Here is a 55,982-nt window from a genome sequence, read left to right as displayed (position 1 = left end):
CCGCTTTTTGTCGGGAGCTCTTCGGTCTCCTGCAGGGTCCCTTGTGCCACACCGACTTTCAGGCCGCACGCCGACGCCGGACCGAGTGATCGGCCGGGGCGGCGCGCCCACTGGGTCCCGGCCTGGAAGTAGGTCACGAAGTCGACGAGTTCCTCGCGCTCGCGGGTGTCGGTGACCGAGGACATCCCCACGTCGAACGTGCGGTCCACCACCGCCGGCAGGATCTTCTCGAACGCGGTGTCCCGATAGTCCGGGACCAACCCGAGTACGCGGGCCACCGCGTTCATCAAGTCGACGTCGAACCCGACGAGCTGGCCGTCGGCGTTCTTGAACTCCATCGGCGCGTACGGCACGTTCACACCGATCACCAGGCGGCCGGTGTCCCGGATATCGGGCGGCACCGTCGCGGCGATGGCCTCGATGGCCCCGTCGGGCAGCGCCGCCGACGACGTGGGGCCCTCCGTCCACGGCGCCCACTGCCACATACCGAAAGCCGCGAGGGCCACCACGACCACCACGGCAGCCGCGGCGGTCAGCGTCCTCTTCGGCACCCTGCGTTCGGTGCGCGCAGCGTGGCGGGAGGTGCCGCCGGTGCGACGCACCGGCGCGTTGAGCGCCCGTCTGGCGGCCGCGGCCAGCTCGCCGGCCGACTGGTACCGCTTGGCGGGCTTCTTCGCCATGCCCTTGGCGATCACGTCGTCGAACGCGGCCAGCCGGGGATCGACGTCGGACGGGCGCGGCACCGGGTTGACCATGTGCCCGGCGATCTGCTGCTCGAGACTGTCCGCCGGATACGGACGCGACCCGGTCAGGCACTCGTAGAGGACACACGTCAGCGCGTAGATGTCGCTGCGGTGGTCGACTTCTGCACCCTCGAACCGCTCCGGGGCCATGTAGGCCAATGTGCCCAGCGTGCTCCCGGCGGTCGTCAGGCCCTGTTCGCCGGCGGTGCGGGCCAGCCCGAAGTCGATCAGATACGCGAAGTCCTGCCCGGTGATCAGGATGTTCGACGGTTTGATGTCGCGGTGGATCAAACCGGTGCGGTGCGCGGCGTCCAGGGCGCTGGCGACCTGCTCGACGATCGTCACCGCGAACGGCGCACCCAGCGCCTTCTCCGTGTCCTGCAGCATCGTCCCGAGGTTGCGTCCCTCGATCAGGCGCATGTCCAGGTAGAGCCGGCCGTCGATCTCACCGAAACCGTGGATCGGGACGACGTGCGGCTCGTTGAGTCCGGCAGCGGCCTGCGACTCGCGCCGGAACCGCGCCTGGAACGTCTCGTCGGTGGCCATGTGGTGCGGCAGCACCTTCAACGCGACGACACGGCCGGTTCTGGTGTCGAAGGCCCGGTAGACCTCCCCCATTCCGCCCTGGCCGATCAGCTTCTCGAGCCGATAGTGCCCGAATGGTGTCGCATTCACCGGTGTTCTCCTCGGCTGCGGCCAATCGGTGTCGAATGAAAGCTACAACACAGTTCGCCGGGCCTGCCGGGCTTACGGTGCCTGCATTTCTTACCATGCCGGCGCCACCGACGTGCACTTGCGGGCCAATGACCGTCCTGCGCGTCCGCCGCACACCATCTGCGAGAAGGCCCCCGATCGGCCCGGACAGCTAATCGCCAGCGGCTACCGTGGGCGCATGTCAGCGATCGAGATGTCCCATCCGCCGGCCATCGTGCTGCGCACGATCAACCCGATTCTGCGGGGCGTGCTGCGCACCCCGCTGGGTGGTCGGATCACCGAGTTCATGCTGGTCGGTTTCACCGGCCGCAAATCCGGCCGGGGGTTCGCCGTCCCGGTCAGCGCGCACCACCTCGACGGAGATCTGTACGTGGTGCTGGAAGCGCAGTGGAAGTACAACTTCCGCGACGGCGCCGATGCACAGGTGTCCTACCGCGGCGCGACGTCGCCGATGCACGGCACCCTGATCACCGACCGCGCCGCGGTCGTCGACGTCGTTGACCGTCTGACCAGGGCCTATGGGCCGAAGAAGGCGCAGCGCATGATGGGCATGAAGTTCCCCGCCGAGCAGGCCCCGACCAGGGAGCAGTGGGATGAGGCGGTGGGCCGGCTGAAGATCGCGGCCATCAGGCTCACGCCGCGCTGATCAGGGGCCGTAGGTGTACTGCGGCTCGTGAAACCGGTTGATGATCGGGATGCGCTCGATGATCCGGTCGCGCAGCCGCGGCTGCGGAGCCGCCGGCACCGGTGGCGGGGCGACGTAGGCCGGTGGTGGCGCGACGTAGGGCGGGGGCGCAACCGCGGGCGCGGGCGCCGGCGGCAGGTAGTTCGGCGGCGGGGCCGGGGGCACGTAGGCCGGCGCGGGAGGCAGGTTCACCGGCGCGGGCGCGGCGGCGGGCTCCTCGTACACCGGGGCCGGTGCGGCCGGCGGGGGTGGCGCCGCGGGCGGTTCGGCCAGCTCGACGGCGACGGGCTCGGCCGTCGGAGGCGCCGGTGGGGCCGGCTCCTCGGGAGCAGCGTCGGCGGGCTCGGGCGCCGGGGACGGCTCGGGTGCCGGGGAGGGCTCGGGTGACGGCGCGACCTCCCGGGCCGGTTGTTCCACCGATCGCGCGAGTTGCTGTCCGGAGTCCGGTGTGAAGCTCATGCCCAGCGCCACCGACAGCGACACCACGAACGTCACCACAGCGGCGGCCAGCACTCCCACCAGACCGGCCGTCGGCGACAGCGTGCGCTTGGGCGCCGTGTCGGCGTCGAGGATCGTCACCGCGGACGCCGAGGCCAGCGCAGCGCCACGCGCCAGCGCCAAGTCGGCCTCGTCGGCCGACAGGACCGGCACGTCCAGCCGGTCGCGCAGCACCGACGCCACCGCCGCCGCATCACCGGAACCGACCACGAACACCGTGTCGGGCGCGAGACCCTCGACGTCGACGACTGCCGCGGGGTCGACCCGATCGGCGGTCACACCGTCCGGGGTGACCGCCGCGACCACCGAAGCTCCGGGCTCGGCGACACACACCACGACCCGGTCGCATCCGGCCAGATCGGCGATGCCCCGGGCCAGCGCCTCGGCGGCCTCCACATCGGACACCGCGATCACGTTCTCGACGCCGCGCCGGGTCAGTGTCTGCCACACCGCGCTGGTCACCGCCTCGGCGTCGGTGGTCCAGGTGAGTCCGATGGCGTCGACACCGCGCGGCTGGGCACGGGCGAAAAGGCCCTCCACCAGGGCGTCTGCATCGAATGACTGGGCGGCGTCGACAGGGACCGAACCCCGATCGAGCGGGGCGCCGTCGCCGTCGGCGCCATCGACGAGCACCCAGCGCAACGATGACGACGTCATCGACAAGCCGAGTACAAGGTCCATGAACACGCTTCCGATCTGTTTACGACTGACCGTCGACCCTACCGCGAGCCCTTCTGTGGGCCCAAGCTCGCGGCTACCATGCCAGCGGTGACCACCCGATTCGAAGTCCGGCGCGACGACATCCGTGACGGGCGGTGGACCACGCCCGCGGCACCCCCGTTCGTCGACGGGGCGGTGCGCATGCGGATCGACCTGTTCGCACTGACCGCCAACAACATCACCTACGCGAAGTTCGGTGACGCGCTCGGTTACTGGCAGCACTTCCCGACCGACGATCCCTCCACCGGGGCGATCCCGGTGTGGGGCTTTGCGACGGTGACCGAGTCGGCATGCGCCGGCGTGGACGTCGGGGAACGGTTCTACGGGTACTTCCCGATCGCCGACGAGGTGGTGCTCCACCCGCAAGACGTGTCCACCGCGGGGTTCAGCGACGGCGCCGAGCACCGTCGCGGGTTACCACCGGTGTACGCGCAGTACGAACGGTGCACCTCCGATGCGAGTTACGTCGCCGAACGCGAACCGCAGCAGGCGCTGCTGCGACCGTTGTTCGCCACATCGTTCCTGCTCGACGACTTCCTCTCCGCCAGAGAGTATTTCGGCGCGGACACCGTGGTGCTGGCCGGCGCCTCGAGCAAGACCGCCTACGGCACCGCCTTCTGCCTGTCCCAGCGCCGGGACGCCGACGCGGTGAAGGTCGTGGGGCTCACCTCACCGGCCAACGTGGAGTTCACCCGCTCGCTCGGTTGCTTCCAAGAGGTGCTGACCTACGACGAGGTCGCCTCCTCACTTCCCGAAAGTTCCTCTGTATACGTCGATTTCAGCGGAGATGGCACGGTCCGCGCCGCGGTGCGCCGGCGGTTGGGTGATCGGCTGGTCTACGACTGCGCAGTCGGGATGACGCACTGGGACGCCCCACCCGATGCCGGCGATTTGCCCGGGCCCGACCCGGTGCTGTTCTTCGCTCCCGACCAGGCCGCCCAGCGGGCCGCGGAATGGGGCACCGCCGGACTGCGTGAGCGGCTGGCGATCGCGTGGTCGGCCTTCATGGAGCCGGTCACCCGCGCCCACGATCCGTGGCTGGAAATCGTCACCGGACAGGGCAAGTCGGCGATCGAGGCCTGCTACACCGCGCTGCTGGACGGTCGGATCCCGGCCCGCGAAGGGCACGTCCTGACGGTCTGAACGTCATGGGAGCACTATCCCCGGCCAGTCCGGTCACCGCCAATAGATCATCGGGACCAAATCGGGACTGGGCCCCGGACTAGTCCACCGATTCGATCTCGGTGTAGCGCACCGTCCGGAAGCGGGCGGCGGCTTCAGCCCGATTGCTGACTCCGAGCTTGGTCAACACGCTGTGCACGTGGTTCTTCACGGTGTGAACGGCGATGCAGAGCCGGTCGGCGATGTCCCGGTTCGAAAGGCCCAGTTCCAACATGCGAAGGATCTGGACTTCCCGGGCCGTGAGGACCAGATCTTTCCGGTTGGGTTCACGCTGAGCCGCCAGCATGGACAGCCGCCGGAGCAGGATCGCCGAGATCCTCGGCGAGCATTGGGTCTCACCACTGGCGACCCTGCCGATCAGAGTCAGCAGATCGTCCAACGACTCGTTGCGCAGGTGATACCCGGCCACACCGGCTTCGGCGCACGCCACGATGGCCTCATCCTCGTCTTCGGCGATGCCTATCACGACAACCTGGTGACGTGCGTTGAGTTCGAAGATCGCCTGCAGCAACACGGCACATTCCCGGTTGGTGATGTTGAGCAGGATCACGCTGGCCGGCGCGGCCTCGAGGACCCGGAACAGCGACGGAAGATCCCACGCCACCAGAGTTTTCAGCTGACCGCGTTCGGCGAGCACCGACGCGAGGTTGTCCCGGGTCAGCTTGCAGTCGTCGACGATCACGACTTTCGTCTCACCCAGTACGTCCGACCGGTCCTCGGTCGGCTCGACGGCCGGACCGCCTTCGGTGACGCCGTCCGCACGAGTGAGCACGGCCACCGGTTCCGCGTCGCGCGCCGCGACGCGGAACCCGTTCGGTGTCATCGGCCGTCGATAGACACCGTCGGTCGCCGCGTGATTGCCGACCGAGTCGGCTCGACGCCGGACCCGCACCGGCGTCCACGGCGACGATGACGCAGCCGAGTTGGTATTGCCCGACCTACGCTTGATCACGTTCGTCGCCATACCCACCCCCGTAGGTCGAGTCCGACGATTGCTGTCTCAGTGTGGACCACCGCGGCCCGCTTGTCTGCCGAATATCAGACGGTGGTTGCGTTGGGCACCAAGTTGCTAGATCTACACATTAGCGCGCAGAACGGGTCGCTCTGATTTTGCCCGCTACCATCGAACCCGCCGGTAGGCATGATCCAATATGCGAAAAATAACGGCCAGAAGCATTGTCAGCAAGGTGCGCGTTGCAGCCGGTAAACATCGCAGACAGCGCCAGACGACGAACAAGCCAATGGGCTAATTTTGCTGACAATCATTGTCGCGCGCGAAATTTTGATGGCAGTAACTGCCACCCACCGGCCCCGAAGCTCAGGCAGCGCTGCTGCGATCTCGCCGCTTCTGGTCGGACGCCGCACGCCGTTGCGTGCGGTCGCGGTCGCTGGCCCGCTGCTCCGGTTCGTCAGCTGCCACTTCCGCCTCCGCCTCGTTGCCCTCGACCACGGTGTCGGCCGTCTGCGTTTCGAGTAGCTCCGCCACCTCGGCAGCGTCAGCATCAGCGGCGGGCAGCTCGTCGGCAGCCGCCGGCGCCGGCGCACTTTCCGGCGCGGGGGCCGCCTCCGGCGCGGGGGCACTGTCGGGCGCGGTGGCATCGGTCTCGGTCTCCACCGAGGCCGCCTGCGGGGTCGTGTCGGCCTGCCTGGGTCGTGGCGGGGCGAACAGCGACGCCCGGGTCGGCTTGCTGTAATCGCTGCGGTCGTAAGCTGTTTCGATGAAGGCGCGCAGCGGCGCGTCAAGCGCGGCCAGCCATGAGGCCGGCAGGATCGGCTGCAGCGGCATCAGCAGCGGTATCGGATAGGTCCGGATCACGTAGTACGCGGTGTTGGAGTCGGCGTCGAACTGGTAGTAGTCGCTGCCGGCTTCACGGGCCTCCTCGAGGTCCTCCGCGCTCAGCTCCCACTGCGTGTTGCCGTGCACCAGAGCGATACCCACCAGAGCGTTGGCCACCGCCAACGGATTCCACAGGTAGGTCGGGAAGTCCGACCAGCCGTCGTACTGCCGGGTGACGTCGATGGTGAAGTCACCGTTGTCCGGTGTGGCGCCGTTGAACGTGATGTTCACCAGCGGCACCTTCAGGCCCTTGAACCGTTGCAGCACACCGCCGTTGGGACGATTCGGGTTGGCCACCAGGACGTAGGTGTTGCCGGTGTGCTCGCCCTTGTAGATCGACGCGGCCACCGCGCCCTGGGAGAAGCCGAAGATGATGTCACCGGGAGCCGGGTCCTGCTCCTCGAGGAGCCGCACGCCCTGGGCGACGGAGGCGTCGAACGTCAGGTCGCGGAAACCACCCCGGGAGAACGGGAAAAACCCGGCGTTGTAGGGCACCTTCACATACGGCGTGTCCGGCGCCTCGACGCCCGCGCCGGTGATCACCTCACCGATGAAATCGTTGAACACCGCGTCGGTGGGGACCGAACCGATGTTGGTGCCACGCAGGTAGTGCAGCGACGCCATCAGGTCCGGACTGGTGGACAGGGTCGGCGCAACCCCCAGCGCGGCCGCCCCCGCCACGGCGACCGCCGCAATGCCGAGCGCGGACCCCGACCGCTTCTGCCGTGACTTCTTCGCTACGCGGTGCTTGGACATCGCGGTCCCCTCCCTGGTGGTCGGCCCGCGCCGCGAGCCGTGGCGAGTATACGACGAACGATTAGCTGAAGCCAGACGCGATCACACGCGGCGAAGCGTCGGGGCAAACCATCATCCACCCTGTCTGCGACGCCGGCCGTTCGGTCCTGCAGGCCGGTGGCCTCGACGCACGGTGCCGAAAACGGCGGCGCCGGAAGCAGTTCAAGATCACCTGAGCTGTAGCGGCTCATGCCGGTGACTGGAAACTGACGCGCGCGGCGAAAGCACTGTCGCTGCGGTGGACGGCGACCTACAGTTTGCTCAGCAGCAGCACGGGATGAGGAGTGAACCATGGGGGATGTTCGGGAATCCGGACGCTCGGCGGCGGGCTCGGCGCGATACGTCGGGCGGGTCGGCGGGTTGGCGTTCGCGCTCGGCGTCGGGGCCGCGGTGCTGACCGGACAGGCGGTGGCCTCGGCGGATACCGGCGACCGGGCCGGCAGCTCCTCGTCCGCGTCGTCATCAACCGAATCATCATCGTCATCGTCTTCGTCGTCGCGCACCGAACGCGGCCCGGCCGCACGGTCGGAGTCGACCTCGACCTCCACGAAGCGCACCCGCGCCGAGGCGGCGGAATCCGCAGCGGACACCGAAGCCGACCTCGCCGCCGAGGACGACGCTGTCGAGACGGACAGCGAGCCCGTGGACGACGACAGCGCCGTCTCCGCGGCGCAGGACGCCTCGATGTCGGTCGCAGCGCACCGGTCGTCGCGGACCGAGAACCGTCAGTCGACCGGCGAGGACGCCGGCGCCGACCGCGTCACGCAGGCGGCCGCCCCGACTCCCTGGCAACGGTTCTTCGACAACCAGACACCCCGCTTGGGGCACCGGCCCAGCGAGAACACCGTCGTCAACGGTGTCGTGACGGGTGAACTGCGTCCGGAAGACCCCGATTCGACCCGGCTGACCTACACCGCGACGCGACCGTCGCACGGCACCGTCACCATCGACTCCGATGGCGGCTTCGTCTACAAACCCGGAGCTACCTTCGCCGGGCAGGACCGCTTCACCGTCACCGTCAGTGATGTGCGCAGCGGCTTCCACATCCACGGTCTGGCCGGCCTGCTGAACCTGGTCAGTTTCGGTCTGCTCGGCAACAGTGGACACCGCAGCAACCAGACCGTGTTCATCGGCTACGAGCGCGCCACCGTCGTCGGCGGGCTGGACCAGCCGGTGGACTTCCGTTTCCTCGACGACGGCCGGATCCTCGTCGCCGAGAAGGCCGGCGCCATCCGACTCGTGGAGAACGGAGTGGTGCGCCCGCAACCGCTGGCCACCCTGAAGGTCAGCACGCTCGGCGAACGCGGAATCGGTGGCCTGGAGGTCGATCCCGACTTCGACACCAACGGCTACCTCTACGTCGCCTACACGACGGAGGCCCCGGTCAATCAGCTCTCGCGGTTCACCGTCGTCGGCGACACCGTCGACCTCGACTCGGAACTGGTGCTCCTGCGCTCCGAGCAACTCTCGGCGGTCAACCATCACGGCGGGGCCCTGGGGTTCGGGCCCGACGGGAAGCTCTACTGGGGTGTCGGCGACAACGCCCGACCCGGCAACGCTCAGGACCTGACGAACATCCACGGCAAGATCCTGCGGATCAATCCCGACGGCAGCGTCCCGGACGACAACCCGGATCTCGGCCTCGGCACCCTGCCCCAGATCTATGCCTACGGGCTGCGCAACCCGTTCCGGTTGACCTTCGCGCCGACGGAGCAGTTGCTGGTCGCCGATGTCGGGGCGGCGTCGTGGGAGGAGCTGAACCTGGTGACCGCCAGCGGGAACTACGGCTGGCCGGGCGCCGAAGGCGAGTGCACGAGCAACTGCGGCGGGGTGACCGACCCGATCTACACCTATCCGCGCGGCACGGGTGCGGCCATCACGTCGGTGCTCGTCTACAACGGCTCGGCGTTCGGCTCGGACTTCCGGGGCAAGGTGTTCATCGCCGACACGGTGCAGGGCTGGATTCGCGTGCTGACCTGCAGCCCGGACTTCAGCTCGTGCACCGACCCGAAGGAGTTCGACCCGGAGGGCGGGCCCACCCTGGTGCTGCGAGAAGGTCCCGACGGCAACATCTACCAGCTGCTGTACAGCGGTTCGTTGGTGCAGATCTCCCCGGGTACCCGGTCGGTCTGACCGCTCAGCGTTCGCCGAACGTGCGGTCTGGGCGGCCGCAGACGTGAAATCCCGCCACACACGCACAGTCGGCGAACACGTCGCGGCCTCAGCTTGCCAGCGCCTGGGGGGACAACTCTTTGAGCATCGCGTTCGCCCACCGCATCTGCCGCAACGCCTGCGGGTGGCAGCGTTGGGTCACCCGCAGCAGGTCGGAGTCCTTGGCCGCCTGCGCGCCCTGGGCCAGCAGCTCCCAGTCCAACGAGACACCTGCAGCCAGCCGGTGCACGTGACGTAGATCAGCCAGCAGTAACAGCGCCGGCTCCGGTCGTCGGGCGAGACGATGGCCCACCCACGCCTGGATCGCACCAGTCAGAGCCGCGGTGTGCGGATGTGCCCGCAAGGTGACGCCGTACCGCAGACCCGTCTGCGCGATCAACGCCACGTGTTCACGTGACCACAGCGCGAGACCACCTGCGGTATGAAAGATTTCGTGCTCGCTGCGGTGCCGGTCGGCCATCGCATCCAGTGATCGCGCGAGCCGCAACTCCGATCGATGCAATTCACGCAGCGCCAGGGACAGTTTCGTCATCGTTACTCTCCTCGGACCGCGGGATCTGCGCCGAGCCCGGCCGGGCGCAGGCGTGCGGCCGCGGTCTTGAACAAAGGTTGCTTGGACACCGGGTCCCACTCGGTGATCGTGAGTTCGTTTGCGGCGCGGTGGTGCTCGTCGGTGTCGGTGTCCCAATAGCCGTAGTGGAACGGCAGGAACAGCACCCCGTCGCGGATCTCGGTGATACGGACTGCGGCAATCACCTCGCCCCTCGGGGTGGTGATGGACACGGGATCGCCTTCCCGCACGCCCGACCGCTGGGCGTCTCTGTGTGAGATCTCCACCCACACCTGCGGAGCGGCCGCGTCGAGCTCCGGAGTGCGGCCGGTTTTCGTTCTGGTGTGGAAGTGGTAGACGGTCCGTCCGGTGATCAGAGCGAAGGGATACTCGAGTGACGGACGCTCGTGGGCCGGAACGTATTCGGCTGCTTTGATGATCGCCCGTCCGGTGGGGTTCAGCGCCCGGTACTCGGTCGGTTCCAGGGGAGCGCCGGTGATGAGGTCCTTGCCGTAGGCCTCGCAGTAATCGGGATGGGACCAGAACCGGCCGTCGGCATAGATGCGCTCGGTTCCCTCGGGATGCTCGGCGTTGCACGGCCATTGGACGCCACCGGCGCGAAGCTTGTCGTAGCTCAGCCCGGTGTAGTCGCAAGGACGTCCGGCGCTGCATTGCTGCCACGCGCGGAAGGCCGACTCCGGGTCGGTCCACCCCGGCAGCCGGGCGCCGTCGCGGTCACGGAAATCCATCCGGTGCGCGAAGTCGAGCAGGATGTCGAGATCGGGCCTGGCTCGACCCGGCGGGTCGACGGCCTTCTCCGACAGGTGCACGGTGCGGTCGGCGTTGGTGAACGTCCCGGTCTTCTCCCCCCACATCGCGGCCGGCAACACCACGTCGGCCAATGCGGCGGTTTCGGTCAGGAACGCATCCTGCACCACCACGAACAGCCGTTCCTGGGCCAGGATCGATCGGATCCTGCGCAGTTCGGGCAGCGATACCGCCGGGTTGGTCGCGGTGATCCACAGCATCCTGACCGTGCCCTGCTCGGCGTACCGGAAGATCTGCATCGCGTGCGTGGGTGGCGCGTAATGCGGGATCTGCATCATGTCGATGTTCCACAGGTCCGCCAACTCAGCGATGTGAGAATCGTTGGACCAGTTGCGGAAACCGGCCAGATCCCCGTCCGCTCCGCACTCGCGGGTGTTCTCCGCCGTGGGTTGCCCGTTCATCTGCAGGATGCCGCAGCCCGGTCGTCCGAGCATCCCCCGCACCAGGTGGATGTTGTTGACCTGGACGGCGGCGGCGGTGGCCTGGTGCGACTGGTAGAAGCCCTGCAGAACCGTCGACAACAACCGTTGCGACGTACCGATCAGCCGCGCCGCGGCACAGACATCGTCGGGGTCGACTCCACAGATCTCTGCCACGCGTTCGGGCGGGAATTCCTCGACCCGCTTGCGCAGTTCGTCGAAGCCGACGGTGTGGGCCCGCACATAGGTGTCGTCGACCCAGCCGTTTCGGACGATCTCGTGCAGCAGGCCGTTCATCAAGGCGACGTTGGTCCCGGGCAGCGGCGCGAGATGGACGGTGGCGTGCCGGGCCACCGGCGTCCGCCGCGGATCGACGACCACCAGCGCCGGCGGGTCGTCGCCGGCCAACCGGTCGAGCATCCGCATCCACAGCACCGTCTGGGTTTCGGAGACGTTGTGGCCGTACAGGGCGATGACGTCCGCATGGTCGACGTCGGTGTAGCTTCCTGGCTGTCCGTCACAGCCGAACGATTCCTTCAGGGACTCCGCCGCCGTCGCGGTACACAGCCGGGTATTGCCGTCGACGTGGTTGGTTCCGATGGCGCCGTGTGCGATCACGCCCAGCGTGTAGTACTCCTCGAGGAAGAGCTGGCCGCTGGTGTAGAAGGCCATCGACGACGGCCCGAGGTCGCGCAGCAGGGTTCTGCTGCGCTCGACCACCGCATCCATCGCGGTGTCCCAGTCGGTCTCGACCAGTTCACCGTTGCGCCGGATCAGCGGGCTCGTCAGCCGGTCCGCGGCGTGGTTGGCCTGCCAGCCGTACAGATCCTTGACGTCCACGCGGCCGTGATTGACCCGGTCGTCGGCGCGGCCGCGCACACCGACGATGCGGCCGTCGCGGACTGCGATGTCCAAACCGTCTCCGTTGGAATGCAACACCGCCGCCGACGGGACCCACCGCTCGACGTCCTGCTCGGTGACACCGTCCTCCAGGTGCATGTCGACCCGTGCCGGCCAGGTCTGGCCACGGCCGTACGGGGTGCGTGCACCCCACGGATCAGCGACCCGCTGCGGCGGGTCGGTGTCACGTTCGGGACTGTTCACCCGACCGCATCCCGTGGCTTGCGGCGAGCTTGACTCATGCGACCCTCCGTTCCTGGGGCAGGCCACGGCTCCGTCAAGAGCACGTAGCGGACGACGGTCGCGTACCCGGCTGGTTCGGCAATACACCTGCCATCTGGCGCTCGCTCGACAGGCGACGTATCGGGACGGGGTTTCTCGGTTATCCCAGCCACGGAAGGAGCAGTGATGACCAGACAAACCCCCGAAATGGCAGAGGCGGGTTCGGCCCGCCGGCGGAGCGCGAGCATCCTGCGGTGGACCGGCGCAGCACTACTGGCCGTGACCGCGGCCGGCTGTGGCGGCGACGACGTGACAGGCTCGTCGAGCAACCGCGGCTCAGGCTCGGAAACCGGAGAGTCCACCGTCGAGAACGCGTTCATCGTCCCGACATTCCTGCCCGGTGAATGCGCCATTCAGGTCGGGAGCGCTGCGAAGATGCGCTTCACCGTCACCAACAACAGTTCCGAGAGCGTCGAGCGACTCGAAGACGTCTCGACCGATGTGGCCGAGGTCGCCGACCTCGAAGCCCCCGTCGAGATCGCCCCACGGTCGACGGTCGCGTTCGGTCAGCCGAGTGCCGAGTCGGTGCAGACCGGGACCGAGCAGCCCGCGCTTGCGCTGCGCGAGTTGCCGCCGGACCTGAAGCCCGGGATGTCGACCGACGTCACGTTCCACTTCGATCGCGCCGGGGAGGTCACCATCCCCGTGCCGCTCGAGGCGTGTCCCACGCAGGAGCGACCCGGCCCCTGAGCCGCGTTCGCCGAACGTGCGCTCAGGGCGGCCGCACGCGCGAAATCCCGCCACACACGCACAGTCGGCGAGCGGCTATCTGCGTCGTCGAGACGCGATCTCGACCCGCACGAAGACGGCGGTCAGCACGGCCAACACCGCGGCCGGCCCGACCAGCCACAACCAGCGTTGGGCCCACCACTGGGCGGTCGGCTCGGCCAGGAGCGTCGCGCCCGTCGCCTCGTAGAGCCACACCACCGTCAGGTAAGCAGTCATGTGCCAGACGAACACCGTCATCGCGACCGCGTTGACGGCGACCACCGGCCGCCACCACCCCGGCCGCCGCAACACCCGCTGCGCAGCCGGTGCGCACAGGGTCACCACACCGAGCTGGAACACCGCGAGCGCCGCGATGACTGCCGTGGTCGGGAACATGTTGGACTCGGGAGCCCCGACGGTGGCCACCATCGATCGCGGGAAGCCCGCCCCGAACGTCAGCGCCACCAACGCACCGAGCCCAGCCGCCGCGACCGCTGCGCGGACAGCCCACGGTCGCGCACTCAGGTCCCAACCGCGCCACGCATACCCGAGTTGGTGGCAGAAGATCCACACCAGCGCCGCGATTCCCCAGTCCGACCAGCCGGTGTCGACGAGCAGCGTGCCCGCGGCGATCAGGACCGCCAGCACCGCCAGCGTGGCGGCGCCGGTGCGTCGATGAAGCCTCGCAGTGAGCGGCACCAGCGCGATCGTCGCCGCGTAGACGGCGAGGAACCACAACGGCACCAGATATCCGGGAAACCACTGCCACATCCAGCGGTGCTCCCCCGGCAGCAGCGCCGCGGCCGCGCCTTCGGCGACGAGCCACACCGCGGCCCACGCGCCCGCCGGGTACAGCAGGCGGCGCAGTCGGTCGGCGACGAACCGGCGGGCTGATCGGGCCCGCTCGTCGGCCGCCAGATTGGCGTAACCGCCGACGACGAAGAACAACGGCATGACCTGCAGCACCCAGGTGGCCGCCCACGCGCCGGGGATCTCGTGAATCGGGTTGGACATCACCAGACTCCTGTCGGGAGTGCGGTAGGTGACCGACAGCGTCCAGTGCCACAGGATCACGACCACGATGCACAGCGCCCGAACGGCATCGACGACGCGGTCGCGCGAATCCGGGGTGGCCGCCACCAAGTGGTCGAGTGCCCGTGCGGGCGCCGACGCGGCACGTCGCCATTCCACCGGCGCCTCCCCGAAAGCAATCAGGCCCGGCGAAAGCCAGGCCTGACAGTGGTGGCAGGTACAGGATTCGAACCTGTGTAGGCGTAAGCCGACGGATTTACAGTCCGCTCCCATTGGCCGCTCGGGCAACCTGCCTGGGTACTGCACGCGCCCGGAGAGCGCGCACAGCAGAATACAACGAGGACCGGCCTCGGGCACAAACGCCCGGGTAGGGGGCGGTGTCGCGGACGTTCTCGACGACGGCCAAGATGGGATGAGCTCCGGACACCCTCCGAGGAAGGAATGACTCCCATGGCGGATTCATCGTTCGACGTCGTCAGCAAGGTCGACCGGCAGGAAGTGGACAACGCGCTGAACCAGGCCGCCAAGGAGCTGGCCACGCGCTTCGACTTCCGCGGCACCGACACCACCATCGCGTGGAAGGGCGAGGAGGCCATCGAGATCGTCTCCTCCACTGAGGAGCGCGTGAAGGCCGCCGTCGACGTGTTCAAAGAGAAACTGGTGCGCCGCGACATCTCCATGAAGGCGTTCGACGCCGGCGACCCGCAGCCGTCCGGCAAGACCTTCAAGGTCAGCGGCAGCCTCAAGCAGGGCATCGACAGCGAGAACGCCAAGAAGATCACCAAGCTGATCCGCGACGAGGGCCCCAAGGGCGTCAAGGCGCAGATCCAGGGCGACGAGATCCGCGTCAGCTCCAAGAAGCGTGACGACCTCCAGGCCGTCATCGCGCTGCTCAAGGGCGCCGACCTCGAGGTCGCGCTGCAGTTCGTCAACTACCGCTGAATCAGCTCCGGGGTGATGTCGACCGCGCCTTCGGCGCCGTGGTCACCGGTGTTGCCGCACTCGCCGTAGAACTGCAGCGACCCGTAGCCGGGGTCCATCGCGCGCGGCCCGACGGTGGCGGTCACTCCGTCGCGGTGCAGCGCCGTGCCGTGCACGACCTGACCGTCCGGGGCGCCGCTGGCCCAGCCCTGCGCGGTCAGCGCCTCGCGGATCTGCGCGTACACCGGATCCGGGTCGGCGGGCAGCCGGAACGTCACCTCGACGCGGCCCTGGAACGGCGGTTCGCCCTGGTCGTTGCACGACCCGAAGGAGAACCCGCCCGTCACGTCGTCGAGCGGCACGGCCTGCACGACCGCTCTGGCCGGTTCGACGACCTGCGCGCGCGCCTGTTCGTCGGACAGCGCCTTCTCCGGGGCGTCGAACGGATTCTCTTGTGCGGGACCGGATTCAGACATACCACAACCTCCGAGGGCGGTAACGACGAGTAGCGGGGCCAGCAAGCGGGTGATCATCACGAGGGCGTCCTAGATCGGGTTGTCGTGGATGTGGTCGGTGGTGACCGACCGGTTGGGGCGCGCGACCTCCGGGTCGAGCACGGCGGGGCCGATGGGGATGTCCGTGTGCGGCAACGGGATATCGCCGAACGGTGTCGGGATGCGGTCGGGTGTGCTCAGCGTGGGCGGGACGCGCTCCCCGGCGAGCATGCCCAGATCTCCCAGCGCATCTCCGTGCCCGGAGGAGATGGCAGCCATGCTGTAGAGCGACTCGCTGCCCATCGTGTAGTAGAACGAGTGATCGTTGAAGTCGAGCAGATCACCGCCGGGCACCTCGGATTTGAACCGGACACCGCCGAAAGACTCTGCCGCCGCGTCGGTTCCGAGACCGATACCGGTCCCCAGCTCGCTGCCCAGCGGCCCGTTGAGAATGTCGGCGGCCACGTCGCTGGCACCGAGCCAGCCGACCGGGTCGGTTGAGGCGTTGCCGACGTAGACCTGCCCGCCCTGCAGGTTGAAGTCCGCTGCGCTCTGCGCGAGATCCGTTCCGGGGCAGCCGATCAAGACTGCGTTGGTGGCCTGCATTCCGCTGCCGGCGAACGCGTCGGCCACGGTGGTGGATCCATACGAGTGGCCCAGCACCGTGATGTTCGGGGTCTCGGCTCCGGTGTGTGTGACATGCAGGCTGTTCACGTCGCCGGCCAGTAGGTCTCCCCCGGCGCGCGCCAACATCGGGTTGGCGATGCGCGGATCGGTGAAACTGTCGGGGGCGTCGTAGCCCATCCACATCATCACGGCGTTCTGTTTGGTGGGATCAGCCTTGTTCATCTGGTCCAGCAGGTTCAGACCGTCATTGCGGCCGCTGTTGAGCCAGCTCGACGACAGACTGCTGCCGGTGCCCGGCACGATGACCGCGATGTTGTCGGCGGTGTCGGGATTGCCGATCGCGATCGCCGCGGTGCCCTCGCCGCCGTAGGCCAGCGGGTCGTAACCGAACAGGTATGTCGGGCGGGGCCGGTTCGGGTTGTCGCCGCGGCTCTGATGTTCCAGTCCCGCTTTGGCTTTCAGCGCGTTCTGGTATGCCGTGACGTCGGCTGCGGTCAGGCCGTACCGCTCGGGGGACGCGGTGACCTGCTCGGCACTGACGCCGTTACTGGCCGCGGCGCCGTCGACGCGCGCGATGTCGCGTTCCATCGAGGTGCGGTTGATCTCGTCGCGGGCCTGCACGGGCATCCCGTCGAGGTTGCCCAGCTCACGTGGCGCAAGCTCGGTCAACCGCTCACGTTCACTGTCGGACAGCGAGTTCCACCACTGGTGCACCTCCTCGCTCGAGGCTCCCGGGGGCGGCAGCTCCGGTGCCGGGGCGCCGGGCGGCGGCGTCGTCGGCGGCGCTCCCCCGATCGCGGTGCGGACGGCACCGGCTGTGGAGGCGTCGATGTCGGCGAACAGTCGCAGGAGCCGCTGGATGATCGCCGTGAAGCCGGATTCGAACCGCTTGAGGATCGGCGGGAACATCGGGGCCGTGGCGCGCCCGTCGTCGGCGACCGTCCACCCGGCGGCCTCCAGCGTCGACACCAAGCCCAGCAGTCCGCTGCGCGTCATGGCCAGCTGCGCACCGCCGGTCGACAACGCCGACTGCGCCGCGACGAGCCGTGCGCGTAGCTGCGCCTGGGCGGTCAGGTCCCGTTCGGCGCGGGCGATGGCGGCGTCCGACGCCGCGCCCTGCCACGCGGCCCGCATCTGCGTCAGCGCCTGCCGTTGAGCGGCCATCACCGCGTCGAGCTCACCGACGGCCGTGCCGAGGCGCGCCGCGGCAGCCGTCAGCGCCTGCGGGTCGGTGGCAGACACCGCCGACAGCGTGACCGACACCGACGACCCCCTCAGCAAATTCGCGTCCCATTATGCCGTGTGGGCCGCCCCGGTGGGCGCATCAGTTCGGCGACGCCGACCAAATCGGCCCTCACCGGGGGTCGGTCGACCTAATGTGATCTTCCATGGCGGCACCAAGGAAACGCGAACCCAAAGTGGTGGTCCTCGGAGGCGGGTCGTGGGGCACCACCGTCGCCTCGATCTGCGCGCGGCGCGGCCCGACCCTGCAGTGGGTGCGGTCAGAAGACACCGCACGCGACATCAACGAGAACCACCGGAACTCGAAATACCTTGGCGACCAGGTGGAGTTGGCGCAAACGTTGCGCGCCACGACCGACTTCACCGAGGCGGCCGAGTGCGCGGACGTCATCGTCATGGGGGTGCCGTCCCACGGGTTCCGTGGGGTGCTCACCGAGCTCGCCGCGCACCTGCGACCGTGGGTCCCGGTGGTGTCCTTGGTGAAAGGGCTGGAGCAGGGCACCAACTACCGCATGAGCCAGATCGTCAACGAGGTGTTGCCGGGCCATCCCGCGGGGATCCTGGCCGGACCCAACATCGCCCGCGAGGTCGCCGAGGGTTACGCGGCGGCCGCGGTGCTGGCCATGCCGGACCAGAGTCTGGCCGCCAACCTGGCACAGCTGTTCCGCACCAAGCGGTTCCGCACCTACACCACCGACGACGTGATCGGCGTCGAGATGGCCGGCGCCCTGAAGAACGTCTACGCCATCGCCGTGGGCATGGGGTATTCGCTGGGCATCGGCGAGAACACCCGCGCCATGGTGATGGCGCGGGCGGTGGCCGAGATGTCGAAACTCGGTGTGGCGATGGGTGGCAACCGCGACACCTTCGCGGGGCTGGCGGGCATGGGCGATCTGATCGTCACCTGCACGTCGCAGCGCAGCCGCAACCGGCACGTCGGTGAGCAACTGGGACAGGGCAAGACGATCCCGGAGATCATCTCGGCGATGAACCAGGTGGCCGAGGGCGTCAAGGCCGCCAGCGTGATCATGGAGTTCGCCGAGAAGTGCGGCATCTCCATGCCGATCGCCCGCGAGGTCGACGGCGTGGTCAACCACGGGTCCACGGTGGAGCAGGCCTACCGCGGTCTCGTGGCCGAGAAGCCCGGCCACGAGGTGCACGGATCCGGGTTCTGACCCGTCAGTTGAAGTACGGGTTGGTGCCCTCCGGGCGCGCCAGCAGCGGATTCTCCTGGTTGATCACCCAGGTGGCGGCGGGGGTGATGACGAAGCCGGCCTGGTTGCGGCTGTCCACACAGGACGTGGTGGCCCCGTCGGTGCCGCAGCTGACCGTGCCGAAGCTCAGGCGGGTGTTGGCCGGCAGCGCGTTGACCGCACCGTCGTACATGCGCGCCGGGGCCGACGCGAAGCCGGGCACCCCGCCGGTGACGCCGCTGACCAGGTTGGCGCCGTGCGGCGCACCGGGCAGCGGGCCGTTGCAGCCGTAGCTTCCGGAGCGCTGCATCATGCACAGCAGCTCACCGACGGTGAACGCGTACGCGGAGCCCTCGTAGATCGCGTAGTCCTTGGGGCTGACCGGCGGGTAGGCGTTGACGTTGGGCGCCGGCGGTGGTGGGGGCGGCGGCTCCGGCTGCGCGGAAGCGCCGGGTACGCACAGCGCACCGGCCGCTGCGACAGACGCGGCACTGGTCAGGAGTCGGCTCAGCACGCTCACAGCCTATGTGTCGCCGGCCGGGTCGGCAGTGTTTCATTTCCCGCCCAGATTGCATGCAGCGCGACCAAGACCGTACTTGACGCGCGTGGAATGCGATTTCGGCGGAATCTGGGTCAGTAGAGGTGGCGGCCGCCTCCGCCGCCGGCCATCGCCTCCAGCCGGGCGATGCGGTCGGCGATGGGCGGGTGCGTGGAGAACAGCTGCCCGATCTTCTCGCCGGAACGGAACGGGTTGGCGATCATCAGGTGGGCCTGGTCGGCCAGCTGCGGCTCCGGGGGCAGCGGCGCCCGCTCCACGCCCGCGCTGATCTTGCGCAGCGCACTGGCCAACGCCAGCGGATCGCCGGTCAGTTCGGCACCGGACTGGTCGGCCTGATACTCGCGCGACCGCGACACCGCCATCCGGATGACCGTCGCCGCGATCGGGCCTAGCAGCGAAACCAGAAGGATCGCAAACGGATTCGTGCCGCCTTCCCGGTTCCCGCCGAACATGCTGGCGAAGAACGCCAGGTTGGCCAGCGCGGTGATCACCGACGCCATGGCGCCGGCCACACACGAGATCAGGATGTCGCGGTTGTAGACGTGGCTGAGCTCGTGGCCGAGCACCGCGCGCAGCTCACGTTCGTTGAGCAGCTGCAGGATGCCGGTGGTGCAGCACACCGCGGCGTTGCGGGGGTTGCGGCCGGTGGCGAACGCATTGGGCGCGGCGGTGTCGCTGATGTAGAGCCGCGGCATGGGCTGACGCGCGGTGGTCGCCAACTCCCGCACGATGCGGTACATCGCCGGGGCCTGCATCTCGGTGACCGGCTGGGCATGCATGGCCCGAAGCGCCAGTTTGTCGCTGTTGAAGTAGACGTAGGCGTTCATGCCGATGGCGAACAGCACCGCCAGGAACATGATGTTGCGTCCGAACAGGGCGCCCACCCCGACGATCAGACCCGAGAACACCGCCAGCAGCAGAAACGTCTTGGCCCGGTTCGCGTGGGGATGCCAGGTCATCGCGGCTTGCCTCCTTCGAGAGTCGTTGCCTGCTTAACGCTCGTACGGGCCCCGCGGGTTCCGCGCGTCAGCCGTCGCGATGGATGGTGTAGCTCACCAGCGCGGCCAGCGCGTCGCGGCCCGGCCCGGCGGGCAGCTGGGCCAGTTCCTGCTCGGCCTGGCGCGCATACTCGGCGACGGTCTCCTTGGCCTTGCGGATGCCGTCGGACGCGCGCAGCAGGCGCAGCGCCTCGGCGAGTTCGTCGTCGTCCTCGATCGGTTTGGCCAGCAGCTGACGCAGCCGGTCGGAGTCAGGTCCGGTGTCGCGCAGCGCGTAGAGCACCGGCAGGGTGTGCACGCCCTCGCGCAGGTCGGTACCCGGCACCTTGCCGGATTCGTCGGGGTCGCTGTCGATGTCGATGATGTCGTCGGCGATCTGGAATGCGGTCCCGACGATGGCGCCGACGCGGCTGAGCCGCTCGATCTGTTCCTCGTCGGCGCCGGAGAACGTCGCCCCGAACCGGCCGGACGCCGCGATCAGACAGGCCGTCTTCTCGTAGACCACCTTCAGGTAGTGCTCGACGGAGTCGACGTTCTCGGCGGCGCCGCGCGTCTCGCGCATCTGCCCGGTGACCAGCAGCGCGAAGGTATCGGCGATGATGCGCACCGCGTCCGGGCCGAGTCGGCTGACCAGCCGTGATGCGGTCGCGAACAGGTAGTCGCCGGCCAGGATCGCGATGTTGTTGCCCCAGCGGGCGTTGGCGCTCGGGGCGCCGCGGCGCATCTGCGCCTCGTCCATGACGTCGTCGTGATACAGCGTGGCCAGGTGCACGAGCTCGATCACGGCGCCGGCGACGGTGACCTGCCAAGCGTCGGGTTCGGGGCCCAGCTGCGCGGACAGCACCGTGAACAACGGGCGGAACCGCTTGCCGCCGGCTTCGAACAGGTGCTGAACGGCCTCGGCCATCAGGACGTCGGCCTTGCCCAGTTCGTCGGCCATGAGCTTCTCGATGCGGGCGACGCCGTCGCGGACGTCTTGGGCGAACTCGGCGTCCCCGAAGTCCACACCTGCCACCACGTTCGCCGGCGTCCTCACACTGCCAACATACTGGGAGACATGACAGCGAGCGCTGATGTGGTCGTCGTCGGGGCCGGACCGGCCGGTTCGGCGGCGGCGGCCTGGGCGGCCCGCGCCGGGCACGACGTGCTGGTGATCGACTCTGCCGAATTCCCCCGGGACAAGGCCTGCGGTGACGGGTTGACGCCGCGTGCGGTCGCCGAGATGCGGCGGATGGGGCTCGGACCCTGGCTGGCCGGACGCGTCTCGCATCACGGTCTGCGGATGTCGGGGTTCGGCGCCGACGTCGAGGTGCCGTGGCCCGGACGGTCGTTCCCGCCGTGCAGCAGCGCGGTGCCGCGCACCGAACTCGACGACCGCATCCGGATGGTCGCCGTCGACGACGGCGCCAAGATGAAGCTCGGCGTCAAGGCCGTCGACACCGAGCGCGACGCGTCGGGCCGGGTGACGGCGGTCGTGCTCGACTCCGGTGAGGTGGTCCGCTGCGCGCACCTGATCGTCGCCGACGGGGCCCGCTCCACCCTGGGCCGGGCGCTGGGCCGGCAGTGGCACAAGGAGACCGTCTACGGGGTGGCGATCCGCGGCTACATCGCCACCCCGCGCCACGACGAACCTTGGATCACCTCGCATCTGGAGCTGCGCTCGCCGGCGGGCGAGATCCTGCCCGGCTACGGCTGGATCTTCCCGCTGGGCAACGGGGAGGTGAACATCGGCGTCGGTGCGCTGGCCACGGTGAAACGGCCCGCCGACGCGGGACTGCGCCCGCTGCTGAACTACTACACCGGGCTGCGCCGCGCCGAGTGGGGTTTCGACGGCGACCCGCGCGCGGCGCTCTCGGCGCTGCTGCCGATGGGCGGCGCGGTGTCCGGGGTCGCCGGACCGAACTGGATGCTGATCGGCGACGCGGCGGCGTGTGTGAACCCGCTCAACGGCGAGGGCATCGACTACGGGCTCGAGACCGGGCGGTTGGCCGCCGAACTGTTGGGGTCGGGCTCCTATGAGCACGCGTGGCCGGCGGTGCTGCACGAGCATTACGCGCGCGGGTTCTCGGTGGCACGGCGGCTGGCGCTGTTGCTGACGTTCCCGCGGTTCCTGCCGGTGGCGGGTCCGGTGGCCATGCGGTCGTCTTTCCTGATGACGATCGCAGTGCGGGTGATGGGCAATTTCGTCACCGAGGAGGACGAGGACGCGGTGGCGCGGGTGTGGCGCGGCGCCGGCCGGCTTTCCCGCCGCATCGACGAGCGCCGCCCGTTCACATGACGGTCCCCTCGTTGTGGCGAGAGCGCGTGTCTGCGGGCCGCCGCGCCGCTTCTGGCCGACATTTGCGCGCGCTCGGCGGGCCGTGAACGTCTACCGCGCGCCGTTGCGGTCGCGCAGCGACGACGTCGACCCGGCCTTGACGCTGCGGCGCGCACTCGCTCTGGGGTTGTGCGGATTCGGCGAGCGCGGCCACGGACCGCAGTTGGAGCGCCGCGTCGAGCGCTTCGCCGAGGTGCCCGAGGGATCGTTGGTGTGGACGCGCGACCCCGACGGTTGGTATCGGCTGGGCCGCTTGCAGGGCGCCTACTTCTACGACGCCGACGGTGAGAGCGTCGATCTGGTGCACGTACGGCCATGCCGGTGGCTCGACACACCGATACCCGAATCACGTTGTCCTGCAGCGGTGGTCAAGACGTTCGGCAGGGGCGGACGGAACTTTCAGCAGATCCACGACGCGCAGGTCAGCGATGCCTCGGAAACGCTGTGGACCGAACTCAGCGACTGAGTCATATACGAAGATTATTTCACGTGTTACTTTTAGTGAAATGATCTACGGCGGGCTGCGGTCCCGGACCCGCGGTGCGCAGACAGGAGGCATCGGTGAACGACGCCCTCGTGGTGCCGGTATGGGGGTGGGCCGTCGTGATGGCGGCCATCGTGATCATGCTTGCGGTGGACCTCTTCCTGCACCGTGACAACCACGTCATCGAGTTCCGGGAGGCGGCAGTCTGGTCGACGATCTGGATCGTCGCGGGCCTGGGTTTCGGGCTGGTGTTGTGGTGGGTCTACGGCGGCGAGGTGGCCGGGACGTACTACGCGGGCTACCTGATCGAGAAGGCGCTGTCCGTCGACAACGTCTTCGTCTTCGCGCTGATCTTCACCTACTTCGCCGTACCTGACCGGTATCAGCACAAGGTGCTGTTCTGGGGCGTCATCGGAGCGCTCCTGATGCGTCTGGTCTTCATCTTCCTCGGCGTCGAACTGCTGGAGGCCTTCTTCTGGACGGCGTATCTGTTCGGCGCCTTCCTGATCTACACCGCGTACAAGATGGCCTTCAAGCACGACCAGGAGATGGACCCCGACCGCAACCTGCTCGTCCGTCTCGTGCGGAGAATCGTCCCCACCGATGCCGGTTACCACGGCGACCGGCTGTTCATCCGCGTCGACGGCAAACGGGTGGCGACGTTGTTGTTCGTGGCGCTGGTGGCCGTCGAGGCCAGCGACCTCGTGTTCGCCATCGACTCGGTTGCCGCGGTCCTGGCGATCACGACGAGCACCTTCATCGTCTGGACCGCCAACGCCTTTGCGGTCCTCGGGCTGCGAAGTCTGTACTTCTGTCTGTCAGGGCTGCTGCGGCGATTCGTCTATCTGCATTACGGGCTGGCGTTCCTGTTGTTCTTCGCCGGAGCGAAGCTCATCCTGTCGGAGACGCCCGTCGGCAAATTGCCGATCCCGGTGACACTTTCGGTCATCCTGTTGACCTTGACCGTCTCGATCGCCGTCAGCATCTTCTCGACCCGTGGGACACGCCGCACGACCGGCGCCGCCCGAACCAGCGAAACGTAATACGTGAATCGCAAAGTATGATCGGTGCCGCCATGGTCGCCGCACAACAGAAGGACACGCCCGCACGAACGAGGCGCAGGGCCGCGCGTTCGGCGAAAGTCGCTGCCGCCGAGGAGCGCGACGACACTGGCGCTTCGGCTCGAGGCTGGACGTTCTTGACCAACCACGCGCACACCCTGCTGTGTCTGGCGAAGGGTGAATCCCTGACCGCCCGCGAGCTGAGCCTGCGCATCGGCATCACCGAACGCTCGGTACAGGCGGTCCTGGCCGACCTGACCGCAGGCGGTTACCTGGAGAAGTCGAAGGTCGGCCGGCGCAATGTGTACACGGTCAACCCTGAGGGCCGGCTGCGGCATCCGCTGGAAGCGGCGCACACCGTGGGCGATCTGATCGCAGCGCTGAGCTGATTGCGCGCTTTCGCAGGCCGCCAGCGCGCGCAAAATGCCGACCCGAAGCGGCGCGTCGAGAGACAGACACGCGAGCTCGCCAAAACAAGGGTCAGGGTTTGGTGGCGGCGTGCAGGGCCACGATGCCGCCGGTGAGGTTGCGCCAGCGCACGTCGCTCCAGCCGGCCGCCTCGATCCGCGCGGCGAGCTGACGCTGATCGGGCCACGCCCGGATCGACTCTGCCAGATACACATAGGCGTCGGGGTTCGACGACACCGCGCGCGCCATCCGCGGCAGCGCCCGCATCAGGTACTCCTTGTAGACGGTCGCGAACAGCCCGTTGGTCGGGGTGGAGAACTCGCACACCACCAGCCGACCGCCCGGCCGCGTCACCCGCGCCATCTCGCGCAAACCCGCGCTGTGGTCGACGACGTTGCGCAACCCGAAGCTGATCGTGACCGCGTCGAACGCCTCGTCGGCGAACGGCAGCTTCGTCGCGTCGCCGGCCACTTTCGGCACGTCGCGCGCTGCGCCGGCGCGCAGCATGCCGACCGAGAAGTCCGCGGCCACGCACGACGCACCCGAACTGGCCAGTTCGACGGTGGACACCGCAGTGCCGGCGGCCAGGTCGAGCACCCGGTCGCCGGGACCGATCCGCAACGCCTGCCGGGTCGCCCGCCGCCAGAACCGGTCCTGCCCGAGCGAGAGCACGGTGTTGGTCAGGTCGTAACGACGCGCCACCCCGTCGAACATCGACGCGACCTCGTGGGGGTCTTTTTCCAGCGACGCGCGATTCACGTTGCCGACGCTACCTGTGCGGCCGGGAATAAGGTGTCCGCGGCACCGCCTTGTGCAACCTATGAGTGCAAAAGTCTGGTTCATCACCGGTGCGTCGCGCGGCTTCGGGCGCGAATGGGCGATCGCCGCGCTCGAGCGCGGTGACAAGGTCGCCGCCACCGCCCGTGACACCGCCACCCTCGACGACCTCGTCGCCCGCTTCGGTGACGCGCTGTTGCCGATCCGTCTCGACGTCACCGACCGGGACGCCGACTTCGCCGCGGTCGCCCGGGCGCACGAGCATTTCGGTCGCCTCGACATCGTCGTCAACAACGCCGGTTACGGGCACTTCGGGTTCATCGAGGAGATCACCGAGGAAGAGGCCCGCGCGCAGTTCGAAACCAACGTGTTCGGCGCGCTGTGGATCACCCAGGCCGCGCTGCCCTACCTGCGTGCCCAGCGCAGCGGGCACATCGTGCAGGTGTCGTCGATCGGCGGCATCACCGCGTTCCAGAACGTCGGCATCTATCACGCCTCGAAGTGGGCGCTGGAAGGTTTCTCGCAGTCGCTGGCCCAGGAGGTCGCGTCGTTCGGGATCCACGTCACGCTGATCGAACCGGGCGGGTTCTCCACCGACTGGGCCGGTTCGTCGTCCCGCCGGTCGACGCCACTGCCCGACTACCGCGAGGTGCACGAGGAAGCCGAGCGGATCCGCAGCCAACGGGTCGCCAAGCCCGGCGACCCCAAGGCGTCGGCGCGCGCGATCCTGAAGGTCGTCGACGCGCCTGAACCGCCGCTGCGGGTGTTCTTCGGAGAGCTGCCGCTGCAACTGGCCAAGGCCGACTACGAGCAGCGGCTGGCGACGTGGGAGCAGTGGCAGCCGGTCGCCGTGGAGGCGCAGGGCTGAGTCACCGCAACCGTAGTTCGACGAGCGGCAGTTCGGTGCCCGGCGGTGCGACGCGTCCACCCAATGTGTCGGCCAGCACCTCGCTCAGGGTGTTCCAGGCTCGGGGATTCTGCGTGATGTAGTCCTGCAGCAGCCGATCGGACTCATCGCCCGGTAGGCGACGCGCGGTGGCCGGCACCCGACGTCGCCCGGCCACCGACACGTGCACCGACGGCTGCGCCAGCACGTTGCGGAACCACTGCGCACGTTCACCGAACCCGGAGGCCACAACGTAGACGTCCGGAGTGGGCTGTGCGATGACCTCGAGCACGACATGGCGCAGGAGCCCGGATTTCCGCCCGACGTGCTCCAGCATCAACAGCCGCGACCCGAACATGCAGCCGAGCCCCGCCCGGTACACCCAGATCGGCGCGCGCATCAGCACCCGTGTGCCCAGCGCGCGCCGGGTGACGGCGACCACTGCGTTGCGCATGCGCCCCTCTCCGATTCGGCGACACCTCCGTGGTACCGCGAGGGTCCGCGTGCGGCAACCGTCAGGCGGCGCGACGCCGGCGTCGGCCCACGACGTCCTCGTAGTGGCCCAGCAGTTCGTCGCAGATGACCGGCCAGGTGCGGCCGAGCACGCTGCGCCGGGCGGCCACCGAATAGCGGGGGCGTTCGGCGATCAGATGCGCCACCGCGGCCGGCAGCCGCAGCTCGAACTCCGGCACCGGCAGCAGCACTCCGGTGTGCATCGGGACCACCAGATCCCGGGGCCCGCCGGCGTCGGGAGCGACGACGGGCACACCCGAGGCCATCGCCTCCTGCACGGTCTGGCAGAAGGTTTCGTGCTCACCGGAGTGGACGAAGACGTCCATCCCGGCGTAGGCGCGCGCCAGCTCGGCCCCGTACAGCGCGCCGGTGAAAACCGCTGAGGGAAGCCGCTTTTCGAGTGCGTGCCGGTCGACTCCGTCGCCGACGACCACGAGTTGCACGTCGTCGCCGAGTGCTGCCAGCCGTTCGACGTGCTTTTCCGGGGCCAGCCGTCCGACGAACCCGACGATCGGTTTGCCGTGCGGGGACCAGGTGCGCCGCAACCGGTCGTCGCGCGCCGAGGGGACGAAACCGGTGACGTCGACTCCGCGGGCCCACCGGTGCACCCGCCTCACCCCGTGGTCGGCCAGGTCCTGCATCGCCGACGTCGACGGGGCCAGCGTGCGGTCGGCGTGGTTGTGCAGCCGCCGCGTCCATGCCCACGCGGCGCGGGACAGCGCCGGGACTCCGTAGCTCTGCGCGAAACCCGCCACGTCGGTCTGGAACACCGCGACGGTGGGGACGCCGAGGCGGCGCGCCGCGTGCACCCCGCCCCAGCCCAGGAGCGCCGGCGACGCCAGGTGCACGACGTCGGCGTCGAACCCGCGCAGCACGCCGACCATCCGCGGCCACGGGATGCCCAGCGGCAGCGACGTGACCTTGGGAAACATGCGCGCCGGGACCCGGTGGACGCGGATCCCGTCGTGCACCCGATCGGCCGGCCGATGTCCGGGCGGGGTGTCCGGGGCGATGACCATCACCTCGTGGCCGGTGCGGCGCAGGTGCTCGATGACCCGCAGCACCGAGTTGGTGACGCCGTTGACGTTCGGGAGGAAGGACTCTGCGACGATTGCGACGCGCACACCGCGACGGTGACATCACGACTTGTCCGGAAGGTGACCGCCAGGAAGATGCGGCGGGAATTGTGCGAGAGGATGAGTGCATGCGTTCGTTCCGCCTGCTCGCCGTGGTCGCGGTGCTGGCGCTGCTGATCGGGTCGGTCGGCTGCAGCCGGCAGGTGGTCGGCGCGGCCGTGCCGCCGGCGATCGCGGCACCCCTGGCGCTCTCGGAGGACGGCTTCGGCGTGGTCGCCGGCTTCGACACCGCGCCCGCCAAGATCGAGATCTACACCGAGCCGCAGTGCCGGCACTGCGCCGACCTGCAGCAGGACTTCGGCGACGACCTGGCCCACTACATCGCCATCGGGGCCCTGCAGGTCACCTATCGGCCGCTGACCTTCATGGACGCCGACTATCAGGGGTACTCCGCGACGGTGGCCAACGCGATGTTCGTCGCGGCCGAACCCGTCGGCGCGCTCACCGCTTCGGGCACCCAGTTCCAGCGGTTCGTCCGCGAACTGTGGAGCAACCAGGATTCCGGTGGCCGGCCGTTCAGCGGTGACGAGTTGCGCGACATGGCGCTGGCCGCCGGGGTCCCCGAGCCCGTCGCGGCGCAGGTGGCCTCAGGGTCGGTCGGCATCGACGTCGTGGACATGGACGACACCAACTACACGTTCCTGTTCGAGGTCGATCCGGACCAGACCGGCACCCCCACGGTGTTCGATCTGCAGAACGAGCAGAAGCTCGACGTCTACGACGACAACTGGCTCGACGATCTCGTCGCGTCCTGAGGGACGTCGATCCGACGCTGGATCAGCGCGGTGCCCGCCAATGCGGCTCCGGCTATGATCCAGCCGACCACTGCGATGGATCCCGCGGGGATGATCGCCAGCGAAGCATCACGGTCACGCACGCGGACCAGATCGGGATCGTTGACGTCGTACTCGACGTAGATGCGCATCCCGTTCTCCAGCTCCGAGGGATACAGCACGCCGAGTTCGGGCCGGTAGGTGATCCGGTCGGAGGTGACGAACTCGATGGTCGACCGGCGCGGACCCGCGTCGAGCACGTTGGCCTCGGCGACCCCCATGTTGCGTTCGATCTGACGGTCGTTGCGCCACGCCCCCAGCACCAGCAGCACCGACTGCAACGTCACCAGACACGCCGCCACGACGATCCCGATGCGCACGCGCCGCAGGATCCGGCCACGACGGGTCTCCCCCGGTTCGCCGTACAGATGCGGAATCACGATCTGCCACAGCGCCTTCAGACGCTCGACGAGTTGCGTCACAGGTTGGCCCTGATCGAGGCGTGCAGCGCACGCAACGACGACCGGTCGGCCTTGACCTCCAACACCCGCATGCCGTCGTGCGGTTCGTCGAGCGCGTCGGCGAGCTGCGCGGCCTCGATCTGGCGACTGTCCACGTGATAGGCGCGGCACAGCGCGCCGACGTCGACGTCGTGCGGGGTGCCGAAGATGCGCGACGACACGTCGGAGAACCGCGGGTCCCCCTGCTCGAGCAGCTCGAAGATGCCGCCGCCGTTGTCGTTGGACACCACGATGGTCAGCCGCCGCGGCATCGGCTCGGTCGGGCCGATCAGCAGGCCGGAGCTGTCGTGGACGAAGGTCAGGTCCCCGATCAGCGCCACGGTGCGCCCGCCGTTGCGTTCGTGGGCCAGCGCCGCGCCGATCGCGGTCGACACCGTGCCGTCGATGCCGGCGACTCCGCGGTTGGACCGCACCTTGACCTCGGTGGCGTCGAAGCCGACCAGCGCGATGTCACGCACCGGGTTCGACGCACCGAGCACCAGCTGGTCACCCGGACGCAGCGCATCGGCGACCGCGGCGGCCACGTGCAGGCCCGTCGTCAACGGGTGCGCGGCCAGCTGTCCACGCACCGCCTCCACGGCGTGGCGGTGCACGTCGGCGCAGCGGCATAGCCACGCCGCGGCCGGTTCCCCCGAGGTGACCGCGCGGGTGCCGGTGGCCTGCGAGTTGCCCGACACGTCGGGCCAGCGCGGCCCGGTGGTCAACGCGTACACCGGGACCGACGAATCGGCCAGCAGCGCCGACACCGGCCGGTGCAGGGTGGGCCGGCCCAGCATGATGACCTGCTTGGGCCGAATCAGCCGCAGCGCCAACGGATGCAACGGGTTACGCGGTTGCGGTGCGGTGGGTTCGGCGACGGTGGGCAGGTGCGCGAGGTTGGGGTGTTCGCCCGCGCCGTGCCCGGCGATGACGACGGTGTCCGGGGTGAGGTCGATGTCCAGCGGCTGGTCGAACGTCACCGGCGGGGTGTGGGTCCAGGACCGGCCGTCCGGGCGGCCCTCGGGGGCATACGGCACGGCGGGTTCGTCGGCGTCGGGCACCAGGGGCTCGCGCAGCGGGATGTCGAACTGCACCGGTCCGGCGTTGGCGGTGCGAGATCCGGTGGCCGCCACCAGCACTCGACAGGTGGCGCTGCGCCACTGGGCGTTGAGCGCGTCCATGTCCGCTGCCGCCCTGGACGGTTCGGGGGCCAGCCCGAGGCTGATGTTGGCCCGCACCTGCGTGCCGAAGTAGCCGAGCTGCTCGAAGGTCTGATTGGCCCCGGTGCCCAACAGTTCGTAAGGCCGGTTGGCCGACAACACGATCAGCGGTACCCGCGCATAGTTGGCTTCCACCACCGCGGGCCCGAGGTTGGCCACCGCCGTACCCGAGGTCATGGCCACGCACACCGGGGCTCGTTCGGCGACGGCCAGTCCGATGGCCAGGAAGCCGGCGGTGCGTTCGTCGATGCGCACGTGCAGGCGCAGCCGGCCCGCGCGGTCGGCGTCGTGCAGCGCGAACGCCAACGGCGCGTTGCGCGAGCCCGGGCACAGCACAACGTCGCGGACGCCGCCGCGGATCAGTTCGTCGACGACCACCCGGGCCTGCGCCGTCGAGGGATTCACCATTACAGGGTATCGGCGAAGAAATTGAGGATCGCGGTGTTGACGGCCTCGGGCTTCTCGATAAATCCGAGGTGCCCGGTGTCGGGGATCTCCACGAAGCGGGCGTTGGGCATCGCGTTGGCGACCTCGCGGCCGAGATAGGACGGCAGCAACACGTCGTCCTCGAAGCCGATCACCAGGGTCGGGGTCTGGATGTGCTGGTATGCCGGCAGCCGGCTTTCCTGCGGCGAGATCGCCATCTGGGCGCGCAGACCGGGGGTGAGCTTCTGCGGCCACATGGTGAACATCTCGATCCAGTCGCGCACCGCGTTGTCGTCGTTCAACGTCTTCGGCGAAAAGCTCTCCAGCAGACGGATTTTGGCGTCGTATTCGGTCGGCAGCTCCACCCCGGATTCATGCAGCGCGCGCTCGGCCTGACCGAAGAAGGTGCGGGTGCGGTCGTGGCGTCCGCGGGTGGCCATCAGCACCGCCGAGCGCACCAGCTCGGGCCGCGCCACCATCAGTTCCTGCGCGATGAAGGACCCCATCGACACCCCGACGACGCGTACCGGCGCGAGGTCGAGCTTCTCGATCAGGCCGACGACGTCGCCGACCACGGTCTCGGTGGTCAGGGTCTCCGCGTTCTCGGTGGCACCGACGCCGCGGTTGTCGAACGTCACACAGCGGTACCCGGCACGAAGGAACACCGGAACCTGGTGCAGATGCCAGGTCCGGCCGGCGCCGCCGCGACCCGCGATGAACAGCACCGGCTCCCCCGAGCCGCGGTCGTCATAAGCCAGATTCACCCCGCCGAGGCTACTGCCTAGTGATTTCGGCGTGGTTATCGACGCTGAGCAGCGAAAATCACGCCGAAATCGCGGGGGACGGAACCGGAGGGCGCCCGCGTGCGTCCGATAAGACATGCTCGCGGCGCTTTTGCGAAATCACGACGGAGTCATCACGTTGGCGCAGGCCCGGTCGGCGGGTCTCAGCCACGGCGCGGTGCAGCGCCGCGTCCGATCCGGCCACTGGGTGCGATATGCGCGTGGTGTGTACTTCGTCGACGACCGTCCGTTCACCGACGCCGCACGCATCCGAGCTGCGGTGTGGAGCTACGGCCCGCACGCCGCCGGAAGCGGACTGACCGCGGCCTGGTGGCACGGCCTGACCAGGTTCGCCCCGGACGAGGTCGAGATGACGGTCCCGCGCGACAGCAACGGTCGCAGACGCGACGGCTGCCGGCCGCGCCGGCGGGATCTTGCGAAGGCCGACCTCACCGAGATCAGGGGCATGTGGGTGACGAACCTGGCGCTGACCGTCGTCGAAGCCAGCGCCCGACGGGGTGGCGGAGCCAGACTGCTCGACTGGGCGCTCCAGAACGGAGTCGATCTGTCGGCGCTCTGGGCGGCCCATCTCCGCCACACCGGCAGATACGGGTCGCCTCGGTCCCGGCTGCTACTCCAGGCCGCGGACAGCGGCGCCCGATCGGCAGCCGAACGGCTCCTCCACACTCTGTTGCGCGGCGCCCGGTTGCGCGGATGGCAGGCGGACTATCGGGTGGGCGGCTACCGCGTGGACGTCGCGTTCCCCGACGCCAAGGTCGCCATCGAGGTCGACGGGTTCGCGTTCCACAGCGGTGCCGAGGAGTTCCAGATCGACCGGGTGCGTCAGAACGACATCGTGGTGCAGAAATGGCAGGTACTGCGCTTCACCTGGCTGGACCTCACCGAGTACCCCGAGCGCGTCATCGCGGTCATTCGCGCCGCGATTTCGGCGTGATTGTCGACGCTGAGCGACGCCCAGCACGCCGAAGTCGCTGGAGGGCGGCGTCCCACAGCAGGCCGGTCGAGGCCGCCAGGGCGGCCGGCTTGACCAGCTCGCGGCCCATCAGCGCGGTCGCGGACGCCTTGGTCGACGCCGAAGCCTTGGACATGTGCCCGCTGTCGAACGGCGGCTGGGGGTCGTACTCCATCGACAGCTGGATAGCCTTGGCCTTGGCTTCGCCGCCGATCTGGCCGGCCAGCCACAGCCCCAGGTCGATGCCTGCCGACACACCGGCGCAGGTGACGGTCTTGTCGTCGGCGCGCACGATGCGTTCGTCGTCGACGGGGGTGACACCAAAGGTGCGCAGGAACGGCAGCGCGGCCCAGTGCGAGGTGGCGCGTTTGCCGTCGAGCAGGCCGGCCGCGGCCAGGATCATCGACCCCGAGCACACCGACGCGGTCCACGTCGTGGATTCGTGGGCACCGCGCACCCAGTCGAGCACTTTCTGGTCGCGGGCGTGCTCCATCGAGGAGAAGCCGCCCGGGATCAGCAGCACGTCCGGGGCCGGGGTTTCGTCGAAGCTGTGGGTGGCGCCGACGAGCAGCACCGCCGAATCGGCGGCGACCGGTCCCGGCTCGTGCCACACGAACCGGATCTCGGCTCCGGGAAGGTAGCGCAGTGACTCGTAGGGGCCGATGAAGTCCAGCGCGGTGAAGCCGGGATAGAGCATGATGGCGATCTGCATGACGGGTCTCCTCAGGCGAAGGTCTTGCGGTACTGGTCGGGCGATATGCCGAGACGGCGGATGAAGGTGCGGCGCAACGTTTCTGCAGTGCCGAGACCGCAGCGGGCGGCGATCACGGGCATGGTGTCGTCGGTCTCCTCGAGCTGACGGCGGGCCGCCTCGGTGCGAATGCGTTCGACATACGCGCCGGGCGCTTCGCCCACCTCGTCGGTGAACACCCGGGTGAAGTGGCGCGGGCTCATCGCGGCGCGCCCGGCCAGCTCGGCGACGCTGTGCGACCCGCCGGGGTCGGCCTCGATCGCCTCCTGCGCATCACGCACCGGGGTGCGTCGAGCGCGCGGCATCCACACCGGCGCGGCGAACTGGGTCTGTCCGCCGGGCCGCCGTAGGTACATCACCAGATAGCGGGCGACGGTCTGCGCGGCGTCGGTGCCGTGGTCGTCCTCGACCAGCGCCAGCGCGAGATCCAGGCCGGCGGTGACGCCTGCGGCGGTCCACACTTTCGCCGAGCTGCGCACGAAGATCGGGTCGGGGTCGACGGTCACGGCCGGGAACTCGGCGGCCAGTTGCGCCGCGTAGGCCCAGTGTGTGGTGGCGATGCAGCCGTCGAGCAGTCCGGCCTGCGCGGCGAGCACCGCGCCGGTGCAGACGCTGACCACGCGGCGGGCGGTCCCCGCCACCGCGGAGATCCAGCTGATCAGCTCGTCGTCGTGGCGCGCCGCGTGGGTGCCGACGCCGCCCGGGATGACGACGGTGTCGACCGGCTGGGTGGGGTCGGGTAGCGGCTCGGCGACCAGCGTCAGCCCGGTGCCGGTGCTGACCGGAGCGCCGCCCGACGAGACCACGCGGACGTCGTAACCATCGCCGCCGGTCGCGGCCGCGAACGCCGACGCGCCGGTGAACACCTCGAACGGTCCGACCATGTCGAGCGCCTGCACACCGGCGAACCCGACGATCAGCACCGTGCGCACCATGAATCCAGTGTCGAGCCCGACCAGCCTTGTCGTCTAGGCCACGCATCCCACAGATCAGGACAACTCGACTCCGTCCCGCGTGGGTACAGTTCGGTTTCGGGGCCCGTCGCGGGTACCCCTGCTGCAGAGACAGCTCGGCAGCGTGACGGTCGGCGGCTCCGACGCCGTGCAGGCACGATGCCTCAGACCCCGGAAGGTTGCGATCGATGGGCTCCGCCACCCGCCTCGAACGATGGGAGTCGCACAGCGAATGGGCGCTGGCCGCGGTCGCCTTCGCGTTTCTGATCGTCTACTCGGTGCAGGTGCTCGCCCAGCCCTCCGGTGCAACGAATGCCCTCCTCAATACGGCGATGACGGCGCTCTACGTCACCTTCGTCGTCGACTACGTCGTCCGGCTCACGCTCGCCCCCCAGCGCGTCCGGTGGTTCTTCCGGCATCTGCTCGATTTGGCGATCGTCGTTCTCCCCTTCCTGCGTCCCCTGCGACTGCTGCGGTTGGTGGTACTGGTGAAGGTGCTGCACCGCGCCGGTGGCGACGCGATCCGCGGCCGCGTCGTGATGTACACCGCGGCCAGCGCGACGTTGCTGGTCTACGTCGCGTCGCTGGCAATGCTGGAAACCGAGCGCCACGCCGCCGACGCCAGCATCACCAACTTCGGCGAAGCGGTGTGGTGGTCGATCGTCACCGTCACCACCGTCGGTTACGGCGACGCGTATCCGGTCACCGTCACCGGCCGGGTCATCGCCGTGCTGCTGATGATCGGCGGAATCAGCCTCATCGGTGTCATCACCGCGACCGTCGCATCGTGGATCGTCGAGCGCGTGTCCGAAGAGGACTCCGCCAACCGTGCGGCCACCGCCGCCCAGATCGACGAGCTGCGCGACGAGATCCGGCATCTGTCCCGGCAGCTGCGCACCCACGAGAGTCCGCGCACACTCACCCGCGACCACAGCCGCCACCCCGGCCATGACGACGCTCCGAGCGAGACGCGTCGCCAGGCGTGGTCCAACCGCTGAGGACGGGCCCGGCACCCGCCGTCGCTGCCCTGCGGTCGCGAAAACTCCCCGGTGCACTACGGTAGAACCGCGGTGTGGGTGCGGCGGGAGTCGCCCGTCCCCCGCCCTGCGGGGAACGGCGCAGCAACGACTTCGCCCCCGAAAACCGCGGACGTCGTGCGCATTTCCTCATGAGTGACGGATCAGCGCACGCGTGACCACTTTTTCCGAGAGCGTGCGCACGGCAACGGAAAAAGAAAGGTCTCATGACTTCCACGACCACCCGGGACAACGCTGAACTGCGGTTGCGTGAACAGAGTTACGGCGATAATCCGCTCGCTGATCGCGACACCGATCTCTACCGTGGCGAGTACGTGATGAGCTTCGTGGAAAAGTGGGACGAACTGATCGACTGGGACGCGCGCGCCCAGTCCGAGGGCCGTTTCTTCATCGACGTGCTGCGCGCGCGGGACAAGAAGAGTGTGGTCGACGTCGCGACCGGAACGGGCTTTCATTCGGTGCGCCTCACCGAGGCGGGCTTCGACGTGACGAGCGCGGACGGGTCGGCCGCAATGCTGGCCAAGGCGTTCGAGAACGGCAAGAAGCGTGGGCTGATCCTCAAGAGCGTCCAAGCCGACTGGCGACAGTTGAACAAGAGCATTCAGGGCAAGTACGACGCCATCATCTGCCTGGGCAACTCGTTCACCCACCTGCACGACGAACAGGACCGCCGCCGTGCGCTGGCCGAGTTCTACGCCGCGTTGCGCCACGACGGCATCCTGATTCTGGATCAGCGCAACTACGACGAGATGCTCGACCACGGCTTCTCGTCCAAGCACAAGTACTACTACTGCGGGGAGCAGGTCACCGCGGAACCCGAACATGTCGATGACGGCCTCGCCCGGTTCAAGTACACCTTCCCGGACGGGTCGGAGTACACGCTCAACATGTTCCCGTTGCGCAAGAACTATGTGCGACGGTTGATCCGGGAGGCCGGCTTCGAGCGGGTCCGCACCTACGGCGACTTCCAGGAGACCTACCAGGAGAACGAGCCGGACTTCTTCGTCCATGTCGCCGAGAAGTCGGTGGACGATGACGACGCCGGCACGGTCACCGAGGCCGCCGAGGCCTACTACGACAGCGACGACGCGGACAACTTCTACTCGTTGATCTGGGGCGGGGAGGACATCCACGTCGGGTGTTACGAGGACACCACCGACATCGGCGCGGCCGGCGTCGAGACCGTGGACCGGATGGCCGGCCTACTGTCGAATCTGGACGCCGGGGCGACGGTGATCGATCTGGGCGCCGGCTACGGCGGATCGGCGCGGCGCCTGGCGAGCATGCATGGGTGCACGGTCACATGCGTCAACATCTCCGACACCCAGAACGACACCAACCGGGCCAAGAACCGCCAGGCCGGCTTGGAACGCCGGATCCAGGTCGTGCACGGCAGTTTCGACGATGTCCCGATGCCACCGGCCTGCGCCGACATCATCTGGTCCCAGGACGCGTTCCTGCACGCCGCCGACCGCCGCAAGGTGATCGAGGAAGCGTTCCGACTGCTCAAGCCCGGTGGTGAACTGGTGTTCACCGATCCCATGCAGACCGACGACGTGCCCGACGGCGTGCTGCAGCCGGTGTACGACCGGCTCAACCTTCGCGACCTGGGCTCGATGCGGTTCTACCGGGAGGCCGCGCAGGCCATCGGATTCGAGGTGCTCGACCAGATCGACCTGGTGCACAACCTGCGAACCCATTACGACCGGGTGCGTCAGGAACTGGAGTCACGGCGCGGCGAGCTCGAGCAGAAGTCCTCGCCCGAGTATCTCGACAAAATGGTTCTGGGGCTGCGCAATTGGGTCGACGCCGCCGACCAGGGCCACCTTGCCTGGGGAATTCAGCGGTTCCGCAAGCCTTCCTGAGCCGTCACCAGCGGCCAGCACCGCCGGATGCGGTCGATCCACCATTGTCGCCGCGCCGGGGTGGCGGCCAGCGCGGCCAGGCGCGCCGGATCCGGGGTCACGGTGGCCACGGGCAGATAGCCGTCGACCGGCGTCCGCGGGTCGGCGACGTCCTCGACGAACAAGCTGCCGGTGCCCAGGCCGCAGGCGTGGTCGAGCACCGGCAGCGCCGCGGCGGCGACCAGCCCGGTGCCGATGCCCACCGCCGAATCCAGCGCACTGGACACCACGATCGGGATGTCGATCGCCGCGGCGATCTCGAGCATCGCGGCCACCCCGCCCAGCGGCGCGACCTTGAGCACCGCGACGTCGGCCGCGCCGCTGCGCACCACATACAGCGGATCGGAGGCCTTGCGGATGCTCTCGTCCGCGGCCACCGGAACGTCGATTCGGTCGCGCAGCTCGGCCAGCTCGGCAACGGTGCGGCACGGCTGTTCGAGGTACTCCAGGGCGCCGTCGGCGGTCAACGCGTGAGCGGCGGCGACGGCCTCGTCGACGGACCAGCCGCCGTTGGCATCCACCCGCACCGTCGGCACCAGCTCCCGTACGGCGTTGACCCGCGCGACGTCGTCGGCCAGCGACTGGCCGGGCTCGGCCACCTTGACCTTGGCGGTGCGCACGCCCGGATAGCGGGCCACGATCTCGGCCACCTCGGCGGCCGGCACCGCCGGGACGGTGGCGTTGACCGGGATGCGGTCTCGGCGCAGGTGCGGCGGTGGCTGATAGGCGGCCGCGATCCCGGAGGCCAGCCAGTGCGCCGCCTCGGCGGGCAGATACTCGACGAAGGCGCCGAACTCTCCCCACCCGTGCGGCCCGTCGATCAACGCCACCTCGCGGACGGTGATGCCGCGGAAGCGCACCCGCATCGGCAACGACACCACGTGCAGGCGGTCGAGGACGTCGGACAGTGGCACGGCGTGAGCCTTCACCGTGCCGAGCCTACGGAAGACGACCGGGAACCCGGGAGAGACCCGGCTATACGGTGGCGCGGTCGCGGCCCTCCCAATGCGGTTTGCGCAGTTCCTTTTTCAGGACCTTGCCGGTGGGGTTGCGCGGCAGCTCGTCAACGATGTCGACACTCTTGGGGCACTTGTAACCGGCCAGCCGTTCCCGGGCGAAGGCGATGAGGTCCTTCTCGGAGACCTCCGATTCGGTGACGACGACGGCCTTGACCACCTCGCCCCACTTGTCGTCGGGTACCCCGATCACCGCGACGTCGACGACGGCGTCGTGTTCGGCGAGCACCCTCTCCACCTCGATCGAGTAGATGTTCTCGCCGCCCGAGATGATCATGTCCTTGAGCCGGTCCTCGACGAAGATGTACCCGTCCTCGTCGACGCGGCCGATGTCGCCGGTGCGGAACCAGCCGTCCTCGGTGATCGCCTCTGCGGTGGCCTCCGGCTTGTTGTGGTAGCCCTTCATCAATTGCTTGGTGCGGAACCACAATTCGCCCTGCTGGTTGGTGGGTACCTCCTCGAGGGTGTCGGGGTCGACGACACGTACCTCGGCGTTGTTGGTCAACCGCCCCGCGCTCTGCAGCCGCTCGGGCCGCTCGTTGCGGTGGTCCTCGGGCATCAGGCGGCTGATCACGCCGCACACTTCGGTCAGCCCGTACACCTGGATGAAGTCGGTGTCCGGCCACGCCTCGAGGGCCTGGCGCAGCAGCGGCAGCGGCATGGGCGAGGCGCCGTAGCCGAAGGTCTTCAGCGCGGCGAACAATTTGACCGCGTCCTCCCCGGCCTCGAGCACCTTGGCCAGCACCGCCGGCACCAGGAACGTGCGGTTGGCGCCCTTGAGGATGGCCCCGGCCAGGGCCCCGCCGTCGACCTCGCGGGTCATCACGCTCGGCACACCGTCGTGGATGCCGAATTGCACATACGAGGATCCGCCGACGTGGAACAGCGGCATCGACACCATGCTCTTGTCACCCTCGTCGAAGGTGAACCCGTCGTGGTTGTTGACGATGTGGGCGATCAGGTTGCTCTGGGTCAGCTCGACACCTTTGGGCCGGCCCGTCGTCCCCGAGGAGTACATGACGATCGCGACGTCCTCCGGGTCGACGTCGTCGCCGCGCTCGACGGGTGTGGCCGAGTCCAGCATCGCCTCGTACTCGTCGTCGCCCTCCGGGGTCACGGTGATGATCTGGTCGACGTGGGACAGCTTGTCGGCGATCTTGTCGATGACCGGCTTGAACTCGGCGCCGACGACGAGCAGCTTGGCGCCCGAATCGTTGATCACATAATCGAGTTCGTCGGCCGCCAGCCGGAAGTTGATGATCGCGTTGGCCGCGCCCAGCGATGCGGCCGCGAACGTCAGCTCGACACAGGCCGGGTGATTCATGTCCAGGAACGACACCACGTCCCCACGACCGACGCCGCGTTCCTAGAGCGCTCCGGCCAGACGGCGGACGCGGTCGTTCCACTGCGCCCAGGTCCAGTTCCGGTCCAGGTAGTCCATCGCCTCGGCGTCGGGCTTGGTTCGCGCCCAATGCGCGAGGCGATCGTCGAGGAAGCGGGGTTCGGGCAGCTCAGACATGGTCACAGCGTCCCATGTCCCGTTGCGGCGCTCAGCATTTCTCGCAAAACCTCCTGCTCGTCGATGGTCAGTGCACCAGTGGGGCCAGATGGGCCCGGGCGTAGGCGGTGACGGCGGCGTCGTCGCCGACATCCAGGGTCGGCGTGGCGACCTGGACCAACGAGGCGGCCAGCCGGATGTGCAGCTCGCAGACGGCGAGCAGCGCGTCGTCGGGCATCGTCGCACCCGCGGTGCGCAACGCCTTGGCCATCGCCCGGGCCGCGCTGACCAGGAACTCGCGCGCCTCGTCGACCATGTCGGCGGTGGCGGTGAAGCCGCCCTCGAGTTGCAGGAAGCGGCGCATCACCGGCTCGCCGCTCAACAGCCGCACCCCCTCGCGGAACGCGGCGACCGCGGCCTGCTGCGGGCCGTCGTCGATGGCCACCGTCTGCAGCCTGGCCATCGCGAAATCGAAGGTCTGGCGGCCGAGTTCGGTGATCAGCGCGTCGCGGGTGGGAAAGCGCCGGTACAGCGTGCTGCGGCTGACGCCGGCCTGGCGAGCGACGACGTCCATGCTGAGCCGTCCCACCCCGACCAGCGACACCTCCTCCGCGGCTGCTTTGAGGATCGCCGACTCCTGCTCGGTCCGGCTGTCGTTGTTGCGCCGACGCATCACGGTCCACCGACCGGGCATCGGCCGGCCGGTGGCGCGAACGAATCCAGCGCGACCGAACGGTGCACGTGCACCAGCTTCTCGTACTCGATCCGGTTGCGCGCCAACGGAATGAGCAACAGACGATCGGGCAGGGTGCGCCACGCGAGCTGCAGCATGGCGGTGTAGAGCGCGAACTCGCGGTCGTGCCGCGGCCGCCAGTCGAATCCGGTCAGCTCACGGATGCCGGGGTGCAGGATCCCGAACGAGCAGACCTTGACGACGCGCCCGGCCACCGGGCGCAGCACCAGCCAGGGCGGGGTGAGCGCCTTGCGCAACACCGGCGGCAGCACCAGCGTGGGCAGGGGCAGCCGGGTCAGGTCGGTGGTGACACGACGCAGGAACGGGTTGGTGGCCAGCTCTTCCCGCACCATCGTCTCGTAGTAATCGCGGGCCGCGGCGTAGGTCGTGGGAAGCTTGGCGTGCCTGCCGGGCAACTCCAATGCGCTGAACGCCTCGCGCAGCTGATGGTACGCGGCCTCCTCCTCGGCGTCGTTGAGCGAGTACCCGGTGGCGGGGGTGAAGGAGTTCAGCACCAGGAACAGGCCACTGACCGCGATCCAGTTCCACAGCTTGGGGTCCAGCGCGCTGTAGCGGACGTCGGCGAAATCGCCGACGCCCCTGCCCCGCACCTCGCGGTGCATGGTCTTGAGCCGCTCCCCCTCGGCCGCGCGGTCGTGCGCATCACCCCAGATCGCCAGGAATGCCGAAAAACCGCTGCGCACACCGCGATCGGCGAAGTTCTCGGCGAACCGGCCGGTTTTGTCCACCGCGGCCGCCACCGGGACCAGGGCGACCTCGTCGAACGCCGCTGCCCCGAAGAACCCGCCGAACACGCTGCCGGAGTGCTTCCGGAACTCCCGCATCACCTTCGGCCGGACGGGCTGTGCCGCACGCTGAGGAGCTTCGTTGACGACTGCGACCATGACGCCTCCCGGGGTTGGCTATGACACAAAGACTAGTTATCTGTGTCAACATGTCAACAACGGGTTCACGCCCCCGCGCAGACGCCGGAGTCTCGGATCACGGTGCCGTACACGTTCGCCGTCGCGGTGTTCGCGTTGATCTGCCCCGCCGGGACCTCTCTGCTGATCTTGTCGCTGATCTGGGTGAGCTGGTACCAGAGCCGGTAGATCGAATCCCCATGGAACAGCGGCGAATACTCACTCTGGTCCGGGTAGTTGACGATGAACAACGTGTCCGCGCGCGGCTGCAGGAACGCCGCCGACTGGTTCAGGTTGGCCACGACGACGTCCGCGGTGGCCCGGACTGCCGGATCTGTCCATTCGTCGCGCCGGTCACCCAGAAAGCGCTGAAACCCGAACGCCTGCGTCATCAGCTCGTCGTACTGGGCGTTGAACCACTGACACGACTCGCGCTGCGCGGTGACCTGTTCCGGCGTCACTCGGTTCTGCCAGAGGTTGTAGGGCCAGACGGTGTAATCGGGCGTCCAGTCCGACGGGTGCGGCACGAAGGCCGGCATCGTCGGTGCGGCGGCGCCCTCGTCGGGTTGCGCGCCGGCCGGCGCGGCGCCCGCCATGCACAACACCGCCAGCACCGCGGCCGGCCAGCGAGACATCGTCAGGCCCCGCCGAATTCGGGGCGCAACACCGGCGCCAGGACCGACAACGGAATCCGGGGCTGTACCGTGCCGCCGTCCATCGACCACTGCATGGCGCCAGGGGCGAAGTTGATCGGCGAGTCGCGGCCCACCGGATAGTCCGGCATGTACAGGATCAGTTCGTCATGGGTCAGTGCCCAGGCCTTGTAGCCACCGGAGTACACCTTGTCCGGCGTCCAGCGGTCCGGGGTGAACGGATAGGTGCCCGGCTGGTGCGGCGGAGGCGCGGCGTCGAGGGCAGCGACGATGAACGGCGCACCAAGACGCGGGATCTCGGCCAGATGGTCGACGCCCGGTTTGAACAGATCGGCCAGTTGCAGCTGCCGCCCGCCGGCGAAGGTGAAGGTGCGGTAGGCGTCGCTGATGATCGGCGCGTTCGGATGCGCCAGAGCGTCGGTACCGACTGTGCCCGAGTACATCTCGTGGAAGACGGCCGTCATCGCGTCACCGTGCTGGAAGATCTGGAACTGCTGCTCGCCGAAGCTGTCCTGGACCATGCTCTTCGCCGCGTTGCGCCAGTTGTTCATCAGGGTGGTCAGATACTGGCGGATGACGGGATTCTCGACCAGATCAGCGGGCAGCGCCATCTTGATGTTTCGGACGGCCTTGCGCTCCGAGACGACCGATGTCGTACAGAATTGTCCGTCCCACTGACCGCCCAGCTCACCACAGAATGCGGGAGCTGACGCCGACACCGGCGATGCGGTGGCGAGCGCAGCCGCCGCCACCATGGCGGCTGCGGCACTGCGGAGGGATCGGCGCATCACTATCGCAGCTCGACTTTGCTTGCCAGCCAGCGGCCGTCGATGTTGCGCATGGTCATCTTGATCCTGCTGCGGTCGATGCGCGGGTCGGGCACCGCGGCGTTGGACACCGACTGGTCGACGAACATCAGTACGACCACTTCCTCCTTCGACGCGGACTGGACGGCCGATTCGGTGACGATGCCGTGGGCGCTGGCCTTGTTGTCGATGAGTAGCTGCCGCAGCTCGGCGCTGGACTGCGAGTACATGTCCTTGAACTCCCCGGTGGCGCCGGCGAGCACCTGGTTGAAGTTCTCGTCCACCTTCGCCGAATCGATGCTCGTCAACACCTCGGCGTACTCGACGGCCGCTGCCCGCGCCTCGTCGCCGGCCCGCGCCACCTGACGGTCCTGCCACAATTGCCACCCCAGGAATCCGGAGGTGGCCAGTGCGCCGACCAACAGCAGCGCCACCGCGCCGAGCGCCACGCGACGGCGCCACGGCCCGCGACCATCGCCGTCCCCGGTCGGTGTGTCGGAGTCCTGTGCACCGTCGGCCGTCGCCTCCGCGGCAGACTCGTCGGCCTGCGCGTCGTCCGTGGGTTCGGCCTCGGTCTTCTCGTCGTCGCGCTCTCGGTCGGTCATCACTGACATTTCATCTCCTGGCTGCACGGGTGTCCATGCTGGTGTCGCGCTCGGTCATCGCGGCGGCTCGATCGGCAGGGTCGGGCCACCGTAGGGCGTCGGAATGGTGTACCGCCCCTTGGGCGTCGGGTCGGTGGTCCGGCCCAGGTCCGCCCCCGCAGGCGGACCCGCGGTGTCGTCGCCGGCCGGGCGCGGAGCGTTCTTGGCGCCGCGGACCAGCACTCCCGGGTGATCGTCGCGGCAGTAGGTGTACAGATACGGCTCCGGGAAATCCGCCGAAGCCGGTGGCCGGCGCGCCGTCCCGTAGTCACACGAGTAACGGGGGTAGATGTCACCGGTAGACCACAGCCCGCTGTCGTGCATCGTGGAGCCGATCGCGTCGAGCACCGAGGTTCGATAGTCCGGGAACAGCGCGTTCAGCGCCGGGACCCGCAGATACAGCAGCTGAGAGGTACTAGCCAGACTACCCAACAGCGACACCATCGTGTCGGAGTTGTCGGCGAACAGGTTGTCGACCGACGTCAGGGTCTGCGGCGTCTGTTCGGTCAACGTCCGGAAGCCCTCGCGCATCCGGTTCACCCCCGCGAACGTCTCGTCGAGGTTCTGCGAGGCCACCCCGATGCCGGCGTTCTTGTCGGCCGCCAAGGTGAAGACCACGCGGCTGGTGCGCAACATGCTGGTGGTTTCGGGCAACACCGAATCCAGTGTCGACAGCAGGAAGGTTCCGCCGTCGATGATGTCGGCCAGCTTCTGCGGGCCGGCTTCGGTCAAGCTGAGCTCGCTCTTGATCAGCTCCAGCTTCTCGGTGTCGACCTGGCGCAGGGCGCCGTCGGCGTTGGCCAGCAGCTCGGCCAGGCTGACCGGAACCGTGGTGTTGTCCTGCGCCACAACGCTTCCGTCGGTCAGATACGGGCCCTGGTCGCTCTCGGCGACGAAGTCGAGGTACTGCTCACCGGCGGGGGACAGCCCGGAGACCCGCACCGCGCTGGAAGCCGGCACCGCGACCGACGAGTCGACGCTCACCACGGCGTTGACGCCCGCTGGTGTGATGTCGAGCCGTTCGACCCGGCCGATCGGCACACCGCGCATCGTGACGTTCTGGTTCGGCAGCAGGCCCGCCGACTCCGGCAGCGACACGGTGACGCGATAGCTGGACGCGAGCGGATTGACTTGCAGCGCACCCAGAAACAGGTACGCGGTCGCGATGACGAAGGTCAGCACCAGTGCCCCCGCGGACAGCCAGGCGCGGCGGCGGTGACCGGCCCGGACCACCCCGACGACGCGGTCGGCGACGGCGCCGATCACTGCGGCGCCTCAGCCGGGAGGGCCGGGGGTACAGCCGGCGGCGGAGGCGCAGGCGCGGGTGCGCCGGGGCCCGGCGGGGATTGCACTGCGGGAGTCGGTGGCGGAGTCCAGATCTGCGCCGGCGGGGCTTGCGGAGCCGGGGCCGGTGCGGCGGTGCCGGGGATGGTGACGGTCTGTCCCGGTTCGGTGGGGCTGGGGATGACCGGGAGCTGCGGAACGCCGGGGCCCTTGCCGACGATGCGCTCCTGCAGCCGGAACAGCGCGTACTGGATGGAGCCCACCATCTGGTGCCAGTTGTGCCACTTGGGTCCGTGAAATCCGCGATCCCCGGCGAAACCGATATCTGGGATAGAGCCGAGAATTAACCGGTCGACGCTGGCGCGCAATGCGATCGCGTTACTGGTCGTGGACTTGATGAACGGGGGCATCAGCCGGTTGAGTGCGTACAACGTCGCATCGGGAGTCAGCACGACGTCGTTCCAGGCCGCGGCGATGGCGTTGGCGTCGGCGATGACGCTGCGGCCGCTGGTGTCGGTGCCGGCGATCGACGGGAACTTGCGCAGCTGCGCGGAAGTGTCGCCGAGTTGCAGCACCAGGTCGGCGATCTGATCGGTGTGGGCGGCCAACGTGTTGGTGGCCGGACCGGCGGCGTCCATCACCTCGCTGAGCGAGTCGTTCTTGGCGTCGAGCTGTTCGACCAGCCGGGACGTCTCGGTCATGGCCGTGGAGATCTCGTCAGAGCGCGCGTTGAGGGTCCCGAGGGTGTCGTTGGTCTTGCGGATCAGGTCGCCGAACGCCTGCCCCCGGTCGCCGGTGGCCTTGCCCAGGCCGTTGATGATGTTGGTGAAGTTGCGCACCGCGCCCCCGTTGACCAGGATGGCCGCCGAACTCAGCACTGACTCGACCGTGGCTGCGGCCGTGGTGGATTCGATCGGAATGGTGTCGCCGTCACCGAGCAGCGGGCCGCCGGGCGCGGCGTCGCTGGGCGGTTTGATCGACACGAACACGTCACCCAGCGGGGTGGCCGATCTCAGCTCTGCAGTGCTGCCCACCGGGAGTAGGACGCCATCCTGGATGCGCAACGTGGTCACCGCCGTGTAGTTGCTTGCCACCATCGACTCCATCTGGCCGATGTCGGCGCCCGCGAGCTTCACCTTCGCCATCGCGGGCAGGTTCAGCGCGTTGGAGAACACCGCGTTGATCGTGTAACCGCCCGAGCCGCCGGTCGGCGCCGGCAGCGGGAGGCTGGCCAATCCCTCGGTGGCACAACCGGACATCGGCAGGGTCGAGATCGCCACCGCAGCCAGGACCAAGTTCGCGCGGCGGGCCATCACTTCTGCCCCATCGCCGCGAGACCGTCCAGGACGTAACTCAACCCGAAGTCCGGTCCGAAGTCCTGCAGAGTTCCGGTGCTGCACCCTAATTGTCGCAGGCCCATCATGTTGCACATCTCTTTGACCGTCTGGGTGTCGAACAGCACCTTGTCGGCGAGGACGTGCACCCGCACCGCACCGTTCTGCCGGTCGATGGCGTTGTAGATGTTGTCCAGGGTCATTGGGGTCACGTCGAGGAGCTCCGCAAGGTCGCGCTGGTGGTCCACGGTGGTGGTCAGCGCGGTATCGCCGTTGGCGACGATCTGTTTGATGGCGTCGCGGTGGGTGTCGAGCACCTCGCCCAGCTGGTTGACCACGTCGTTGATCTTCTTGCCGGTGGTGCCGGTGCCGAAGTTCTCGTCGGCCAGCACCTGGCTGAGTTGCCGGACACTGGAGCCAAATTCGCGCAGTGTCGCATCGTTGTCGGCGGCCGCCTCGAACAGAGTGCTCACGTTCTTGATGGCCGCGGTCAACTGGTCGCGGGTCACCGCGCCGCGGTCGGAGCTCAGCCGCAGCGCGTTCGACAGTTCCCCGAGCGCGTCTTTCATCTGCTGGCCGTTGCCGTCGACGATCGCCGCGCTGGCATCGACGACATCGCGGATGGGCCCGTTGCCCTTGCTGTCACCTTCCAGTGAGGTGGACAACTTGTCGAGCACGTCGAGAACGCGCGCGAACTCCACCGGAGTTTTGGTTCGGTGCAACCCGATGGTGTCCTTGTTCTGCAGGGTCGGTCCGTCGCGGTATGCCGGGGTAAGTTCGATCTGCCGGTCGGTCAGGATCGAATTCGAGATCATTACTGCCTGCACATCGGCCGGCACCCGGACGTCACCGTCGACCGTGAACTCGACTTCGACGTAACCGCCCTTCGGCTCGATCTTGGTGACCTCGCCCACCGGCATCCCCAGCACCGCCACCGCGTTGCCTTCGTAAAGACCTGCCGCGCTATCGAACTGCGCGGTCACCGAGATGGTGTCCAGGCGGTCTGCCATAAACGACAGTGCCACCACGGCGACGACCAGCGCGAACGCACACACGGCGGCTATCAACGCCACCACCTTCGCCCTGGTGCTCATCACTTGCAGTCCTTGTAATACTCGATCATGCCGAACTGTTTGGCCCGTCCGCTGATCGCGCACATCCACGAATCGACGAGCAATCCGTTGGCAGCGTTGAAGTCGACGGCGTTACCGTTGCCGGTGGCGTTGGCCAGCCCGCGCAGTGCCACCGGGCCCGACTGCAGGATGTCGCGGACCAGATCATCATGCTGGCCGAGCATGTCGGATAGTTCTCGGACGTCGACGAGCAGGGACTCTAGCTCGGGCCGATCGTCAATCACGATGTCATTCAACTTCTGAACGAGGTTGGTGATCGCCGCCATCATGGCGTGGAAGGATGCCCGGCGCAGCACGAACTCCCCCAACAGGTCGTTGCCCTGGCGGACCAAGCTCGCGATGTTGGCCTGCTGGCGGCGCAGTGTGGTGCTGACCAGTTCGGTGGTCTCCAACAGCGCACCGAGTTGGTCGCGCCGGTCGGTGATGATGGTCGACAGCGTGTGGGTGTTCTCCATAGCCCGCGGCACGATCGCCGGCAGTCCCTCCATCTGTCGGCCCAGAATACTCAGTGTCTCGGCGAACTTGTCGGAGTCCACCTGCTCGTAAGTGGTGGTGACGTCGGTGAGGGCTTCCTGCAGGTCGTACGGGACTTCGGTGTGCGCCAGGTCGAACGTGCCTCCCTGGATCGAACCGTCGCCCGCGGGCTGTAGCGCGAGGTACCGCGAGCCCAGGATGGTGGTGACCTTGATGACGGCGCGCGAATCCTCGCCGAGCGCAACGTCGTTGCTCACCTTGAAGCTCGCCTCGACGTGATCTCCGGCCAGCGTCAGGCTGGTCACCTCGCCGACCGGGATACCGGCCACGGTGACCGGGTTGCCCGGCTGCAACGCGGCGGCCTGCAGGAACTGCGCCCGGTAGTGGCGGTAACCGATGTCGGCGGCTCTCACCACCAACAGGGCCCCGACCAGTACCGCCACCACGGCGACCCCGACGATGCCCAGCAGGAGCTTGTTGCGGTCTTCCAGCGGCCGTCGACGGGCCTTCTTCGGTTCAGCCATCTGCCAAGTTCCTGCACTTCGGTGTGTATCTGGCCTTGTTACCGGGGGTTGCCGCGTCGACGATGATCGGTGTCACGTCGTTGAGACCGGGAAAGAACCCGGTGCCATTGAGGTCGCAGGAGTATCCATTAACGTACGTACCTTCGCTGGTGATCCGTGCAAATCCCTTGAGCAGTAACGGCAAATTGGCACCGGTGAACGCCAACTGCGGTTCGATACTGACCAGATGCTGGGCGAACCCGGGCTCGCGCTCGACGAGTTCGTTCAACGACGGGTACACCTCGTCGGTGACTTTGGAGAGCTGAGTCATTACCCGCGCCATCGACCCCGTCGATTCCACCAGAGCGGAGCGCTGCCGGTCGAAGTTTGATACTACCGCCTGCACCTGGCCGATGGTCTGATCCAGGCTGTCGTTGTACTGGGCCATGTTGGCCATGACGGTGTTCAGATCGGTGATCACCGTAGCGAGTTCCTCGTCGCGGCCGGCGAACGACTCGGTCAGCTGGGAGGTCTGGTTGACCAGCTCGAAGATGGAGGCCTCGTCTCCCTGCAGCGATTGGATGACCCCCTTGGTCAGGTTGTCGGCATCGCGCGGATTGAGCAGGCTGAACAATGGTTCGTACCCGTTGAGCAGCGTGGTCACATCGAATGACGGATCCGAGCGCTCGAGCGGGATCACGCTGTTCGGCGGTAGTGCGCCCGGATCGCCGGCGCGCCCCAGCGACAGTCCGAGGTACCGCTGGCCGACGATGTTCTGATAGGTCACCGAGGCGACGGTGGTGCCCAGCACCTGCTGTTCCCGCTGCACCACGAACGACACCTTCGCGAGATCGCCCTGCAGCTCGATCTTCTCGACGCGCCCGACGCGCACGCCGGCCATCCGTACATCGTCGCCCTCACGCAGGCCGAACACATCGGTGAACATTGCAGCGTAGGGAACGGTGCTGCCGGCGACGTCTCGGCGCAACGTGACGTACACCAGCCACGTCAACGTCAGCGACACCACCATGAACAGCGACAGTCCGATCAGCGCACCGCGGTATCTCATCAGGGCTCCCCGTGAGTGGATTCGGCAGCCGACGCCGTCATGCCACGCGCCAGCGGACCGAGTAGCAGCTGGGTGGCCACCGTCGCCGGCTGCCCGGTGAGGCGGCCCAGTTGGGCGCGTTCGTACTGACTGCCGACGGGTCCCACACTGCCGCCGAAGGACGCCGGCGCGGCGTGCGCGGCCAACCCGGCCGGCGGAGCGGGCGCGGGCGCCGGCGGGCGCGGGGGCATGTGCGGCGGCTTGGGCGCCACCGGAGCTACTGGTGACAACGGCACCGGAGGTTGCGGTGTCGGGGCGAGCTCGGGATTTGCGGTGCCGGGCACCGGTGGCGACGGGCTCATCCACGGCGGCAGCGGCGGATTCGGATCCGCCAGGCTGGGGCTGGGGTTCACCAGCGGCGGGCCGACGGCGACGAGGTTGCCGTTCGGGCCGATCTCGGTGCCGGCGGGCGGTGCCAGATCCTTGGGCGGCTGGTAGTTCTGCGGCAACAGCTGATCGGGCAGTTCCGGGCGCGTCGGGACCAACGGCGCGGTGTAGCAACTTGGCCCCTTGAGCCCGGCGTACTGGGGGCAGTCAGCCCTGGTGTAGCTGTACGTCGGAGTGAGCGAGAGATTGATCCGGAGGTTGCTTGCGTCATTCTCGTAGTTCCAGACTTCGTCGAAGAACTTGTCCGACAGGCCGTTCAACTTGACGAACGCCGGCACCCAGTGGTGGGCCGTTTGAGCGAGGCTGCCGAGCACCGGGGTCAGCTCCGAGGTGATCCGCACCATACGGTCGGTGTGATTGCTCAGCGCGGTGTGGGTGGTGCCGACCGTGGTGATGCCGCCGTTGATCATCGAGGTCAGCGCTGCGTCCTGCTCGACCAACGTGCGCATCGGCTGAACTGCCTGGTGCAGCGCGTCGACCAGATCGGGTGCGGTCTGCGCGAGCCCGCGGGTCGCGTCGACGAGCGCCGACACCGTGGTCGGTCCCGGATCGGTGGCGATGATCTGGTCGAGTTCCTCGACCATCCGATTCAATTGCGCTGCGCTGGTCAACAGTTCGCTGCGACGTCCTTGGGTGGCTGCGTTGACCGCGGCGAGGATGCCGATCGTGTGGTCTTCGCGGCCTCGGCCGGTCGCGGCGAGGATGTCGCGCAGCTTGGTGATGGTGGTCTGGAACAGCACGGTCGGCAGCTCTGTGTTCTCCGGGATGACGGCCCCGGGCGGGATCGCCGGCCCGCCGGGCGCGCCGCTGTCGACGAGCTGGACAGAGGACACCGCGAACACGTTGCTGGGCACCACCCGCGCGGTCACTCCGGCCGGGATCGATCCGGCGTACTCCCGCTTCAGGTCGATGTGCACGAAGTTCGGGTCACCGTCCACGGCGGGCGTGACATCGGTGACCGCACCGACCAGCACCCCGTGGTACTTCACGTCGGAGCGCTGCGGCAGACCGTCACCGACGTTGACCATCGCAGCGACAACGCGCACCACCGGTTCCAGCCGACCCGTCGACTTGACCAACAGCGTCGCGGTGACCAGCGCGACGACGGCCAGCAGCGCCACCCCGCAGCCGAGCAGTTGCCGGTCGGTGGGCCCGCGCCCGTCCAGCTCGAAGGAATTCGCCATTCAGCCCCCGAACCTCGCACCGGCGTCCACCGACCACAACGCCATCGTGAGCAGCATGTTGACCATGATCACGACGGTGATGCTGGCGCGCATGGCATGGCCGGCGGCGACACCAACCCCGACCGGACCGCCGCTGGCGTAGTAGCCGTAGTAGCACTGCACCGTCGAGGCGATCCAGACGAAGACGATCGTCTTGAGCACCGAGTACACGATGTCCTGACCGGACAGCATCAGTGTGAAGTAGTGCAGGTAGGACCCTGTGGAGCCGCCGCTGATCACCTGCACGACGACCTGCGTGGTCAGATAACTGACCGCCAGGCAGACGACGTAGAGCGGGATGACCGCGACCACCGAAGCCATCAACCGCGTCGTCACCAGGTACGGGATGGGCCGGATGCCAAGGGATTCCAGCGCGTCGATCTCCTCGGCGATGCGCATCGACCCCAACTGCGCGGTGAACCGGCAGCCGGCCTGGGTGGCGAAGGCCAGCGACGCTGCGATCGGCGCCAGTTCTCGGGTGTTGACCAACGACGAGATGATGCCGGTCGCCGGTCCCAGGCCCAGCAGGTCCAGGAAGTTGTAGCCCTCGATCCCGACCAGCGCGCCGACGGTGATGCCCAGCACGACGGCGACGCCGGCCGTCCCGCCGCCGACGACCAACGAGCCGTTGCCCCAGGCGATGTCGGAGAGCAGCCGGACGAACTCGCTGCGGTAGTGCCGGAACGCCACGGGTATCCCGGCCAGCGCGCGGACGAAGAACACCAGCATGTGGCCGAGCCGGATGACCGGCGCGGTGGTGCGCCGGTAGGCACGCCGCATGCCGCCGAGCACCGCCGGAGAGAATGTCGAGGCGGCCACTGCTACAGCCCGACCCGGGGGAACATCATGATGTAGAGCTGGCTGACCGCCACGTTGACGACCATCAGCACCAGGATGGATTCGACGACGGCGGCGTTGACCGAGTTCGCGACACCGGTGGGACCGCCCTGGGTGGACAGCCCCTTCTGGCAGGCGACCACCGCGACGATCGCGCCGAAGATCACCGCCTTGATCAAGGCGACGATCATGTCGCCGGTGGTGGTGAACGATGCGAAGGTGGCCACGAAGCTGCCCGGCGCGCCGTTCTGGAAGTACACGTTGAACAGGTAACTGGCCAGAAAGCCCACGAAGCACACCACGCCGGTGAGCGCGACACCGATCATGATCGCGGCGGCGAACCGCGGGACCACCAGGCGCCGGACCACTGAGACGCCCATCACCTCCATGGCGTCGGTCTCCTCGCGCATCGTGCGGGAGCCGAGGTCGGCGGTGATCGCCGAACCGACCGCAGCGGCCATCAGGATCGCGGCCACCAGCGACGCGGCCTGCCGGATCACCGCCAACCCGCTGGCCGCGCCGGCCAACGACGTCGCACCCACCTGGCCGGCCAGCAGCGCGAACTGGATCGACAGTGTCACGCCGATCGGCAACGCCACCAATACCGTTGGCAGCACGGCGGTGCCCGCCATGAAGGCGCCCTGCCGGATGAACTCCTGCCATTGGAAGCGCCCGGTGAACAGGTCGACGAAAAAGTACTGCAACGTTCGGACACCGAGGACGAACTGTTGCCCGACCGTGGTCAGCGATGCCAGCGGGTGGCGTCGCACGTACCCGCCGGCCCAGTCGGCCATGACGTGCACGGAATTATCGTGGCGGACCGGCTGATCCCCCGTAGTCATGCCCGAGGTCCGCTCCGCCGCAGCACTTCCCGACCCGCAACGCAGAAGGCGGAGCCGTGCGTGCCGTTCGTCGAGGCGCATGACAGGCCCACGTTCCACGCCTTCCGATTCCGATGCCCCACCCGCTTGAGCAACCTAGGTGACCAAGTCGTCGATGGTCGACACCGTAGGACCGTCGCGACGATTGCGTCAAGGTTTCGGGAATCTTTCATTAACTTATTAGGCGGATGGAGCCGCGTCGCCAGAGATTGACGGCTGCGCAGATTTGTCGCCGCCCTCGGCGAGCAGGAGCACCCGCAGCAGTCCGGCGACGGTCTGCCGCGCCGATTCGGTGTTCCGGTAGCCGACCAACCGTCCGATGTCGACGACGAGTCCCAGCGCGGCGTGCACGGCGAACCTGGCTTCGACGGCCGGCATCCCGGGGCGTGCGGCGACCACCTGGCGCACCCACGCCTCGACCGTCGCGCGTTGAATGTTCTGCAAGGCCGCCCGGTCCTCGGGCGGGACGTTGATCCGCTCGGCAAAGTACACATACGCCAGCTCGGGCTCAGCGAAGGACCTCCATACGTACGCGTCGATCAGTCGCTCGACGGCCGTGCGGGCGTCCGGTGCCGTTGCCAGGATCGCGCTCGCATCCCCGGACACCCGGTCGGCAGCCCGCCGGTAGATGGCGGTCAGGATCGCGGCCTTGCCGCTGAAGAAGCGATAGATGCTCGAGGCAGGCAACCCGATCACCGCGGCGATGTCGTCCATTCCGGTCTCGCGGTATCCGTACTCGTTGAACAGCCGCAGCGCGGTGGCAAGGATCATCTCGTACTCACCCGCGGGGTCGACGCACCGGCGCGGCGCGGGTCCTGGCTCGTCGTCGACGAGGTGCGGCGGCAGATCGGCGCTGCGCAGCTGCCGGGCCATGTCGGCCAGCAACCGACGCATTTCGTTGGCGGCAAGCTTGGCCCGGTGGTCGGTGATGCTGGCCAGGGCACTGAGCACCGAGGCCGTCAGGGTCCATCGCTGCCGGCTGTCCAGCCCGGGCCGCAGCTGCGACAGCGGCCGCTGCAACCGGCGGTTGACCAGCTTCACCTGCTCGTTGAGGACCGTCTGATCGGCCGGCGCAAGATAGCGTGCCTCCCAGCGGTAGAGCCCTCCGCTGGAGCGGGTCTTGATCGACGTGTCGATCAACGCGGCAACGATGCGCTCCCAGAGGTCCCCGGGTGCGGACGTGGTGTCGTCGTCGGCGAAGTCGGTGGCCGAGACCAGCTGCTCGCCGAGCCCGAGCACGGCAGCGCGGAACAGGTCGTACTTGCCGGAGTAGTGGCGATACAGCGAGGCGGCGGTTACGCCCACCCGCGACGCGATGTCCTCCATACTGACCGCGTGGTAGCCCAACTCGCTGAACGCTTCCGCTGACGCCCGGGCGATCTGCTGCTTACGATCCTTGGGACGCCTGCGATCGTCGCGGACGGCCGCAGACGTTGCCATACGGCACACCCTAACGCGGCGCGCGCCCTCGCGGAGACAATCCACTGTTCTGACGAACGGTCATTCACTTGTTGACGCCGCGGCGCGGTCGCGCGCCGGTGCCGACGACGGGCCTCTCAGATCAGGCAATCCCCTGCGCGGTGAATGTCCGTGGCACCGACCCCAGCTCGCGCAGCCAGCCTTTGCGGGCCTGGGGATACCACTTGAACGCCGCGGGCACCGCCGGCCACGCCGTCCGGACCGTCGCCCGGATGGCCCGGTAGGCCGCCTCGTCGGCGCGGGTCCACCGGATGTCGAAGCGCTCGCGCACCAGCGGTGGCAGTCCGCCGAAGATGACCAGACGCAACGGCGGCGCCAGGGCAGCGCGCACCGGCAGGGTGGGCAGCAGCAGGTTGGCCAGCGGCCGCAGGCGCGGATGGGTCGGATAGTCCGGGGATGCACTCATGTCCGGGATGGCGCTGCGCCCGATGAACTCGATGAGATAGTCCGACGCCGGATTGGGCTGCAGCACCTCGGCGCAATACCGGTCGACCTCGGCCTCGAACGCCGCCCGGTCGGGTGGCACCACGGTGTCGGTCATCGCGTAGCGCCGGTACCACTCGCACCCGTCGGCGTAGAGTTCCTCGCGCTCGTAAGCGGTGAGGCGACGACCGTCCCAGTGCTCGGCGATCCGGTCCACCATGCGCTGGAATGTGGCGTGCGCCCACCAGAACGTCTCGGGGTGCAGGGCGTGGTAGCGACCTCCATCGGGCAGTTCGCCCTTGATGTGGTGATGGAAGTCGCGTACCCGCAGCCCGGTCGCGTCGGCCTGCGGTCCGTCGTAGACCGTGCCCACGATCCCGGGCAGCGAACGGAACACCCGGTCGACGGGATCGTCGAAGAAGTCGGAGTGGTCGATCAGACCATGACCGATGGCCGGATGCATCGTCTGCAACAACCCGGCCGGGCCGCCCTCGAACGCGATGCGCATGTCCCCCGCCCACCGCCACAGCAGCGACTGTGCCCCCAGGGGCCGTCGCGCCCCACCCTCGTCGTGTGCCACCATGACGTCATGGTCACACGAGCTATCACTCGCGTTCAATTCGCATTTCGATGACCGGCGACCCGGTAAGGGCTCCGCGCCGCGCTCCGCGCCAGCAGCGCTCCCGCGAGATGGTGGAACGCATCCTCGATGCGGGCCGGCAGTTGCTGATCACCCACGGCTACGACGGCGCGTCGACCAACCGCATCGCCCAGGCCGCGGGGATCAGCCCCGGCTCGCTGTATCAGTACTTCCCGAACAAGGACGCGATCGCCGGCGCGGTGATCGACCGCTACAGCGATCAGTTGTCGGCGCGGGTGGCCGCCAACGTCGCCGAACGTCTGACCCAGTCGCCACCCGACTACGTCCGCGAGTCCATTGCGGCGCTGCTCGACGCTCTCGACGTGCACCCGGAGTTGCTCCGCGCGGTGATGGAGCAGACACCGCGGCTGGGCAGCGGGGGCAAACTCCTGGCGTTCGAGCAGCGCATCGGTGAGCTGACGGTGGCCTATCTGACCATCAACCGGAAACAGGTCCGGCCGGATGCACCGCTGGACACCGCGTCCTGGATGCTGGTGCGGATGGTCGAACACCTCTGTGTCCGTTACATTCTCGACCGGCCCCCGATCCCGCGCGAGCGCTTCCTCGACGAGATCTCGGCCATGGCACTGAATTACCTTCGGCCCTGGCCGAATCCGCCGGAGGACTGTTTCGCCTGATGGACGACGACGAGTTCACCCCCAAGCGACGCTTCCTGCACGCATACCGGGCCGGAGGCAACGCCACCTCGTTGCTGGACCGCGCGCTGCTGGCGGCGCTGATCTACATCGCGTTCGGCGTGGTGTACACCGGACTGCACATTCCCGTGCTGGTTCAGGTCGAATCGGTGCTCAACCCACAGTTCACCGTCTTCGCCGATCTGATCGCGGTGGCCGCCACGGTCGCACTGTGGCCGCTGCTGCTGGGCAGCGCGCTCGTGTGCGGTGCCGCCGGGTGCGGGGTGCTCTAGCTGTAACTCCCAGACAGGTTGTGAACGGCGTGGTGAGCGGAAGTAGGTGAGGACCTCCGGTATCGGTGTGGTTAC

Annotated in this window: 53 protein-coding genes, 1 tRNA gene and 2 pseudogenes (1 of these 56 running past the window's edge); 18 read left to right on the top strand and 38 right to left on the bottom strand. The window is 68.3% G+C overall.

What is annotated here, in order from left to right; genetic code table 11:
* A protein-coding gene (locus ACAG25_RS20920; RefSeq protein WP_370490395.1) for a bifunctional serine/threonine-protein kinase/transporter substrate-binding domain-containing protein crosses the window boundary here: on the bottom strand, positions 1–1,418 show its 5' portion. The gene continues 346 nt to the left of window position 1, outside the view; 1,418 of the gene's 1,764 nt are visible here — the first part of the coding sequence; it begins with the start codon at positions 1,416–1,418; its stop codon lies beyond the left edge, outside the window.
* Positions 1,419–1,635: 217 nt separating this feature from the next.
* Here ACAG25_RS20920 and ACAG25_RS20915 point away from each other — a divergent pair, with 217 nt between their 5' ends.
* Entirely contained in the window at positions 1,636–2,103 is a 468-nt protein-coding gene (locus ACAG25_RS20915; protein ID WP_370490394.1) for a hypothetical protein, read from the top strand.
* Here ACAG25_RS20915 and ACAG25_RS20910 read toward each other — a convergent pair whose 3' ends face one another.
* Positions 2,104–3,321, bottom strand: a complete 1,218-nt coding sequence (locus ACAG25_RS20910; protein WP_370490393.1) for a hypothetical protein — start codon at positions 3,319–3,321, stop codon at positions 2,104–2,106.
* 87 nt (positions 3,322–3,408) lie between these two features.
* On the opposite strand from ACAG25_RS20910, the gene ACAG25_RS20905 reads away from it, so the two are divergent.
* Positions 3,409–4,503: a DUF2855 family protein gene (locus ACAG25_RS20905; RefSeq protein ID WP_370490392.1), complete on the top strand. Its 1,095-nt coding sequence runs from the start codon at positions 3,409–3,411 to the stop codon at positions 4,501–4,503.
* Between the two features lie 79 nt (positions 4,504–4,582).
* Here the strand turns inward: ACAG25_RS20905 and ACAG25_RS20900 are convergent, their stop codons facing one another.
* Complete coding sequence (locus ACAG25_RS20900; RefSeq protein WP_370490391.1) at positions 4,583–5,365, bottom strand: LuxR C-terminal-related transcriptional regulator; 783 nt, start codon at positions 5,363–5,365, stop codon at positions 4,583–4,585.
* A 495-nt stretch (positions 5,366–5,860) separates the two neighbouring features.
* Complete coding sequence (locus ACAG25_RS20895) at positions 5,861–7,135, bottom strand: PE-PPE domain-containing protein (protein WP_370490390.1); 1,275 nt, start codon at positions 7,133–7,135, stop codon at positions 5,861–5,863.
* A 330-nt stretch (positions 7,136–7,465) separates the two neighbouring features.
* Between ACAG25_RS20895 and ACAG25_RS20890 the strand changes: the two genes are divergently transcribed.
* Complete coding sequence (locus ACAG25_RS20890; protein WP_370490389.1) at positions 7,466–9,307, top strand: PQQ-dependent sugar dehydrogenase; 1,842 nt, start codon at positions 7,466–7,468, stop codon at positions 9,305–9,307.
* An 88-nt stretch (positions 9,308–9,395) separates the two neighbouring features.
* Here the strand turns inward: ACAG25_RS20890 and ACAG25_RS20885 are convergent, their stop codons facing one another.
* Positions 9,396–9,878 (bottom strand): hypothetical protein, encoded by a 483-nt coding sequence (locus ACAG25_RS20885; protein WP_370490388.1) that lies wholly within the window; start codon positions 9,876–9,878, stop codon positions 9,396–9,398.
* Between the two features lie 2 nt (positions 9,879–9,880).
* Entirely contained in the window at positions 9,881–12,142 is a 2,262-nt protein-coding gene (locus tag ACAG25_RS20880; RefSeq protein ID WP_370490437.1) for a molybdopterin oxidoreductase family protein, read from the bottom strand.
* A 309-nt stretch (positions 12,143–12,451) separates the two neighbouring features.
* Here ACAG25_RS20880 and ACAG25_RS20875 point away from each other — a divergent pair, with 309 nt between their 5' ends.
* Positions 12,452–13,015 (top strand): hypothetical protein, encoded by a 564-nt coding sequence (locus ACAG25_RS20875; protein WP_370490387.1) that lies wholly within the window; start codon positions 12,452–12,454, stop codon positions 13,013–13,015.
* A gap of 75 nt (positions 13,016–13,090) precedes the next feature.
* Here ACAG25_RS20875 and ACAG25_RS20870 read toward each other — a convergent pair whose 3' ends face one another.
* Positions 13,091–14,224 carry an acyltransferase gene (locus ACAG25_RS20870; RefSeq protein ID WP_370490386.1) on the bottom strand — a complete coding sequence of 378 codons (1,134 nt, stop codon included), beginning with the start codon at positions 14,222–14,224 and terminating at the stop codon, positions 13,091–13,093.
* A 49-nt stretch (positions 14,225–14,273) separates the two neighbouring features.
* Positions 14,274–14,359 (bottom strand) — tRNA-Tyr (locus ACAG25_RS20865).
* Between the two features lie 156 nt (positions 14,360–14,515).
* Here ACAG25_RS20865 and ACAG25_RS20860 point away from each other — a divergent pair.
* Positions 14,516–15,007: a YajQ family cyclic di-GMP-binding protein gene (locus tag ACAG25_RS20860; protein ID WP_370490385.1), complete on the top strand. Its 492-nt coding sequence runs from the start codon at positions 14,516–14,518 to the stop codon at positions 15,005–15,007.
* Here the strand turns inward: ACAG25_RS20860 and ACAG25_RS20855 are convergent.
* Complete coding sequence (locus tag ACAG25_RS20855; protein WP_370490384.1) at positions 14,998–15,462, bottom strand: hypothetical protein; 465 nt, start codon at positions 15,460–15,462, stop codon at positions 14,998–15,000. The genes ACAG25_RS20860 and ACAG25_RS20855 overlap by 10 nt on opposite strands.
* A 69-nt stretch (positions 15,463–15,531) precedes the next feature.
* Positions 15,532–17,349 (bottom strand): alpha/beta hydrolase, encoded by a 1,818-nt coding sequence (locus ACAG25_RS20850; protein ID WP_370490383.1) that lies wholly within the window; start codon positions 17,347–17,349, stop codon positions 15,532–15,534.
* 146 nt (positions 17,350–17,495) lie between these two features.
* Between ACAG25_RS20850 and ACAG25_RS20845 the strand changes: the two genes are divergently transcribed.
* Complete coding sequence (locus ACAG25_RS20845; RefSeq protein WP_370490382.1) at positions 17,496–18,524, top strand: NAD(P)H-dependent glycerol-3-phosphate dehydrogenase; 1,029 nt, start codon at positions 17,496–17,498, stop codon at positions 18,522–18,524.
* Positions 18,525–18,528: 4 nt separating this feature from the next.
* Here the strand turns inward: ACAG25_RS20845 and ACAG25_RS20840 are convergent, their stop codons facing one another.
* The 3 genes from ACAG25_RS20840 to grcC1 all read right to left on the bottom strand — a co-directional run bounded on the left by ACAG25_RS20840 (position 18,529) and on the right by grcC1 (position 21,135).
* Entirely contained in the window at positions 18,529–19,062 is a 534-nt protein-coding gene (locus ACAG25_RS20840; protein ID WP_370490381.1) for a hypothetical protein, read from the bottom strand.
* 113 nt (positions 19,063–19,175) lie between these two features.
* Positions 19,176–20,060, bottom strand: coding sequence for a zinc metalloprotease HtpX (gene htpX, locus ACAG25_RS20835; protein WP_370490380.1), 885 nt, complete (start codon positions 20,058–20,060; stop codon positions 19,176–19,178).
* Between the two features lie 67 nt (positions 20,061–20,127).
* The gene (gene grcC1 / locus ACAG25_RS20830; RefSeq protein ID WP_370490379.1) at positions 20,128–21,135 is read right to left on the bottom strand and encodes a nonaprenyl/(2E,6E)-farnesyl/geranylgeranyl diphosphat synthase; all 1,008 of its coding nucleotides are present in this window, start codon (positions 21,133–21,135) and stop codon (positions 20,128–20,130) included.
* A 21-nt stretch (positions 21,136–21,156) separates the two neighbouring features.
* Between grcC1 and menJ the strand changes: the two genes are divergently transcribed.
* From menJ to ACAG25_RS20810, 4 genes are all read left to right on the top strand, one after another.
* Complete coding sequence (gene menJ / locus ACAG25_RS20825; RefSeq protein WP_370490378.1) at positions 21,157–22,377, top strand: menaquinone reductase; 1,221 nt, start codon at positions 21,157–21,159, stop codon at positions 22,375–22,377.
* 82 nt (positions 22,378–22,459) lie between these two features.
* Positions 22,460–22,882 carry a GAF domain-containing protein gene (locus ACAG25_RS20820; RefSeq protein ID WP_370490377.1) on the top strand — a complete coding sequence of 141 codons (423 nt, stop codon included), beginning with the start codon at positions 22,460–22,462 and terminating at the stop codon, positions 22,880–22,882.
* Positions 22,883–22,977: 95 nt separating this feature from the next.
* The gene (locus ACAG25_RS20815) at positions 22,978–23,943 is read left to right on the top strand and encodes a TerC family protein (protein ID WP_370490376.1); all 966 of its coding nucleotides are present in this window, start codon (positions 22,978–22,980) and stop codon (positions 23,941–23,943) included.
* A 17-nt stretch (positions 23,944–23,960) separates the two neighbouring features.
* Entirely contained in the window at positions 23,961–24,350 is a 390-nt protein-coding gene (locus ACAG25_RS20810; RefSeq protein WP_370490375.1) for a helix-turn-helix transcriptional regulator, read from the top strand.
* A gap of 91 nt (positions 24,351–24,441) precedes the next feature.
* On the opposite strand, the gene ACAG25_RS20805 is transcribed toward ACAG25_RS20810, so the two are convergent.
* Positions 24,442–25,128, bottom strand: coding sequence for a demethylmenaquinone methyltransferase (locus ACAG25_RS20805; RefSeq protein ID WP_370490374.1), 687 nt, complete (start codon positions 25,126–25,128; stop codon positions 24,442–24,444).
* A 61-nt stretch (positions 25,129–25,189) separates the two neighbouring features.
* On the opposite strand from ACAG25_RS20805, the gene ACAG25_RS20800 reads away from it, so the two are divergent.
* Positions 25,190–26,014 (top strand): SDR family oxidoreductase, encoded by an 825-nt coding sequence (locus ACAG25_RS20800; RefSeq protein ID WP_370490373.1) that lies wholly within the window; start codon positions 25,190–25,192, stop codon positions 26,012–26,014.
* A gap of 1 nt (position 26,015) precedes the next feature.
* Here ACAG25_RS20800 and ACAG25_RS20795 read toward each other — a convergent pair whose 3' ends face one another.
* Together ACAG25_RS20795 and ACAG25_RS20790 are read right to left on the bottom strand one after the other, a co-directional pair.
* Positions 26,016–26,486, bottom strand: a complete 471-nt coding sequence (locus tag ACAG25_RS20795; RefSeq protein ID WP_370490372.1) for a nitroreductase family deazaflavin-dependent oxidoreductase — start codon at positions 26,484–26,486, stop codon at positions 26,016–26,018.
* Positions 26,487–26,547: 61 nt separating this feature from the next.
* Complete coding sequence (locus ACAG25_RS20790) at positions 26,548–27,669, bottom strand: glycosyltransferase family 4 protein (RefSeq protein ID WP_370490371.1); 1,122 nt, start codon at positions 27,667–27,669, stop codon at positions 26,548–26,550.
* Between the two features lie 80 nt (positions 27,670–27,749).
* Here ACAG25_RS20790 and ACAG25_RS20785 point away from each other — a divergent pair, with 80 nt between their 5' ends.
* On the top strand, positions 27,750–28,436 hold the full coding sequence (locus ACAG25_RS20785; RefSeq protein WP_370490370.1) for a DsbA family protein: 687 nt from the start codon (positions 27,750–27,752) through the stop codon (positions 28,434–28,436).
* Here ACAG25_RS20785 and ACAG25_RS20780 read toward each other — a convergent pair.
* The 3 genes from ACAG25_RS20780 to ACAG25_RS20770 are packed head-to-tail and all read right to left on the bottom strand — an operon-like array spanning position 28,397 to position 31,364.
* Positions 28,397–28,936: a DUF3592 domain-containing protein gene (locus ACAG25_RS20780; protein ID WP_370490369.1), complete on the bottom strand. Its 540-nt coding sequence runs from the start codon at positions 28,934–28,936 to the stop codon at positions 28,397–28,399. The two genes, ACAG25_RS20785 and ACAG25_RS20780, sit on opposite strands and share 40 nt — an antisense overlap.
* Entirely contained in the window at positions 28,933–30,579 is a 1,647-nt protein-coding gene (menD, locus tag ACAG25_RS20775; RefSeq protein WP_370490368.1) for a 2-succinyl-5-enolpyruvyl-6-hydroxy-3-cyclohexene-1-carboxylic-acid synthase, read from the bottom strand. Before menD ends, ACAG25_RS20780 begins: the two co-directional genes overlap by 4 nt.
* 2 nt (positions 30,580–30,581) lie before the next feature.
* Positions 30,582–31,364 carry an alpha/beta fold hydrolase gene (locus tag ACAG25_RS20770; RefSeq protein WP_370490367.1) on the bottom strand — a complete coding sequence of 261 codons (783 nt, stop codon included), beginning with the start codon at positions 31,362–31,364 and terminating at the stop codon, positions 30,582–30,584.
* A gap of 115 nt (positions 31,365–31,479) precedes the next feature.
* On the opposite strand from ACAG25_RS20770, the gene ACAG25_RS20765 reads away from it, so the two are divergent.
* Positions 31,480–32,337, top strand: a complete 858-nt coding sequence (locus ACAG25_RS20765) for a type IV toxin-antitoxin system AbiEi family antitoxin domain-containing protein (protein WP_370490366.1) — start codon at positions 31,480–31,482, stop codon at positions 32,335–32,337.
* Here ACAG25_RS20765 and ACAG25_RS20760 read toward each other — a convergent pair.
* Positions 32,312–33,067 carry a DJ-1/PfpI family protein gene (locus ACAG25_RS20760; protein WP_370490365.1) on the bottom strand — a complete coding sequence of 252 codons (756 nt, stop codon included), beginning with the start codon at positions 33,065–33,067 and terminating at the stop codon, positions 32,312–32,314. The genes ACAG25_RS20765 and ACAG25_RS20760 overlap by 26 nt on opposite strands.
* 11 nt (positions 33,068–33,078) lie before the next feature.
* The gene (locus ACAG25_RS20755; protein ID WP_370490364.1) at positions 33,079–34,041 is read right to left on the bottom strand and encodes a GlxA family transcriptional regulator; all 963 of its coding nucleotides are present in this window, start codon (positions 34,039–34,041) and stop codon (positions 33,079–33,081) included.
* A 206-nt stretch (positions 34,042–34,247) separates the two neighbouring features.
* Here ACAG25_RS20755 and ACAG25_RS20750 point away from each other — a divergent pair, with 206 nt between their 5' ends.
* The 3 genes and pseudogenes from ACAG25_RS20750 to ACAG25_RS20740 all read left to right on the top strand — a co-directional run bounded on the left by ACAG25_RS20750 (position 34,248) and on the right by ACAG25_RS20740 (position 36,961).
* On the top strand, positions 34,248–35,057 hold the full coding sequence (locus ACAG25_RS20750) for a potassium channel family protein (protein WP_370490363.1): 810 nt from the start codon (positions 34,248–34,250) through the stop codon (positions 35,055–35,057).
* 245 nt (positions 35,058–35,302) lie between these two features.
* Positions 35,303–36,028: pseudogene (locus tag ACAG25_RS20745) on the top strand (class I SAM-dependent methyltransferase); the annotation flags it as partial.
* Positions 36,008–36,961, top strand: coding sequence for a cyclopropane-fatty-acyl-phospholipid synthase family protein (locus tag ACAG25_RS20740; protein ID WP_370490436.1), 954 nt, complete (start codon positions 36,008–36,010; stop codon positions 36,959–36,961). The pseudogene ACAG25_RS20745 and the gene ACAG25_RS20740, both read left to right, overlap by 21 nt.
* Here ACAG25_RS20740 and ACAG25_RS20735 read toward each other — a convergent pair.
* The 17 genes and pseudogenes from ACAG25_RS20735 to ACAG25_RS20655 form a co-directional block, all read right to left on the bottom strand.
* Complete coding sequence (locus tag ACAG25_RS20735; RefSeq protein WP_370490362.1) at positions 36,937–37,929, bottom strand: o-succinylbenzoate synthase; 993 nt, start codon at positions 37,927–37,929, stop codon at positions 36,937–36,939. The two genes, ACAG25_RS20740 and ACAG25_RS20735, sit on opposite strands and share 25 nt — an antisense overlap.
* A 46-nt stretch (positions 37,930–37,975) precedes the next feature.
* Positions 37,976–39,535 (bottom strand): annotated as a pseudogene (locus ACAG25_RS20730) (long-chain-fatty-acid--CoA ligase).
* A 67-nt stretch (positions 39,536–39,602) separates the two neighbouring features.
* Entirely contained in the window at positions 39,603–40,187 is a 585-nt protein-coding gene (locus tag ACAG25_RS20725; protein ID WP_098001054.1) for a TetR/AcrR family transcriptional regulator, read from the bottom strand.
* A complete protein-coding gene (locus tag ACAG25_RS20720; RefSeq protein ID WP_370490361.1) occupies positions 40,187–41,152 on the bottom strand; it encodes an oxygenase MpaB family protein in 966 nt (321 codons plus the stop codon). The genes ACAG25_RS20725 and ACAG25_RS20720 overlap by 1 nt, the downstream gene beginning before the upstream one ends.
* Positions 41,153–41,217: 65 nt before the next feature.
* Entirely contained in the window at positions 41,218–41,805 is a 588-nt protein-coding gene (locus ACAG25_RS20715) for a hypothetical protein (RefSeq protein ID WP_370490360.1), read from the bottom strand.
* Between the two features lie 2 nt (positions 41,806–41,807).
* Complete coding sequence (locus ACAG25_RS20710) at positions 41,808–42,611, bottom strand: mannan-binding lectin (RefSeq protein ID WP_370490359.1); 804 nt, start codon at positions 42,609–42,611, stop codon at positions 41,808–41,810.
* 2 nt (positions 42,612–42,613) lie between these two features.
* A complete protein-coding gene (locus ACAG25_RS20705; RefSeq protein WP_370490358.1) occupies positions 42,614–43,243 on the bottom strand; it encodes a DUF3329 domain-containing protein in 630 nt (209 codons plus the stop codon).
* 45 nt (positions 43,244–43,288) lie between these two features.
* Positions 43,289–44,539, bottom strand: a complete 1,251-nt coding sequence (locus ACAG25_RS20700) for an MlaD family protein (protein WP_370490357.1) — start codon at positions 44,537–44,539, stop codon at positions 43,289–43,291.
* Complete coding sequence (locus ACAG25_RS20695; protein ID WP_370490356.1) at positions 44,536–45,870, bottom strand: MlaD family protein; 1,335 nt, start codon at positions 45,868–45,870, stop codon at positions 44,536–44,538. Before ACAG25_RS20695 ends, ACAG25_RS20700 begins: the two co-directional genes overlap by 4 nt.
* Entirely contained in the window at positions 45,870–46,985 is a 1,116-nt protein-coding gene (locus tag ACAG25_RS20690; RefSeq protein WP_370490355.1) for an MCE family protein, read from the bottom strand. Before ACAG25_RS20690 ends, ACAG25_RS20695 begins: the two co-directional genes overlap by 1 nt.
* The gene (locus ACAG25_RS20685; RefSeq protein ID WP_370490354.1) at positions 46,985–48,022 is read right to left on the bottom strand and encodes an MCE family protein; all 1,038 of its coding nucleotides are present in this window, start codon (positions 48,020–48,022) and stop codon (positions 46,985–46,987) included. The genes ACAG25_RS20690 and ACAG25_RS20685 overlap by 1 nt, the downstream gene beginning before the upstream one ends.
* A complete protein-coding gene (locus ACAG25_RS20680; RefSeq protein ID WP_370490353.1) occupies positions 48,015–49,070 on the bottom strand; it encodes an MlaD family protein in 1,056 nt (351 codons plus the stop codon). Before ACAG25_RS20680 ends, ACAG25_RS20685 begins: the two co-directional genes overlap by 8 nt.
* Positions 49,070–50,680: an MCE family protein gene (locus tag ACAG25_RS20675; protein WP_370490352.1), complete on the bottom strand. Its 1,611-nt coding sequence runs from the start codon at positions 50,678–50,680 to the stop codon at positions 49,070–49,072. The genes ACAG25_RS20680 and ACAG25_RS20675 overlap by 1 nt, the downstream gene beginning before the upstream one ends.
* The gene (locus ACAG25_RS20670) at positions 50,681–51,499 is read right to left on the bottom strand and encodes an ABC transporter permease (RefSeq protein ID WP_098001059.1); all 819 of its coding nucleotides are present in this window, start codon (positions 51,497–51,499) and stop codon (positions 50,681–50,683) included.
* Between the two features lie 41 nt (positions 51,500–51,540).
* Positions 51,541–52,398, bottom strand: coding sequence for an MlaE family ABC transporter permease (locus ACAG25_RS20665; RefSeq protein WP_370490351.1), 858 nt, complete (start codon positions 52,396–52,398; stop codon positions 51,541–51,543).
* A gap of 219 nt (positions 52,399–52,617) precedes the next feature.
* Positions 52,618–53,877 carry a TetR/AcrR family transcriptional regulator gene (locus tag ACAG25_RS20660; RefSeq protein ID WP_370490350.1) on the bottom strand — a complete coding sequence of 420 codons (1,260 nt, stop codon included), beginning with the start codon at positions 53,875–53,877 and terminating at the stop codon, positions 52,618–52,620.
* 121 nt (positions 53,878–53,998) lie between these two features.
* A complete protein-coding gene (locus ACAG25_RS20655; RefSeq protein WP_370490349.1) occupies positions 53,999–54,922 on the bottom strand; it encodes an oxygenase MpaB family protein in 924 nt (307 codons plus the stop codon).
* A 47-nt stretch (positions 54,923–54,969) separates the two neighbouring features.
* Between ACAG25_RS20655 and ACAG25_RS20650 the strand changes: the two genes are divergently transcribed.
* Together ACAG25_RS20650 and ACAG25_RS20645 are read left to right on the top strand one after the other, a co-directional pair.
* Entirely contained in the window at positions 54,970–55,617 is a 648-nt protein-coding gene (locus ACAG25_RS20650) for a TetR/AcrR family transcriptional regulator (protein ID WP_370490348.1), read from the top strand.
* Positions 55,617–55,907, top strand: coding sequence for a hypothetical protein (locus ACAG25_RS20645; protein ID WP_098000728.1), 291 nt, complete (start codon positions 55,617–55,619; stop codon positions 55,905–55,907). Before ACAG25_RS20650 ends, ACAG25_RS20645 begins: the two co-directional genes overlap by 1 nt.
* Positions 55,908–55,982: the final 75 nt, after the last annotated feature.

The sequence above is a fragment of the Mycobacterium sp. pV006 genome (assembly GCF_041287115.1).
In the GTDB taxonomy this organism is placed as follows: Bacteria; Actinomycetota; Actinomycetes; order Mycobacteriales; family Mycobacteriaceae; genus Mycobacterium.
This window is presented reverse-complemented; position numbering and strand designations above follow the sequence as displayed.

Bases quoted from the DNA above. Each gene is read 5' to 3' on its own strand.
- ACAG25_RS20680 (WP_370490353.1), bottom strand. From the start codon at position 49,070: ATGAGATACCGCGGTGCGCTGATCGGACTGTCGCTGTTCATGGTGGTG.
- ACAG25_RS20720 (WP_370490361.1), bottom strand. From the start codon at position 41,152: ATGGTCGCAGTCGTCAACGAAGCTCCTCAGCGTGCGGCACAGCCCGTC.
- ACAG25_RS20725 (WP_098001054.1), bottom strand. From the start codon at position 40,187: ATGCGTCGGCGCAACAACGACAGCCGGACCGAGCAGGAGTCGGCGATC.
- htpX (WP_370490380.1), bottom strand. From the start codon at position 20,060: ATGACCTGGCATCCCCACGCGAACCGGGCCAAGACGTTTCTGCTGCTG.
- ACAG25_RS20715 (WP_370490360.1), bottom strand. From the start codon at position 41,805: ATGTCTCGCTGGCCGGCCGCGGTGCTGGCGGTGTTGTGCATGGCGGGC.
- ACAG25_RS20750 (WP_370490363.1), top strand. From the start codon at position 34,248: ATGGGCTCCGCCACCCGCCTCGAACGATGGGAGTCGCACAGCGAATGG.
- ACAG25_RS20845 (WP_370490382.1), top strand. From the start codon at position 17,496: ATGGCGGCACCAAGGAAACGCGAACCCAAAGTGGTGGTCCTCGGAGGC.
- ACAG25_RS20650 (WP_370490348.1), top strand. From the start codon at position 54,970: ATGACCGGCGACCCGGTAAGGGCTCCGCGCCGCGCTCCGCGCCAGCAG.
- ACAG25_RS20690 (WP_370490355.1), bottom strand. From the start codon at position 46,985: ATGAGCACCAGGGCGAAGGTGGTGGCGTTGATAGCCGCCGTGTGTGCG.
- ACAG25_RS20900 (WP_370490391.1), bottom strand. From the start codon at position 5,365: ATGACACCGAACGGGTTCCGCGTCGCGGCGCGCGACGCGGAACCGGTG.
- ACAG25_RS20655 (WP_370490349.1), bottom strand. From the start codon at position 54,922: ATGGTGGCACACGACGAGGGTGGGGCGCGACGGCCCCTGGGGGCACAG.
- ACAG25_RS20675 (WP_370490352.1), bottom strand. From the start codon at position 50,680: ATGGCGAATTCCTTCGAGCTGGACGGGCGCGGGCCCACCGACCGGCAA.
- ACAG25_RS20895 (WP_370490390.1), bottom strand. From the start codon at position 7,135: ATGTCCAAGCACCGCGTAGCGAAGAAGTCACGGCAGAAGCGGTCGGGG.
- ACAG25_RS20665 (WP_370490351.1), bottom strand. From the start codon at position 52,398: ATGACTACGGGGGATCAGCCGGTCCGCCACGATAATTCCGTGCACGTC.
- ACAG25_RS20855 (WP_370490384.1), bottom strand. From the start codon at position 15,462: ATGTCTGAATCCGGTCCCGCACAAGAGAATCCGTTCGACGCCCCGGAG.
- ACAG25_RS20810 (WP_370490375.1), top strand. From the start codon at position 23,961: ATGATCGGTGCCGCCATGGTCGCCGCACAACAGAAGGACACGCCCGCA.
- ACAG25_RS20875 (WP_370490387.1), top strand. From the start codon at position 12,452: ATGACCAGACAAACCCCCGAAATGGCAGAGGCGGGTTCGGCCCGCCGG.
- ACAG25_RS20890 (WP_370490389.1), top strand. From the start codon at position 7,466: ATGGGGGATGTTCGGGAATCCGGACGCTCGGCGGCGGGCTCGGCGCGA.
- ACAG25_RS20645 (WP_098000728.1), top strand. From the start codon at position 55,617: ATGGACGACGACGAGTTCACCCCCAAGCGACGCTTCCTGCACGCATAC.
- ACAG25_RS20880 (WP_370490437.1), bottom strand. From the start codon at position 12,142: ATGCACCTGGAGGACGGTGTCACCGAGCAGGACGTCGAGCGGTGGGTC.
- ACAG25_RS20670 (WP_098001059.1), bottom strand. From the start codon at position 51,499: ATGCGGCGTGCCTACCGGCGCACCACCGCGCCGGTCATCCGGCTCGGC.
- ACAG25_RS20785 (WP_370490370.1), top strand. From the start codon at position 27,750: ATGCGTTCGTTCCGCCTGCTCGCCGTGGTCGCGGTGCTGGCGCTGCTG.
- ACAG25_RS20755 (WP_370490364.1), bottom strand. From the start codon at position 34,041: ATGGTGCGCACGGTGCTGATCGTCGGGTTCGCCGGTGTGCAGGCGCTC.
- menJ (WP_370490378.1), top strand. From the start codon at position 21,157: ATGACAGCGAGCGCTGATGTGGTCGTCGTCGGGGCCGGACCGGCCGGT.
- ACAG25_RS20705 (WP_370490358.1), bottom strand. From the start codon at position 43,243: ATGTCAGTGATGACCGACCGAGAGCGCGACGACGAGAAGACCGAGGCC.
- ACAG25_RS20910 (WP_370490393.1), bottom strand. From the start codon at position 3,321: ATGGACCTTGTACTCGGCTTGTCGATGACGTCGTCATCGTTGCGCTGG.
- ACAG25_RS20685 (WP_370490354.1), bottom strand. From the start codon at position 48,022: ATGGCTGAACCGAAGAAGGCCCGTCGACGGCCGCTGGAAGACCGCAAC.
- ACAG25_RS20795 (WP_370490372.1), bottom strand. From the start codon at position 26,486: ATGCGCAACGCAGTGGTCGCCGTCACCCGGCGCGCGCTGGGCACACGG.
- ACAG25_RS20695 (WP_370490356.1), bottom strand. From the start codon at position 45,870: ATGGCCCGCCGCGCGAACTTGGTCCTGGCTGCGGTGGCGATCTCGACC.
- ACAG25_RS20765 (WP_370490366.1), top strand. From the start codon at position 31,480: ATGCTCGCGGCGCTTTTGCGAAATCACGACGGAGTCATCACGTTGGCG.
- ACAG25_RS20885 (WP_370490388.1), bottom strand. From the start codon at position 9,878: ATGACGAAACTGTCCCTGGCGCTGCGTGAATTGCATCGATCGGAGTTG.
- ACAG25_RS20860 (WP_370490385.1), top strand. From the start codon at position 14,516: ATGGCGGATTCATCGTTCGACGTCGTCAGCAAGGTCGACCGGCAGGAA.
- ACAG25_RS20660 (WP_370490350.1), bottom strand. From the start codon at position 53,877: ATGGCAACGTCTGCGGCCGTCCGCGACGATCGCAGGCGTCCCAAGGAT.
- ACAG25_RS20800 (WP_370490373.1), top strand. From the start codon at position 25,190: ATGAGTGCAAAAGTCTGGTTCATCACCGGTGCGTCGCGCGGCTTCGGG.
- ACAG25_RS20710 (WP_370490359.1), bottom strand. From the start codon at position 42,611: ATGCGCCGATCCCTCCGCAGTGCCGCAGCCGCCATGGTGGCGGCGGCT.
- ACAG25_RS20915 (WP_370490394.1), top strand. From the start codon at position 1,636: ATGTCAGCGATCGAGATGTCCCATCCGCCGGCCATCGTGCTGCGCACG.
- ACAG25_RS20760 (WP_370490365.1), bottom strand. From the start codon at position 33,067: ATGCAGATCGCCATCATGCTCTATCCCGGCTTCACCGCGCTGGACTTC.